The sequence below is a fragment of the Paraburkholderia sp. JHI2823 genome (assembly GCF_038900695.1).
GTDB classification, from domain to species: domain Bacteria; phylum Pseudomonadota; class Gammaproteobacteria; order Burkholderiales; family Burkholderiaceae; genus Paraburkholderia; species Paraburkholderia mimosarum.
In genome coordinates this window covers 1-43,731 of record NZ_JAYMRY010000050.1, presented here as the reverse complement: position 1 = coordinate 43,731, position 43,731 = coordinate 1, and the positions used below count along the sequence as shown (strand labels likewise).

Annotated in this window: 37 protein-coding genes and 3 pseudogenes; 22 read left to right on the top strand and 18 right to left on the bottom strand. The window is 62.5% G+C overall.

What is annotated here, in order from left to right:
- The 5 genes and pseudogenes from VSR34_RS33345 to VSR34_RS33325 all read right to left on the bottom strand — a co-directional run.
- Positions 1 to 106 (bottom strand): annotated as a pseudogene (locus VSR34_RS33345) (IS5/IS1182 family transposase); the annotation flags it as partial.
- A gap of 15 nt (positions 107 to 121) precedes the next feature.
- Positions 122 to 1,108, bottom strand: a complete 987-nt coding sequence (locus VSR34_RS33340) for a transposase (RefSeq protein WP_342964657.1) — start codon at positions 1,106 to 1,108, stop codon at positions 122 to 124.
- A 613-nt stretch (positions 1,109 to 1,721) separates the two neighbouring features.
- Positions 1,722 to 2,032, bottom strand: a pseudogene (locus tag VSR34_RS33335) (IS3 family transposase); the annotation flags it as partial.
- 155 nt (positions 2,033 to 2,187) lie between these two features.
- On the bottom strand, positions 2,188 to 7,632 hold the full coding sequence (locus VSR34_RS33330; protein WP_342964658.1) for an AAA family ATPase: 5,445 nt from the start codon (positions 7,630 to 7,632) through the stop codon (positions 2,188 to 2,190).
- Between the two features lie 707 nt (positions 7,633 to 8,339).
- Entirely contained in the window at positions 8,340 to 8,705 is a 366-nt protein-coding gene (locus VSR34_RS33325) for a hypothetical protein (RefSeq protein ID WP_342964656.1), read from the bottom strand.
- A gap of 283 nt (positions 8,706 to 8,988) precedes the next feature.
- Between VSR34_RS33325 and VSR34_RS33320 the strand changes: the two are divergent.
- Positions 8,989 to 9,784: pseudogene (locus tag VSR34_RS33320) on the top strand (IS5 family transposase).
- A gap of 348 nt (positions 9,785 to 10,132) precedes the next feature.
- Here the strand turns inward: VSR34_RS33320 and VSR34_RS33315 are convergent.
- Both VSR34_RS33315 and VSR34_RS33310 read right to left on the bottom strand, forming a co-directional pair.
- Entirely contained in the window at positions 10,133 to 10,789 is a 657-nt protein-coding gene (locus VSR34_RS33315) for a hypothetical protein (RefSeq protein ID WP_342964655.1), read from the bottom strand.
- A 65-nt stretch (positions 10,790 to 10,854) separates the two neighbouring features.
- On the bottom strand, positions 10,855 to 11,949 hold the full coding sequence (locus VSR34_RS33310) for a ParA family protein (RefSeq protein ID WP_342964654.1): 1,095 nt from the start codon (positions 11,947 to 11,949) through the stop codon (positions 10,855 to 10,857).
- Positions 11,950 to 12,552: 603 nt separating this feature from the next.
- Between VSR34_RS33310 and VSR34_RS33305 the strand changes: the two genes are divergently transcribed.
- The 14 genes from VSR34_RS33305 to VSR34_RS33240 all read left to right on the top strand — a co-directional run bounded on the left by VSR34_RS33305 (position 12,553) and on the right by VSR34_RS33240 (position 27,505).
- The gene (locus tag VSR34_RS33305) at positions 12,553 to 13,257 is read left to right on the top strand and encodes a type IV secretion system protein (protein ID WP_342964653.1); all 705 of its coding nucleotides are present in this window, start codon (positions 12,553 to 12,555) and stop codon (positions 13,255 to 13,257) included.
- Positions 13,254 to 14,135 carry a TrbG/VirB9 family P-type conjugative transfer protein gene (locus tag VSR34_RS33300; RefSeq protein ID WP_342964652.1) on the top strand — a complete coding sequence of 294 codons (882 nt, stop codon included), beginning with the start codon at positions 13,254 to 13,256 and terminating at the stop codon, positions 14,133 to 14,135. Before VSR34_RS33305 ends, VSR34_RS33300 begins: the two co-directional genes overlap by 4 nt.
- 3 nt (positions 14,136 to 14,138) lie before the next feature.
- Entirely contained in the window at positions 14,139 to 15,407 is a 1,269-nt protein-coding gene (locus VSR34_RS33295; protein WP_342964651.1) for a TrbI/VirB10 family protein, read from the top strand.
- Positions 15,408 to 15,426: 19 nt separating this feature from the next.
- Positions 15,427 to 16,221 carry a transglycosylase SLT domain-containing protein gene (locus VSR34_RS33290; RefSeq protein ID WP_342964650.1) on the top strand — a complete coding sequence of 265 codons (795 nt, stop codon included), beginning with the start codon at positions 15,427 to 15,429 and terminating at the stop codon, positions 16,219 to 16,221.
- Positions 16,218 to 17,465, top strand: coding sequence for a TrbG/VirB9 family P-type conjugative transfer protein (locus VSR34_RS33285; protein WP_342964649.1), 1,248 nt, complete (start codon positions 16,218 to 16,220; stop codon positions 17,463 to 17,465). The genes VSR34_RS33290 and VSR34_RS33285 overlap by 4 nt, the downstream gene beginning before the upstream one ends.
- Positions 17,465 to 17,881 carry a lytic transglycosylase domain-containing protein gene (locus VSR34_RS33280; protein ID WP_342964648.1) on the top strand — a complete coding sequence of 139 codons (417 nt, stop codon included), beginning with the start codon at positions 17,465 to 17,467 and terminating at the stop codon, positions 17,879 to 17,881. Before VSR34_RS33285 ends, VSR34_RS33280 begins: the two co-directional genes overlap by 1 nt.
- Before the next feature lie 110 nt (positions 17,882 to 17,991).
- Positions 17,992 to 18,579 (top strand): toxin co-regulated pilus biosynthesis Q family protein, encoded by a 588-nt coding sequence (locus tag VSR34_RS33275; RefSeq protein WP_342964647.1) that lies wholly within the window; start codon positions 17,992 to 17,994, stop codon positions 18,577 to 18,579.
- Between the two features lie 2 nt (positions 18,580 to 18,581).
- Positions 18,582 to 20,201 (top strand): type II secretory pathway protein, encoded by a 1,620-nt coding sequence (locus VSR34_RS33270; RefSeq protein ID WP_342964646.1) that lies wholly within the window; start codon positions 18,582 to 18,584, stop codon positions 20,199 to 20,201.
- A gap of 8 nt (positions 20,202 to 20,209) precedes the next feature.
- Positions 20,210 to 21,511 carry a hypothetical protein gene (locus VSR34_RS33265; RefSeq protein WP_342964645.1) on the top strand — a complete coding sequence of 434 codons (1,302 nt, stop codon included), beginning with the start codon at positions 20,210 to 20,212 and terminating at the stop codon, positions 21,509 to 21,511.
- The gene (locus VSR34_RS33260) at positions 21,498 to 22,301 is read left to right on the top strand and encodes a hypothetical protein (protein ID WP_342964644.1); all 804 of its coding nucleotides are present in this window, start codon (positions 21,498 to 21,500) and stop codon (positions 22,299 to 22,301) included. Before VSR34_RS33265 ends, VSR34_RS33260 begins: the two co-directional genes overlap by 14 nt.
- A 25-nt stretch (positions 22,302 to 22,326) precedes the next feature.
- Positions 22,327 to 24,540, top strand: a complete 2,214-nt coding sequence (locus VSR34_RS33255) for an ATPase, T2SS/T4P/T4SS family (protein ID WP_342964643.1) — start codon at positions 22,327 to 22,329, stop codon at positions 24,538 to 24,540.
- Positions 24,537 to 25,673 (top strand): type II secretion system protein, encoded by a 1,137-nt coding sequence (locus tag VSR34_RS33250; RefSeq protein ID WP_342964642.1) that lies wholly within the window; start codon positions 24,537 to 24,539, stop codon positions 25,671 to 25,673. The genes VSR34_RS33255 and VSR34_RS33250 overlap by 4 nt, the downstream gene beginning before the upstream one ends.
- Positions 25,674 to 25,687: 14 nt before the next feature.
- The gene (locus VSR34_RS33245) at positions 25,688 to 26,281 is read left to right on the top strand and encodes a hypothetical protein (RefSeq protein WP_342964641.1); all 594 of its coding nucleotides are present in this window, start codon (positions 25,688 to 25,690) and stop codon (positions 26,279 to 26,281) included.
- A gap of 12 nt (positions 26,282 to 26,293) precedes the next feature.
- Entirely contained in the window at positions 26,294 to 27,505 is a 1,212-nt protein-coding gene (locus tag VSR34_RS33240; RefSeq protein WP_342964640.1) for a hypothetical protein, read from the top strand.
- Between the two features lie 1,186 nt (positions 27,506 to 28,691).
- Here VSR34_RS33240 and VSR34_RS33235 read toward each other — a convergent pair.
- From VSR34_RS33235 to VSR34_RS33210, 6 genes are all read right to left on the bottom strand, one after another.
- Complete coding sequence (locus tag VSR34_RS33235) at positions 28,692 to 29,723, bottom strand: CAP domain-containing protein (RefSeq protein ID WP_342964639.1); 1,032 nt, start codon at positions 29,721 to 29,723, stop codon at positions 28,692 to 28,694.
- Positions 29,724 to 29,915: 192 nt separating this feature from the next.
- Positions 29,916 to 30,281 (bottom strand): hypothetical protein, encoded by a 366-nt coding sequence (locus VSR34_RS33230; RefSeq protein WP_342964638.1) that lies wholly within the window; start codon positions 30,279 to 30,281, stop codon positions 29,916 to 29,918.
- Positions 30,282 to 30,294: 13 nt separating this feature from the next.
- A complete protein-coding gene (locus tag VSR34_RS33225; RefSeq protein ID WP_202905129.1) occupies positions 30,295 to 30,474 on the bottom strand; it encodes a hypothetical protein in 180 nt (59 codons plus the stop codon).
- Positions 30,474 to 31,667, bottom strand: coding sequence for a FlhC family transcriptional regulator (locus VSR34_RS33220; RefSeq protein ID WP_342964637.1), 1,194 nt, complete (start codon positions 31,665 to 31,667; stop codon positions 30,474 to 30,476). Before VSR34_RS33220 ends, VSR34_RS33225 begins: the two co-directional genes overlap by 1 nt.
- Before the next feature lie 76 nt (positions 31,668 to 31,743).
- On the bottom strand, positions 31,744 to 32,985 hold the full coding sequence (locus tag VSR34_RS33215) for a hypothetical protein (protein WP_342964636.1): 1,242 nt from the start codon (positions 32,983 to 32,985) through the stop codon (positions 31,744 to 31,746).
- 164 nt (positions 32,986 to 33,149) lie between these two features.
- Positions 33,150 to 33,905, bottom strand: coding sequence for a nuclease-related domain-containing protein (locus VSR34_RS33210; RefSeq protein ID WP_342964635.1), 756 nt, complete (start codon positions 33,903 to 33,905; stop codon positions 33,150 to 33,152).
- A gap of 450 nt (positions 33,906 to 34,355) precedes the next feature.
- Here VSR34_RS33210 and VSR34_RS33205 point away from each other — a divergent pair, with 450 nt between their 5' ends.
- The 6 genes from VSR34_RS33205 to VSR34_RS33180 all read left to right on the top strand — a co-directional run bounded on the left by VSR34_RS33205 (position 34,356) and on the right by VSR34_RS33180 (position 38,395).
- Complete coding sequence (locus VSR34_RS33205; RefSeq protein ID WP_342964634.1) at positions 34,356 to 34,718, top strand: hypothetical protein; 363 nt, start codon at positions 34,356 to 34,358, stop codon at positions 34,716 to 34,718.
- Positions 34,719 to 34,829: 111 nt separating this feature from the next.
- A complete protein-coding gene (locus tag VSR34_RS33200; RefSeq protein ID WP_028231585.1) occupies positions 34,830 to 35,261 on the top strand; it encodes a hypothetical protein in 432 nt (143 codons plus the stop codon).
- A gap of 10 nt (positions 35,262 to 35,271) precedes the next feature.
- Positions 35,272 to 36,084 (top strand): hypothetical protein, encoded by an 813-nt coding sequence (locus VSR34_RS33195; protein WP_342964633.1) that lies wholly within the window; start codon positions 35,272 to 35,274, stop codon positions 36,082 to 36,084.
- Between the two features lie 16 nt (positions 36,085 to 36,100).
- On the top strand, positions 36,101 to 36,685 hold the full coding sequence (ssb, locus tag VSR34_RS33190) for a single-stranded DNA-binding protein (protein ID WP_342964632.1): 585 nt from the start codon (positions 36,101 to 36,103) through the stop codon (positions 36,683 to 36,685).
- A gap of 257 nt (positions 36,686 to 36,942) precedes the next feature.
- Entirely contained in the window at positions 36,943 to 38,079 is a 1,137-nt protein-coding gene (locus VSR34_RS33185; RefSeq protein ID WP_342964631.1) for a primase-helicase zinc-binding domain-containing protein, read from the top strand.
- A gap of 97 nt (positions 38,080 to 38,176) precedes the next feature.
- On the top strand, positions 38,177 to 38,395 hold the full coding sequence (locus tag VSR34_RS33180; protein ID WP_342964630.1) for a hypothetical protein: 219 nt from the start codon (positions 38,177 to 38,179) through the stop codon (positions 38,393 to 38,395).
- A gap of 81 nt (positions 38,396 to 38,476) precedes the next feature.
- Here the strand turns inward: VSR34_RS33180 and VSR34_RS33175 are convergent, their stop codons facing one another.
- From VSR34_RS33175 to VSR34_RS33160, 4 genes are all read right to left on the bottom strand, one after another.
- On the bottom strand, positions 38,477 to 38,731 hold the full coding sequence (locus VSR34_RS33175) for a hypothetical protein (protein ID WP_342964629.1): 255 nt from the start codon (positions 38,729 to 38,731) through the stop codon (positions 38,477 to 38,479).
- Positions 38,728 to 38,880 (bottom strand): hypothetical protein, encoded by a 153-nt coding sequence (locus VSR34_RS33170; RefSeq protein ID WP_342964628.1) that lies wholly within the window; start codon positions 38,878 to 38,880, stop codon positions 38,728 to 38,730. The genes VSR34_RS33175 and VSR34_RS33170 overlap by 4 nt, the downstream gene beginning before the upstream one ends.
- A gap of 107 nt (positions 38,881 to 38,987) precedes the next feature.
- Positions 38,988 to 39,374 carry a hypothetical protein gene (locus VSR34_RS33165; RefSeq protein WP_342964627.1) on the bottom strand — a complete coding sequence of 129 codons (387 nt, stop codon included), beginning with the start codon at positions 39,372 to 39,374 and terminating at the stop codon, positions 38,988 to 38,990.
- Positions 39,371 to 40,381 carry a PRTRC system protein D gene (locus tag VSR34_RS33160; protein WP_342964626.1) on the bottom strand — a complete coding sequence of 337 codons (1,011 nt, stop codon included), beginning with the start codon at positions 40,379 to 40,381 and terminating at the stop codon, positions 39,371 to 39,373. Before VSR34_RS33160 ends, VSR34_RS33165 begins: the two co-directional genes overlap by 4 nt.
- Before the next feature lie 1,154 nt (positions 40,382 to 41,535).
- Here VSR34_RS33160 and VSR34_RS33155 point away from each other — a divergent pair.
- Positions 41,536 to 42,666, top strand: coding sequence for an integrase domain-containing protein (locus VSR34_RS33155; protein ID WP_342964625.1), 1,131 nt, complete (start codon positions 41,536 to 41,538; stop codon positions 42,664 to 42,666).
- A gap of 173 nt (positions 42,667 to 42,839) precedes the next feature.
- Here VSR34_RS33155 and VSR34_RS33150 read toward each other — a convergent pair whose 3' ends face one another.
- Positions 42,840 to 43,511, bottom strand: coding sequence for a Lar family restriction alleviation protein (locus VSR34_RS33150; protein ID WP_342964624.1), 672 nt, complete (start codon positions 43,509 to 43,511; stop codon positions 42,840 to 42,842).
- Between the last annotated feature and the right edge of the window lie 220 nt (positions 43,512 to 43,731).

Sequence of the window (43,731 nt, the reverse complement as noted above, 5' to 3'; positions counted from 1 at the left end):
CGTAAAGGATCGCATTCAGCACCTGCAGGTTCGTCAAGCTGACATTGCCCCGCTGTCGTGGCAGGCAATGCTCGATCCGTTGATATTGGGCTTCGGTGATTTCCATCACCGAAGTATACGATCAAACGCAATTAGTGTGAACACGCCCTAGGACGACTGTCCAATGCCTTCTCGCGCGGCACATCAAGATCGCTGAGCAAGGTGCACAGGTTGTCAGCAAGGATTTTTGCGCCGAAGTCCTGCTGCAGAGCCAATAGTCCAGACCCGTGACGACCTCCAGTCGCAGCCGGTGCTTCAGGCGTTTGAACGGCCAGCGCTGATGATGGAGCATACCGAATGCCGCAGCGCGGTAGCGCCGCGCATCAAGCAGGGAGGTCATCAGCACATGCATGCGGCCGCTGGGGGTGACGTCGCGAATCAGGCGCACCGTGCTGGGCATGCGCGCCAGTTCATAGTCGCAGGCATCCAGCTCGCTGGGCGCCGCCAGCGTCACTACGTGCTCGGCTTCACCACTGCGCGCAAACGCGGTGACGCATTTCCAGTTACGGGCATCGACGCGCATGCAGAAAGCAATGTCACGGTGTACGAGCGCAGCCACCATCGTGTTGCCGATGTAGCCGCGATCGAGCAGCAGCAGATCGCTACGCGGTTGCAGTGCGTCCAGCGCCTCGAACAGCATCTGCCGCTCAGCGCCGTCGGCGGGATGAAGCGCGGCGTGCAGGGTCAGTTCGGCCCCCGGCAGGAACAGCGCAAACGCGTAGTGATCGGCGCACAGTTCATGGCCGCGACGCGTGCCCACGCGCAGACGGCTGCCATCGGCGGCAACCAGGCGCAGGCCGTGCCAGCGCATCGAATCGAGATGGGGTTGGGCAAGTGCAATCAGGCGGGCACGGGCCAGTTCGAACAGATCGGCCGAGAGTCCCCGAAGCGCCTTGCTGAAGGCCTGTGCAGTGACGGCGCGGGTGCGGCCGCCGTGCTCGCCGAGCGTGCCAAACAGGCTGTCGAGTTCGGCCTGCACGCTGGTACGCATGGCCGACATCATCATCGCGGTCATGCGCGGCAATGTAAGCGTGCGATTGCGGGTAAAGGCGGTGGGAGTACGGCGCACGCGCTCAGCGAGCGCTGGATCGAACAGGAAATCGGAGAACTCAGCCAGAAGTCGGGAAGACGCCGGTATTTGAGTTCATATCGTTGATTTATCAGGAAGTTATGGTGTGAAGTTTACAGGTCCTACGCCTCGTATACAATACAAGCACTTCCGGGGCTTAAGTTGAGAGCATTGGGGCGCACGGGCCCGAAACCATACCGTGATACTACTCTTTCGACCAAGTCCGGCCTCACCGCCGCGCCTTGTCTTTGGAGCGAGTCTTTCGTTGTCAGCATGCGTTGACAGAGGCTACGCGCCTTGTGGCCCGCAGCAAGGCTACCAGGGCCAGTATGCAGCGCCTGCGTGTAGCCAGCTCGCCTACGCGCAACCGGGCACTGTGCAGCAACCTGCCTATGCGCCGCCGCCTCCGCCGCAACAGCTTACGGCAGCATCTCAAGCATCTGGTTTTGAGTACCGCGATGGATACTTCGGGCATTACCGGAACCGTGGTCGGCGCGCTGGTTGGCGCGTACTCGGGAATCAGATCGGTGGTGGCCAGAGCCGCGACGCCGCGACCTTCATCGGCGCACTCGGCCGAACCGGCCGCATTGTCGGCAGAGCACCCTTTGCGCTACATCGAGCGAGTCAGCTTCGCGTCGCTCATGCGGGAGAGTCGCCGCCGGCGATGGCGAGCACCGCGACCAGAGTGGACGACAGACCGCTCGTTGCTATTGGCCACCGTCTCGATGGCTGCATCGCTGCATCCAGCATAGTGTTCACAAGATCAGCATCCGGACGCCTACGTATCGACAAGCTGATGACCAACCCATCGAAACAGTCGATTAGGGTGAGAGATACACCTTGCCAGCCGGCATCTGAAACTCGGTCAGTCAGCCACTTCTCATTCGGGGCTGCCGCCTAGAAAACCCGGTTGATGATGTTTTCAAGGGTTCGAGCGAAACACACCTGCGAGCAGTAGGGCAAAGATCAGCGGGTGCATCCGTCCAATGCGCCTCGTTCTATCCCCGGAATCGGGGTAACCCTGATTGCTCGCTCCCCTTGCTGATCGGCGTTCTCGGCGCACCTTTGCCTTGGCACACTTATATCGGTACCGCCGGATCTTCCGGAATTCTGACTTTGATTGTGGTACCGGCTCCCGGCGAACTGATGATCTCGATCTCCCCGCCAAGCATCAGAACACGCTCTTCCATTCCCGCCAGTCCGAACGATCTCTTTCTGGTTGCACAGACATCGAATCCTTGTCCGTCGTCACACACTTCCAGGACACACCCGTCCGGCGCTCGTCCCAACGTAACGATCACCTGACGGGCCGCCGCGTGACGGGCGACGTTGGTTAGCGCCTCCTGGACGAGGCGAAACAGGACGATAGCGCGATCCTCGCTGACGACAATATCCTCGTATTGCAAGTGGAGGTGGCAGATTGTTCGGCAGTTGCGGTTAAACTCCGCAGCGAGCCACTCGAGCCCAGTCGCAATCCCGGTATCGAGTGCCGCTGGACGTAGAGACGTGATAACGCTCCTTACGACCTGCATCGTTTCGTCTACAAGCGAAATCAGCGCTTGGGTTTGCTCAACCAATTCCGGGCGATCATCGCCGAGGCGCATGCGCAATACCGACGCCCTAAGACGAAGGGCAGTGAGGTGTTGCCCAAGTTCGTCGTGCATTTCCCGCGCAATGTGCTTGCGCTCTTCTTCGCGAGCCGTCTCGCGATATGAGGTTAGTTCACGTAGCATTTCGTAGGACTCACGCAAGCGTTGTTCTGCTTCCTTGCGCTCGGTCAGGTCAATGACGAAAGCAACGCCTTCCTTTCCACTCGCGTCGAACGCGGCCCGGCCGACCAGGACCGGCACTCGAGTGCCATCCTTCCGAGTGTACTCTTTCTCGGTTGGTGGAACACATCCGTCATGCCTAAGCTGTGCCAGAGCCCGTTCGCTGTTCTCGCGCCAATCCGAGGGCGTCAGATCCCTCCAGCTCAGGCGACCGGACACCACATCCTCGCGCTCGTATCCCACCATGCGCAAAAAGGCGTCGTTGGCTTCGAAGACGTCGCCTTCGTCGTTCCAAACGATAATGCCTATGATATTGGCGTCAACGAGCCGCCTGATTCTGGCCTCGCGTTCTGCCAGGTCCCGATAAAGCCGGGTGTTATCGATAGAAGTCGCTGCCTGGGAGGCGAGGAGTCGGAGTATCGCAATACGGGTCGACGTAAAAGCGCGGGTGGTCAAATTGTTTTCGAGGTACAGGACGCCGGTGAGCTTAGCCTGATTCATCAACGGCAGGCAGAGAACGGAGCGGGTGTGATGCTCCCGGATATGAGGATCCGTAGCGAATGTGGTCTCGCTCACCGCATCGTCGAGAATGACGCTCTCGTTGGTACGCAGTACATGGTAGAAGATCGACTCGGGTATCACGCTCGCGCTCACCCGCGCATTGCGCAGTTGCACGCAAGGTTTGTCGTCCTCCGTCCTGACTTCTGCTGCGACCCAATGCTCGCCAGAATGCGAAAGAACCAGCAACCCCCGCTGTGCTCCCGCTTGTTCGATTGCCGTGCGCATGATTGTGTCGATCAGCCTGTCAAGAACGACTTCTCCTGAAACTGCCTGCGATACTTTGATCACGGTAGCAAGTTCGAGATGTTCGACCGGCGCGCCGATCGTGTTGCCTGGCCCGGGCACTCGGTCTTCGTCCATGAGATGCGGGAACTGTTCGTCGAGTTGGCGCACCTTGCCTTCAGCGCCCCAGCGTCGGTAACTGCGGCGAGCGTCCAGCATATAAGCGCGGGCAATCCTGACAAAATCGCGTGCCGCGTAGAATTTGGATGCGAGTTCGTTGGCAAGCGCTTCGTTCTGTACAAAGCCGTTGGCACGCGCCAGGCGGATGCCCTCGTCGTAGAGCCGCATAGCGTCGACGTCACGGCATTCTAGGCGCGCGATCTCGGCGCGCAGTAGCGCGGCGCGGTTGTCAAAATTCGCCGGGCACTGATTCGCCCATAACTCCAGTTGCCGGCAATGTGCATAGATGGCATCGAGGTGCCGCCGTCGCTCGTCGGCTGGTGCATGGTCATAATGTGCGGCCAGGGCGAGCGCGCCGTAGAAGTGGTACTCGCATTCCTCCAGGTGTGACGAGGAGCTCCAGAGTAGCTGCTGAACTACCGATGCCGCGTTAACGGCGGCTACATGATCGCCAGAAAGGTAATGCCCTTGCAGCTTTCGGACCCAGTACCAGCACGCTGCAGTCGCGAGTGCTGGGTTACCGCACAAATGCTGCTCGGTACGAAGCTCGTTGAATTCGTCATAGTCGAAGCGACCAAACTTCAGTGTAGAGCCGCGGAGCATCCGAATCAGCGCGAGTTGTGTGGAGAGGTTATCTACGACAAGGCCGAAACGTGACTTCATGGAAAAAGCAAGGCCCTGTTCAGCCTCGCGCTGCACATCGATCAACGGATCACCAGCGAAAAGGTGGTCCGAAATGATATGGCAACACGTATATGCGCCGGACGGAAGGTCGCCGGTCCTGGCAGCTGCCTCAAACGCGTCGCGCAGCACCTCGCTGCTAAAGCGAACATGTTTCGTCCAGCGCAAGACGTAGAGCGCGAAGCAGAGATACGTCACTGCCTCGAAACGTTTGAGTCCGCGGCGCTCGACGAGATCAAATCCGAGTTGGCCAAACCGGATCCCGAAGTGATAATCGCCAAAGCGTGGTCCAGCAACCCTGGAGAACATAACATACGCAAAACACGACGCGTCGCAATTGCCATGTTGTAGACTAAGGCTGATCAATTTGCATATGGCTAGAGCCGCAAGCTTCGCGTCGAAAAACCAGGCTGGTCGCAGCAGCTTGCTCAGTACATCGGCCACCGAAAGGGACGCTGGGTCCGTCATCAATGGTAAATCGATGAGCGCCTCGATAGGCCGGCCAGCAAGCAGTGAGCGGATGTTTTCGTATTCCCGCTGTACGTCGCTTTCTTGCGGGTGCGCTAACCACTCGATACCGACTTCCCGGAGGTGTTGGAGACAGACGTCGACAGCGCGATCGCTCCGGTCGAGCGTCAGGTAGACATCCATTCGCAGACACGCGACCAGCGCCTGTTCGACGGTGGTTGTCGCCCGGCGGGATAGCGTGGCGAGCCGCACTCGTGCGTCCGTAAGCCGCCCAGTGAGGAATTCACATTCGGCCCGGTTCAACTCCAGCCCGAAAATCAGTTCGTGCCCGCAGTCCCAGCAGTCGTCCGTGAGGAGCTCCGAACCGGCTGCGAGATAAGAGAGCGCCGACGCATAGGCCGTTGACGCCTTGGCGCGCTTGCCGGCGATTAGGTTGAAGCCGGCCAGTTGTTCGCGTTCCTGCCTGCTGGTCACCAGCTCCGCGCCACGATTGAGCTGACTTACGATCTCGAAGATTGCCTCTTCCCGTTTGTCTGCGGGAGTTTGTGCCGCGAGCAGCCTCCCGATACGCAGATGGGTGTCTGCACGCAATTCACCTGGAATCAGTGAATAGGCGGCTTCCTGTACCCGGTCGTGCACAAACGCGTATATATCTTTCACTTGCCCGACCAGCTCCTGCTCAACTGCCGGTAGCAGCAGCGCCCTGATTCCCTGCGTTGAGACGCCAAGAACCTTCCTGAGCATCGCAAGCGAGGCGGTGTTGCCAAGGCAGGCGAGTTGCTGCAACGCGCGCTGCGTTTCCGAAGGCAGACGCGCCAGTTTCGCGACCATCAGGTCCACCACATTGTCGGCGTACCCTTTGTCGCGGATGCGAGGCAGATCCCAGCACCAGCATGCCGTATCATGGTCGAAGCTAATCAGATAGGCATCGGCGAGCGCATGCAGGAACTGGATGACGAAAAAAGGGTTGCCCGCTGTCTTCTCATGCACGAGCTGTGCAAGCGGTGCTGCACGTATTGGCTCGCAGTGAAGTGCTTCGACGATAAGCTGCGCAACATACTCACGAGTGAGTGGCGCGAGAGCGATTTCGTCCAGCCGTGCTTCTGCCACCCTTAACATCTCAAGCTTGCGCGGCAGTGGATGGCCGACATTCACCTCATTGCTTCGATAGGCGCCGATCAGCATGAGGTATTGAAGACCCGAGCGTGTGAGAAGATTGTCGAGCAAATCGAGCGTCGCGGTGTCGACCCATTGCAGATCGTCGAGAAAGAGTACCAACGGATGCTCTTTTTGTGCAAAAACAGCGATAAAGCGCTGGAAGACGCGTTCGAAGCGGCGCCGCGCCTGGTTAGGCTCAAGCTCCGGGACTGGCGCTGTGTCACCGATGACGAGCTTTAACTCTGGGATTAGGTCGGTCACGAGCTTCGCATCTGGACCGAGTGCCCTGACCAACGTGTCACGCCAGATTGCCAGTTCCGTGTCTGGCTTGCCGAGGAGCGACCGCACCAAGCCCTGAAAAGCCTGCACGGGGGTCGAATACGGTATGTCTCGCTTGTACTGGTCGAATTTGCCTGATGCGAAGAGGCCGCGTAATGGCACCAGTGTCTTATGCAGTTCACTGACGACTGCGGACTTGCCGATCCCCGAATAACCGGAAACCAGCACGAGTTCAGGCGTCCCGGTGCTGACCACCCGTTCGAACGCAGCCGTCAGGGAGTCGACCTCACTCTGTCTCCCGTACAGCTTCTCGGGGATCTGGAGGCGGTCGGGCATGTCGTATTCGCCAAGCAAGAAGTCATTGATGTGGCCTTGACGTTGCCATTCGGTAAGGCATCGGCGCAGGTCACGCTCGACACCCGCCGCAGTCTGATAACGCTCCTCGGGGGTCTTCGCGAGCAGCTTCATGACGAGTTCCGAGACGGCGGGTGGAATCATATCTGAGCGCGCGCGCGGCGGCACAGCTTTCCGGGCAATATGACAATGCACCCATTCCATGGGCTCGGTGGCCGTGAAAGGCAAAGCTCCCGTGAACAATTGATAGAGGATGACTCCGAATGCATAGAGGTCGCTGCGCGAATCGGTCGAGCGATTCATTCGCCCGGTTTGCTCGGGCGCCATATACGCGAGAGTGCCGGCGATCGTTTCGGGCGGCTGTGGTAATTGCCGCTCGCGAGGCAGCCGCGAAGCGATACCAAATCCAGTGAGCCGCGTCTGACCGTCTGTACAGCTAACCAAAATATGAGCTGGCTTGAGGTCCTTGTGAACGATACCGCACTGATGAAGCTTCCCCAACGTCGAGGCGATGTCGACGGCGAGGCACAAGACGTTTTCCACGCTGACAGGCACACCCATCAGTCGCTCGAGTGGCTCGCCACCCGGATCTTCGAGCACAAGCGTCATCCGTGCGTCTTCGCGTACCAACTTGATAGGGCGCACTGCCCATGTACCGTCGAGCTGCTCCTTCAGCGCGAACTCGTGAGTGAGGCGCTCCATGAGGGCAGTTGAGTGATTTTCGTCGGCGGGACGCACAACCAGCACACTGCCGGTACCGCGAGGGGACCGCACGCGGCAGAACGTGCGTTCTTCATCCTCCCACATGATGTGGACACTTGAGCCCGTGTCGGAGCCGTGTGGAGAGTTCATCTGCCGCCATTTAATATGAGGCTTCACCCTTAGTGCTACCAAGGGAGCAGGCCCTATTCGTCTGTCGATTCTGCCTGGAACTTGTAAAAGCTGCGCGGCGAAGCGCGTGCGCTCGGTGTCATCACATATAGGGCAGCACTTATCCGAAATGCGACAAGGGGCCGCGAATAGCAACTGTATCGCACGGTCGCAATGAGAAGGAAATCCGTTACAAAGTACCTATCTCATGCTGATGGCTGGGTTGATTGCGGTCAGCCGATATCCCCGTCCGTTGTTTGCGTTGATGCAGTCGCGCGACGTCAGTTCCACCACGGCCAGTGCCTAACTCTCGAGTATCGGTGCCAGGCACTCGTTCCTCGCAGCCATAGAAGTCGACGGGCGCTCAACAATTCGCTGCTCATCGGTCTTTTTGCTCGATTTAAGGGACGGAAAGTAACCCAACAACCTCGGCAAAACCGTTCCATAGCCCATTCCGCCTCCCTATTCGACAAGGCACAAAGCTTTTCGCCGGGACACTCACGCTAAGCTGCCGGAGGGCTTTGTCCAACACGGAGAGCCCGCCAAACCGGCAGTAAGTCAGTGCGGGATGAGTATCCGCAAACCTCCTCTTGCTCACGTTCCGTGGATCTCACGCCGTTGCGCCAGGGTAGTCGCGTAAACATGACCGACCGATGACATCGCGGCTGCGATGGCGAGCGGGATTCTTCTCACAGGGATCTCCTGGGGTTAATCGGACGAGGCGCGTCGCGTTCATCCGCGATGTAAGCGATGCCACACTGTAGCGCCGTAATTTCCCAGTTGTATTCAAAATCAATCAACAAAACGTTGCACGCAGTGCAAAGCTCGTCGCCCGCGCTACCTTGTGCTGGATGCCAGTCATGTGTCGGCCTGAGGTCCGCGATCAGATGATGGACAAAGACGGTGGCGCGTTCGGTGAGTGGATGCGTTTCGGGCGTCCTGACCTGCAGGCGTTGCTGTTCCAATAGTGCATTGGAAGATGGAGCCGCAATCAAATCCGTCTGCTTCAAATCGTTTCGCGACAGGGCGTTTGGTGTTAGCAGGATGGCATCCAAATGATCTGGGTGAACCGGCAAAGCGATGCGACGTAGCGGCTGATGATGGGTGCCACCTCGATATCGTCGACGTTATGGGCGATTCGAATAGCTGGCGAACGCTCGTGCCTGAATGCTGCGACAGGACTGGTAGAGACGAAGATCCGGCAATGCAAGCGATTGACGCTTCGGAAGCGGGCCTTGAGAGACGGTTTCAAAAAGATCCCATGGGGGCTGTTAACTTTTTCAGCATCCTGTTAACCTTGGCCGTCGTGACAGACAGGGCAGGGAGACGGGTAAGCCAATCATTGATGACGAACGGTGGGCACTGATCGAACCACTGCTACCTCCGCCAAAGCCGCGCCGCTTCAAGTGTCCCGCTCGCAAGCCAGTGGCGGACCGCGCGGCTTTGACGGGCATTCGTTGGCGCGACTTACCATCCGAAATGGGATGCGGCTCAGGCGTAAGTTGTTGGCGCAGGCTGCGTGATTGGCAGCAAGCCGGCGTGTGGGATCGACTGCATGCAGTGCTGCTGGCGAAACTACGAGCGGCCGCGAAGATCGACTTCTCCCGCGTGGTCGTCGACTCATCGTCGAATCGTGCGATTGGGGCGGGCGAAAAACTGGCCCGAACCCCACCGATCGAGCGCGACCCGGTTCGAAGCGCCACATCGCCACCGGCGCCAACGGAACGCCGATTACGGCAAACCTGACCGGCGCCAATCGTAACGACGTCACCCAACCGGTTCCGCTGATCGAGGCCATCGTGCCGATCGGCGGTGTGCGTGGACGGCCTCTGAGCCGTCCTGCCCGCGTCTACGCCGACCGCGTCTACGCCGACCGCGGTTACGACCACGACAAATACCGACGCATCGTTCACGAGCGCAACATCCCGCCAGTATCGCGCGGTGTGGTCACCCGCACGGTCGTGGCCCTGGAAAAGTCCGTTGGGTAGTCGAACGTACTCATGCTTGGCTGCATCATTTCCGCCGTCTACGTATTCGCTTTGAACGTCGCACCGACATTCATGAAGCGTTCCTCAAACTCGGCTGTTGCCTGATTTGCTGGAATACCTTGCGACGAACTCAACGGTCTGTATGAAACCGTCTCTAAGGCGTCCGACCTGCCCGGTTGTAGTACCGCAGTCCCTCACCTTCTCACACGACGCCGGCAACGCTGATTGGAACAGAAAGCCACGTAGGGTGCTTGCGCTCAACGGGGGAGCCCTTGTAGTCATTTCTGGGACAGAACACTGACCCGCGGTCTCGAACCATGGGTGTCTACCGGTCCCGATTCGGGTGCAACGCCCGGCACAGCGATGGAATACGTTGAACATTGGGTGCCCCATAGGTCTTCACCTAATCGAGCTGCCGAGCCGATCCATAGGCGTTCACTGTTCTGAGGCATGAGAATTCCCGCTGGCTGCGCACCGTTAGCCGTACTTCCCGGCTACATCTGAGCTTTGTTCGGGGTGATGGCTAATCTCTCTCCGTTACGCGTGCGGGATCGCTGCGCGTTCCGCCGTCGAAGCATCTCTTTAGCCTCGGCCTGCATCGATGCCTCGAACATCGCGAAAGCGAGCGCCATGTAGTCTTCCAGTTTTCCAACGTCCCGCAATAGCCTGATCGCAATCGGTGTCTCGATCCGCAACGCTTTCCTGTCGCGCGTCAGCCTTATCCGAACGGCGCTCTTTTCGCGTGGCTCCGGCAACCTGTTCGTCAAGACGTACTCGAGGACATCCTCGATTGAAACATACCCCAGGTCTTTCGCGGTTCGCGCCCTAGCTGCAACGCCGTCCTCTCCGACGGTGTCAATGGCTGAAAGTATTAGCGGTCCGACTCGAAACGAAATTCGCGCAGGTCCACCTAATAGCGCAACGACGGTGGGCGGAATGCGAGCAATAGATAGAGTTTTAGTAACGTGGGCCCGCGAGAGGCCGAGATCCTTGGCGATGCTCGTTTGCGATCGCCACAAACCCTGTGTCAGCATTGTCCGATAGAAGACGCCGAATTCGTAAGGGGACGCGCGTCCTGCGATCAGACCGGCATGAACAGCCTTCGCAGTCGCCTTGTTCGGAATTGACTTGGAAGTTATCGATTCGATCATCGTGGGTGGATTCGTTGTTCGTGACCGCGGCGCCCATCGGGCTTTATGGAGTTAGATCGCCGGCTTTAGGCATTCATCATCCCCATGCGGGCGAGAAGCGCATGCGCGCAATCCATCAGATCCGACGTTGCGCTACAACTGGGCTTTGACAAAACCAGTGGAGAGTCGCTCACGTGGTCGATCGCCTTAGGGAAGTCCCCGCTGCGGCGAATCCAACATTGCAGCAGTGACTGCTTGTACGTTTGCATGACCGTGCTCAACTGCGTCATTACGTGGATGCTGGCTGAATCGAAGAAATTTGCCACGATGATGAGTTCAGGACTTCTTCCGAACTGATCGTGCATTTGCGCCAACACACTCGAAAGGTAAGAAAGCCCCTTGCTGGAATTGTGCTCCATCGAAACCGGGCAGATCACGAAGTCAGATGCGAGCAAAGCACACCGCGTAATGCGGGTCGTCGACGAAGGCGCATCGAAAAGCACAATGTCGTATTCGGAAGTGTCGAAGTTTGGATCCTTCTTTGCTCGACCGTCTTGCAGGAGCTGCGCGAGCATCCGGTCGCGGGAGGCGTTTTTCTGATCCAGGTCTTCGTAGCTCAACATCGCATCAAGTCGATCGAGCGTGACGTCTGCAGGGACGAGATGAGGGCCGTTTTCCCCGTACGGTTTTTTAGCGACTTCGGGTAGCGTGCGGCGACCCATGGGCCCGTTTGGCATCAAGTTGCCAAAGTGGCTTTCGACGAGGCGCGATCGAGGAATGCCCGTCTCGACTGCCTCCTCAGGTGTGAGATCGGCGTTGTAACCGAAGCTCAAGGTCAGATCGGCCTGCAAGTCGAGATCGATGCTAAGGGTACGCATTCCGCGAAGACCAAAGCATGACGCAAAGTTGCCAGTCAGCGTCGTTTTCCCGACGGCGCGCTTCGGCGCGTACACGGTTGCGACGACTTGTCTCCTATCGCCACGTCGATGTTTTGTTTTTCTCGTTGCCTGGTGGCGAGCGAGATCGAAGATGTTCTCCGCTGTAAAGATCCGAGTCTTGGGGCCGTGCTCCTGACGCGCGACATCGATACCGGATTCATCGAGCATACGACGAACGTTGACGGTGCTAGTTCCAAGCAGCTGCGCAACCGCCTGAACCTTATACGGTTTGATATCCAACAAGATCCCGGCCCCCTTCGTGGACGTTTCTAAGGTTCGTGGATTATGGGCACAAAGAACTTTGTTTTGCAAAGATTTTTCGGCTCATGAAGGAAAAAAGCTAAAATCGCTTATGCGTCATGACACTGGCAGACTGTAATGTAAATAGCGAACAATTCTTCAGGGAACAACCTGAAACAGAAACATCGGACATATTGATGCGGTGAATGCTTGGAATTGATGGTCGTGTCGGGACGGTTAGCACATACATTTTCATTAAATGCAAAGGTACGTGCAGGCGCCTGCACGAAAGTGACCGTTTTTCAGGGTCCCGGTTGACGCAATGCACTGATTCGCAAGGTTTTTGCGGTCAGGCAGCCCCGCGCTTGACGTGTGAAATTGGTTACGCAGACGTGGCCAACACTATGTCGGGGATTCGACGCGCCGAGGGGGGTAAAAGCTAAACAAAAAGTGCAGGTTTCCAGGAAAAGACGTGCAGGCGCCTGCACGAGAGAGGCCGCGGTCGATGGCCGGCCGCAATGGTATGCAAAATAGCTTCCCTTTTGCCCCGAAGGAGGAGGTGCCGGACTGTTTCAATCGACGCAAGCCAATCTGTCCGCGCGCGTCATGTCCCTGTTCCGTCGTTCCCGCAAAGATGTTGCCCTTTCGCCTGCACCGGGAGGGTATTCCGAGGAAGATCCCGAAAAGATCATTTTCGATCGCGGCACTCGCCTGCGTGTCGAGGCCAACCACTGGAAGACCTTCTGCTTCGTGCTCGCGTTTATCGCCGGCGGGGCAGTGTGGACGCGCCAGCCGCCGCCCTCGGTGGTCAAGGCCTACGGCATTGCCGCCGATGCGGGTGGCCGTCCCCTCATGAAGCAGCTCGCCGCCTACAAGCCCGACGACCTTGCGCTGCGCTCGTCCGTCGCCGACTCGGTCCAGCGCTGGTTCACCATCGAGCCCGTCCTGACGCCGACGATCGAGGGGTCGCGCCTCGCGCGCAACATCAATGCCGTCAAGGCTCAGATGACAGGCAACGCCAGGAACCAGTTCGGCGACTGGCTGCACCAGGACGCGCCGTTCCAGTCGATCCTCACCAACCCGAAGCTCGTGCGCGAGGTGACGGTCAGCAGTGTTTCCGTGCTCGACGACTCGACGGTCGTCGTTGAGTTTTCCACCTCCACCACGCAGTTCGCCTCGGACAAGCCCGTCGTGCAGCGCTATGCGCTCACGCTGCGCTACCAGATCGTGCCGGCCAGCTCGGACGAAGCCGTGGGGACCAACCCGTTCGGGATCTTCTTCCCGTTCTTCACTCTCCAGAAAACGGTATGACGATCCAGGCCCCCCGCGCTCTGGCGCTCGTGGTTGCGCTCGCCGGCGCGCTCGCACTTTCCGGTTCCGCCCTCGGCGCGTCGAGGGCCGCTTCCGCCGCAGGCGCTCTCGACGTCGGCTCGATCATGGGCGACCCGATGAGTCCGGTGAACCCGTACAACTCCGGCACCGATCCGGTCACGATGCCCAACGACGCGCGCATCGTCGTGTTCAGCTACAGCCGGGACCAGATCTTTCGCATCATTACCGCACCGGCCAAAAACACCACCATCGAGTTCGCGCCGGGCGAGAAGCTCATTGCCGAACCCGCCATGGGCGATTCGGTGAGCTGGCTCATCGATACGGACGGCGCGAACCATGTGTTCATCAAGCCGGTCAGGCCCGGGCTCGTGAACACGCTGCACCTGACGACGAACCTGCGCGAGTACGACATGACGCTGGTGTCCTCGCCGCTGGGTGGCCTTTTCTATCAGAGCGTGCGCTTTCACTATGCCGAATCGCTGATGGCAAAGGTGCGCGCGCGCGGCGATGCTGACGGGGCAGCCGATGGTTCGGTGAGCGGGAACGGCGGCGCGACCGATTCGGGACCCCTTGGCGTGCCGCCCGACAAGCTTAATTTCGACTACAAGGTCGATGGCTCTGCAGCGTTCAGGCCCGAGACGGTCTTTGACGACGGCAGGTTCGTGTGGCTGCGGCTGCCTGCGGGCGCGCCGTTCGCGGTGCCCATCGTCAAGGACCACGGCGACGACGTGAGCCCGAATTTCATCCGTCGCGGGCAGTACATCGTTGTCCAGCAGATGGCCGACAAGATCGTGCTTCGCGCGGGCGACGACGAGGTCACCGTCACACGCCGTCGTCCCGGCATCTTCGGGTTCTGAGCCATGTCGAGCCAGAGCCAGGGGGTAACCGCGGATCAGGAGCGCGTGGTCAAGGGCAAGTCGCCGCGCAACGCGCTCATGGCGGTGGGTCTCATCTTCGCGCTCGCCATCGGGGCGATGGGCTTCTATTACCAGTCGAAGGTAAGCGCCCGTGCGGCCGAACAGGCGAAGGAGGACAAGGCCGCGAAGACCGCCGCGTCGGTGGATCATGCACCTGCCAGCGACGATATCGACCGGATCATTGCCGACCAGCAGGCGCGCGCCCGCGCAGCCGAGCAAAAGGCGCGCCGCGAAGCTGCCGCTGCATCGGACGCCCAGCCCGTGTCAACGAAGCCGGCGCTGTCGCTGGACCAGTACGAGCGGGAGTCGAACAACGGGAACCTGGCGGCCAGCGCGAAGCAGGACAACCTCTATGCATCGCCGATTTTCATTCCGGGCCTCAAGGTCAAGGAGCAGGCGGTTTCCCAGAACAACGCCGCCAACGGGATCATGACGCCCCAGCAGATGGCAGTGCAGCAGCTTGCCGCGCAGCAGGCGGCGGCAGGCCAGGCCGCCGCGCAAGCCGGGGCGCTCGCGGCGGCGGTAAGGCAGGGCAACGCCCGTGCGTCGTCGGCACAGCGCGATCTCGATTTTCTCAAGGACGCCAAGGCACAGTCCGCCTCGGGTGAGGGCTTCCTGAGCGCTGGTTTCGTTGGGCAGGCTCAGTCCTGCACGCTTTCGCCGCCGCATCACATCGGCGTGCTGGTCATGGAGGGCGAGAACTCAGATCGTCCGGGCACCGCAGCGCTCATGGTCGAGCAGGACGTCTACGACAGCGTGACGGGCAACTGCCTGATGATACCCAAGGGCTCGATGATCACCGCCCCTTACCAGAGCGACATCAAGGTAGGCCAGGAAAGCATTCTCGTCGCGGCGACGGAGCTGCGCCTGCCCAACGGCAAGCAGGTTCCGCTCTATGGCTCGGAGGGCGCGGACCAGAACGGCTACGCCGGGTTTTCGGGCGACGTGAATAACCACTTTCTAAAGATCTTCGGTGCGTCCTTCCTGACCGCGATCCTGCTGAACCACTTCACCAGCGATACGACTTCGACCACGACCGGTCCGTTGGGCGTCACGCAAGTGGGTAACACGGCGGGGCAGGTCGCGGCACAGACCTCACAGTCGATCCTCAACCGCTACGAGAACATTCCGCCGACGATCACGATCAAGCCGGGTCAGCGCTTCATGATCAAGGTGAACCGCGACATCCACCTGGAGCAGTACCGTGGCTAGGCGCGTCATGGTTCGGTTCATGGCTCCAGTCCTGTTGTCGGTCGCGGCAAGTGTGGCAGCGCACGGCGCGACCATCGAGCAGGTCATCAGCCCAGACTCGTTCGTGCTGGCCTCGCACGACGCGCGCGAGGTCGCGTCGCTCGACGGCGCGCCCGTCCTCTACTGCGGGCTTGCGCCGTTTCACACATGGGCTTCGCGCCTCGTTGGCCAGACCGTGGCGAGCACGCCGGCACAGGGCATCACCGTGCCGGTCGATTCGCATGCGGTCTCGCTCGCCGGGCTCATGGTGCGCAGCGGCTGGCTGCAACCCGGGCAGCTCGATGACGACGCGCAGGCGGCGATCGCCGAAGGCCGGGGCGGCTGGGCGTGCGCGAAGGCCGAGACGCCCTTCGTCCTGATGCACACGAGCGTTGATCCGAAGGTGCTGGCCGGCATCGCACTGAACGAAACCGCCTACCACGGGCGCGCGTGGCCGTGGACCCTCAATGTCGCAGGGCGTGGCTACTACTTCCGTTCCCGCCAGGATGCGTACGGCGCAATGCGCGCCCTTCTTGCGGCGGGCCGTTGCGACTTTGACGTAGGGATCATGCAGATCCATTGGTGCGCTCACCGGCAGCGCTTCGCCTCGCCATGGGATGCGCTTGCGCCCGCAACGAACATTCACGTTGCGGAAGCGATCCTCAACGAGAACTACAGCCGCACGCACTCGGTCGCGAAGGCCATCGCGTTCTACCACAGCGCCAACCCGGTGCCGGGCAGTGCTTACCTCGCGCGCTTCGCGCATCACCTCAACCAGATCCAGGCTGGCCTATGACGCGGAGTCTTCTTACGTTCGCGACCTTGTGCGCATTCAGCGCAGCACACCTCGCTCTGGCTGCCAATACCGATCCCTTTGATTTCGACTACGAGATCGCGGGCGGCATCGCCGAGCGTCCGGCACTCGTCTTCAACGACGGCTCGAAGACCTATATCCAGCCGCGTGCCGGACAGGTCATCACGGTAGCCGGTGGACACGCCGAAGGGCCGTACATGGTCGTGGACGGCACACCTGCCACGCTCCAGTACAGCGTCGCCGGACATACAGCCGTGGCGAGCTGGAAGCGGGCCAACACGTTTATCGGCGGACATGGCACGGTGCCAGGCTCTGGCGACGACCAGCCTGTAGCGTTTTCCGGCTTTAGCGGCCGCCTCTCGCTCGTGGGCGAGCGTGGAGCGCTCGAGCCCGTGCGCACGGTGAGCGCTACCATGCCGGTCGCCTCGATCGTCAAGGCGCTGGTGCCGCAAGGCTGGAGCGGATCGGCGCAGAAGGATGTCGATCTGACCGCCGCCGACCGCTTCGAGACACGGCAGGGCGAGAACTGGATGCAGGCGCTCGACCGGCTCATGGCGCAGACGGGCCTCTATGCGGACGTCGACTTCGGCACGCGGCATGTGCGGCTGCGTCGCGACGTGGAGAAGTCGGGCGCGCTGGCCTACGCGGCCGCAACGGTGACGCATACCGACCCGACGGTGGTTGCGGCGCCTTCGGCCCCGGACGCTGTCGCGGCGGTGCCGCCCGCGCAGTCACTCCTCGCAACGTACTTCGGCGCAAATGCGATCCGCGATGGCGACGACACGCACACCCAGATCCGCTTTGCCGCGAGGCCGAAGGACCTGAAGTTTCTCTCGACCGATGGCGTTTCGCTGCACCCGAAGTGGGATGCCGATACGGGCGTCATGACCATCGACCGTGCGGAGCGCTTCATCGTTTCGGACGAGGCGCACCGTGTCGAGGTCGCGCGCAGCGCGGGCACCGTGTACGACTTCCCCGTTGGCAACAGCGCCCATCTGGAAGCGGTATTCGACGAGAAGGGCGAGACGTTCTTCAAGTTCGCGCCAAGCGTCATCAACGTGACCGTCGCTGACGTGCACCACCTGGGCTCGGGCGAACAGAAAGGCCGTTTCTACAAGTTCAACGGCACCTCGGAGCAGTTCATCGTGACGGCGGACGGACAGACCGTCAGCGTGCTACGACGGCACGACGTGAAGTACTTCGAGCGTGCGGGAGCGAGCTCGTGATGCGCTACGCACTCCTTTCCCTGATCGCGCTCGCGGTGGCTCCGGCGGGCGCACACGCTGACTGTCTCGATGATGCGGCCGCCTACCGGCATATCAGTGCGCAGCTCGTGCGCGCGATCGCGCAGCAGGAGTCGGGCATGCGTGCGGGCGCGATCAACGTCAATGCCAATGGCAGCGAGGACATCGGTCTCATGCAGATCAACAGTTCGTGGCTGCCCACGCTCGCCCGCTTTGGCATCCGCCGCGAGCACCTTTTCAACGCCTGCGTGAACGCCTACGTGGGCACGTGGATTCTCGCTTCGAACTTCCGCCAGTTCGGGCCGACCTGGAAAGCTGTCGGCGCCTATAACGCGACGTCGAGCTCTCGCCAGCTTGTCTACGCCAATTCGATCTACCGACGCCTTCAGCGCCACTGAAAACCATGAGAAATCACTTCCCCAAGGATTGCGGTCCGCGCGTCCGGACCATTGTGCAGGCCCTGCTGGCACTGGCGCTCGGTAGCGCCGTATCCATGGCGGTCGCTGCCATGCAACCCGATCAGTCGAAGGTGCCCGCGCCCGCAGGCGATGGCTGGCAACTGCTCGGCAGCGGTAGCGCGCCTGCAGCGCCGGCCGCACCGAACGCGGCAAGCACGGGCGCTGCTGCGCCCGCTCAGCAACCGGTGGCTGCTCCCGTGTCCAGCCAGGCGCCACTCGCGCCGACGGTCCTGGCTTCCGCTGCACCGATCACGCCGGCCACGCCGCAGGCTTCGGCTCCGGCTTCGGCTTCGGCTTTGGCTTCGGCTTCAGCTTCGGCTGACACGATGACGGTGGTGGTCCCCCCCGCTGCGGCAGGCGGCGAGCCGGTGGGCACGATGTCCTTCACGATCACGCCGCAGGACACCAACCTGCGTAACGCACTCGACCGCTGGTTGCAGACCCAGGGCTGGCAGCTTGCCTGGAAGATCGGCGATGACCTGCCGGTCGAATTCAACGCGACCTTCAGCGGCGACTTCCGTTCGGTGCTCACCCAGGTCATGCAGGCGACCGACCACATGCGCACGCCCGCACGCGTGTGCGAACACTCCAACAACGTCATTCGCGTGATCGCCCGCGCGGCCAACTGCAAGGACTGACCATGCGCCTCTATCCCATCCGTACCCTGATCGCGACGGCGAGCGTCGTGATGATCGCCGGTTGCGCCGTCACGCAAGGCGATGTCAACAGTGCCTATGACCAGGGGAATGCGACGGCCAGCGCTGCGCTCGACGGCGCGGGAAACAGTATTCCGCTCGTTGAGGTGGTGTCCAGCGCCTTCCTCGGCGATCGCCCGGTGCCCCTCGCGTATGAGGCCACGCTGCCAGCGGTGTTTCGCGACAAGAAGGTCACCTTCCCGCCGAAGCTCGACGTGCGGACGCTCGCGACGCTTGTCTCGAACGCTTCCGGTTTTCCGGTGCGCGTGAGTCCCGACGTCTACATTCCGCGCGACAGCCTGATTCCGCGCGCCTCAAACGACGACAAAAGCGCGCCGGCAAGCCTGGGCGGCGCCAAAACGTCCGAAGTGCCCGTGTACGATCAGCCCTGTGAATCGTGCGCAATCGGTCGCTATCTGCATGACGTCACGGAGGACCTCGGCCTCGACTGGTCCTTCGATGGTTCGACCATCACCATCAGCCGGTTCGTCACGCGCATGTACCAGATCGCTGCGATCCCGGGCAAGGTGACGATCGAGTCGCGGATGTCCAAGGGGACCGACACGTCGACGGGCAACCAGTCGACGGGTTCCACGGGCGGTGCCAATACGGACACCGGCACGTTCTCGGCAATGACTTCCAGCGGCCGCAAGGGCGACTTCGACCAGATCCTGTCGATCGAGAATACGCTCAAGCAGCTGAAGTCTCCGATGGGTCGCATTACCGTGAACCCCCAGAGCCGCCTTGTGACCGTGTACGACACACGGGAAGCGGCGGATCGCATGGGAGAGATGCTCAAGCGCGAGAACGCGATCTCCACGCGCCAGGTGATGCTGCGCGTGCGCACGATCCAGATTGCGCTGAACCGCGGCACCCAGGCGGGTGTGAATGCCGATATCGTCTACACCAGCATCCAGGGCGGGCTCGCCAAGTGGGCGGTGAACTTCACCTCACCAACATCGCTGGCCTCTGGCGGCGGCACCGTTGGCCTGTCTGTGCTCGAGCCGAACGCACCATTCACTGGCACCAACGCGGTCATCAACGGCCTGAACAAGTATGGCCGCACGATCTCCGACAACACGGTCTCGAAGCTCACGCTCAATGGCCTGCCGGTCTCGGTGGCGAACTTCCAGAGCGACGACTATCTGCGTTCGACCTCGCCCTCGGCGGGCAGCGTCACCGGCACGTCGAGCGGGGTGGTGGGCCTCACGCCGGGGACGCTCACGACCGGCGATTTTCTGCACATCCTCCCCTCGGTCAACGATCACAACCAGATTCTTCTCGCGTACTGGCGTGACAGTTCCAAGCCGAATGGTCCGTTCACCTCGGCGGGCACAGGCTCGGGCCAGACGGCGCAGCAGATCCAGCTTGCCCACACGATCGGCAGCAAGGACGACGAGACGATCGCGCTTTCGGACGGACAGACCGTCGTTCTTTATGGCGCAGTCACCGACACGGCCGACGGCACGACAAACGGGGGCATCGCGGGCATTACCGGGGCGTGGAACAAGTCGCATACGTTCCAGGTGGTGATGCTCACCGCAACCGTCGTCCCCTCGATGTAGGCATGGGCATGCATATCACCGAACCGTTGCCGGGAGAAAAGCGCGCGAGGCTGGTCTTCGGCCTCGACTGGCGAGCCTATCCCCTCAAGGGGAAAAAGGATGGACGCGCCCGCTATGCGGAGGACTTCACGGCGACGCATTACGTCGAAATGCAGGTCGGCGACGTCATGCTCGGCGGATTCTGCGCGCCCGACGCTTCCGACCTCAAGGGTGTGAAGCTCTACTCGGGCGCCGCGCGTGTGGCGATGCTCGAACGCGTGCGTACCCGCCCGGCCGTGCTGGTGCTCATGCAGGACGGGCAGCGCGTGCATCTGGTCTACGTCGTGCGCGGCGCCGTGAACAACGACGAAGTCGTCAGCGTCACGCAGGCTGAAAAGCGGCGAGATGAGATTGCGCAACAGTGCCGCAGGCAGGGCCTGGCGCTCGTTGTGCTCACCTCCGGTGAGGCGCTCGCTCAGGGCGACGAGCCTTTCCAGACGGTCGAACTGCTTGCCTTGAAGAAGGCCGGCAAGCTTGCCCGTGTCCCGGTGGGCGTGCCCACTGCCGTTGTCTTCCTCCTCGCGGCAGGCGTGGGCATCTTCGCGGTCAAGGAAGCGGTCAGCGTATTCAGCCCGCCCGCGCTGCCAGCGAATGCGCGGCCGACCTGGACCCAGCAGTACGAGAAGGCCCTGCGCCACGAGTTCGCCGCAGGTACGCCGATGGCGTCACAGCTTGCGCCACAGCTGATCGAGACGATCGTCGACTTCGATTCGAACCGTGAGGGCTGGCAGTTCAGGGATGCAACGTGCCCGCGCGCGGGCTACTGCTCGCTGGCTTACACGCGCATGGGCGGGACCTTCGAGGACTTCGCGCGCCGCGCACCGGCTTCGATGCTACCGCTCACGTTCGACCGTTCGGGTCTCGCGCTCGGTGCGCGCGGCCCGGCCGTGCCGGAAGTCGCAGCGGTCGTCGCTGCGCAGTCGAAGGTGTGGCCTGGCGAGCAGCAGCTCATCGACATGCTGCAGACGCCGGCGCAGCAGTTGTCTACGCGCCCATTCGACCTCAAGAGTTTCGGCTACAGCGTGAGACTGTCGCCCGCCCAGCCGCTCATCAATACGCCGCCGCCGGCAAACGAGCGTCACGGGCCGCTCATCCGTGCGGGCACCTGGGAGATCGACGGTTACCGGTGGCAGGCACCGCTGCTCGCGCGGCTGCCACCGGACATGACGCTTGAAACCCTCAAGGTGACGCTCGACACAGAGGCGCCTGAGGAGATGGGCAAGGTCGGAATCAAATTCGTTGCGAAGGGCAAATACTATGTCGTCCAATAAACGTCTCACTACCGCGCTTGCCACGACGCTTGCTGCCGGGTTCGCACTTGGTGTCGGTCCGGCGAACGGCGCGCTCGCAGCCTCCACGCCCTCGTTCGATGGGGCCATCGCGACACCGCCCGCGCAGTCGGTAAAAACGGCTACCGCAATCCCGGACACGTCGAACGTTGCGTCCGCAACGTCACGTGCGGCATCGGCCGTCCACATGGCAGTCGCGCCGGTCGCAAACGCCTCGCAGGCGGCCGCGACCGTGGCGGCACCGGTTATGGCTCCCGTCCCGGCCAGCGACGCGCATCTGACGCTGCGCGATATCGACCAGCTCGCGCGCAACAAGGTCGCCCGCGCGCTGCGCGACGGCGACGGCGCGGGGAGCGCTACGCCCGCGGCCCCCGCGTCGGCCGCGCCCCTTCGTGCCGAGGCGCCGCCGCTTGCTACGCCCCCGGCACCTGTACTTGTGGCGCCCGCCTGGCGTTCACCGCGCGTCGATCCGGTCACATTCGTCGGTTCGTTCACCGATCAACAGGGCCTGCACGTTCTCTATCAGTACGGCGGCGCGGTCTATCCGGCGCGTCGTGGAGAAAAGCTACTCAACGGATGGGTCGTGCGCAAGGTCGAGGGTCTTCTTGTGACGGTCGCCGAGGGCAAGGCCACCCGTACCGTTGCCATGCGCTCGGGCGTCCCGGATGGCGTCGCACCGGCCGGCAATGCGACGCCGGTAGCGGTGTCGGGACCGCTGCGCGACGTCGGCGCGCCGCTGCCCCCATGGATCGCGCCGTCGACCGCGCAATAAGACAACTTCAGTCGGGGAGGAAAACATGTCTTTCTTTGGGAATGTCGAAAACGAACCGAAGCCGCGCGCGTCGCTCTTCGCGCGCCTTCGGGGCTGGCGTCCGGGCTTCGTGGAGGAAAGCGACGCCGCGCCGGTTGAGCCCGTGTTCGAAACCGCCCGGCCCGCACGCAGGGGCGCGGGTGCGCCGCCCGGGTCGCTGGGCGCGCGGCTAAGGGACGGCGATATCACGGACGTCGATCCGATCGAGGTGCCGGGTGGCGCGTCTGTCGACGTACCCACAGGCGCCAAAGCAACGTTCGCCGATGAGATCGAGCCGGAACCCGTGCGGGTTGACGGGGAGCCCGTGAGCGACGCTCCACAGCGCCCGAGTGAAGCGTATGCGCAACCGGGCGATGGCGCGACCGACCAGGCGAGGACAGTTCGGGAAGATGAGGTCAGGGCGGACGCGCAGGCCGAGGTTTGCCGCGAGGAAAGCTCGTCGCATGAAGGGGACGGCGCACATGTCCCGCCGCCCGAAGCCGAGGCTGCCCCGGTAGCCGGAGAGCACGCGATCACTGTGCCGGATATCGAATACGCGCCGGTTGGCATGCCGAGGCTCGTGTCGGCCGAGGCGCTCGCCGATTTCAAGCGGATCCTGTGTGACACCACGGCCGATGCGACGCTTCGCATCACGTCCGAGACGCGGCGCAGTTTCGTGGCCGTCGACATGCAGGCCGGCATGGCGGTGGTGATCACCACACGGGAGTTCCACCAGACGCCGCTCTACACGACGTACCTGCGCGACCTCGATCGTCTGCACATCTCGGTGCGCGAGGAAATGATCGCTACCCAGGACGTGATCGCAGGGGTCTACGAGCGTGGGCGTATCCGGCTCTCGTCGCACGTACCTGAAGGCTCGCGCGCGATCGCGCTGTTCCGCGACATCATCGACGCCGCGCACGCCTATGGCTCCAATGACGTGCACTGGGAATCGCGCGACTACGAGTCCGATGCGGAACTGCGGTTTCGCGTCGACGGCGATCTCTACACCTACCGTCGCATGCCGAAGGCGACTGTACTGCGTGCGCTTTCGGCGGCCTATCAGGATCTCGTCCAGCGCAACACGAACAGCGGCAACGCGTTCCAGCCAACGGCCGCGCAGTCGGCCATGATTCCACTCGGACTCTCGACCGATACGCTGAACATCCGCTGGCAGAGTGCGCCGCAGGTCGCTGGTTTTGACGTCGCGCTTCGGCTGCTCGACGGCAACTTCCGTAACTACAGCGTGCGCCTTCCGCACACGATGGGACTGGAGGCGAGCCAACTGGAGATCGTCGATTCGCTTGGCCACGCGAGCGGTGGTGCGGTGCTGCTCTCGGGCGAGACGGGTTCGGCCAAGAGCACGCTGCTGCGCGCGCTGGCATGGATGGTGGACGGGCGCGAACTCATGAAGCAGTACGCCGTGAGTATGCCGTCGGAATACCCGATGCCGTGGCTCTCCGACCAGTCGGTGCCGCGCGGTCTGGATGAAACGGAAGAGGAATTCCGCCGCAAGGTGGCCTCGATCATCCGCACGCTCATGCGTATGGACCCAGACGATCTGACCGTCGCAGAAATCCTCGACTCGACCGTTGCGGGCCTTGTCGTTGAGCTTGCGCTGACCGGTCACCCGGTGCGCACGACCATTCACGCGGACAGCATCATTGGCGTGTTCATGCGGCTGCTCGGCGATCGTCTGCGGATGACGGCCGATGAGGTGGCCTCCGAGAAGTTCATCAATGCAGTGGGCAACCAGAAGCTGATCCCGATGCTCTGCCCGCATTGCAAGCTGCCTGCTGCCGACGTCATGCGTGCGTCCGATCTCGAGCTGCTGCGCACGAAGTTCGGCCTTGACACCTCGAAGATGGCCTGTCGCGACGACGATGGCTGCGAACACTGCCGCAAGAAGGGCCTCCTTGCGCGCGACGGCAAGGTTGCGGCCGGCACGAAGGGGCAGACGCTCGCCATGGAACTGTACCGGCCGACGCCGGAATTCCTCGACAGGATTGCTGTACGCGACTGGCGCGGCGCGGAAGAGGCATGGCGGCGCGAGCGCAAGGCCGATTTCAATTCGGCGGACATGACCGGCAAGACGATCTACGAGCACGCGCTGTACAAGGCGTCACAGGGGTTGATCGATCCGCGCTTCATTGACCGCTCGATGAAGCCGTTCCGCACCTATCGAGTCGTGGCGGATCGCGACGGGAGGATGCCGTCGTGAGCGGACGTTCCCTGTATCCGTTGCTCATGCGCCTGCCGTACCGGGACCGCATGAAATTCGCGACGTGGCGCTTCCAGAAAGTGCGTGAAGCCTTCTATGAAGAATCGAGGCTCGATATCGAGGCGACGAAGGGGCTGCGCAACCGCGAGACGCTGATGGAGCGGCTGGGCGTACTCGAGGAGCGTGCCCGCAAACGCCGGCAGATCGTTTGGATGGTCTATCGGGCGATCGGCGAGCGGCTCGGCAAGGGTGAGGGCTTCGCGCAGTCGATGAAGCCGTTCATTCCCGGCGAGGAGTATGCACTGCTTGAACTGGCCGAATCCTCGACGAAGGAGGATGCGGCCCGGCGTGGATTCGAACTGTGCTCGATGACCGCTTCGGCGCGACGCGTGCTGGCGACCACAACGGCGATGCAGCTGGCCTACCCGGTGATGCTGCTCGCGTACATGTACGGGCTCGGCGCCATGTTCGGAGCGCTCATCTATCCGCAGGTACTGGAGATCCGGCCGCTGGAACAGTGGAGCGCGCCCGGGCGCTTCCTGTACGCCATCGACACGTTCTGCGCCGACTACTGGTGGCTGAACGTGACGTTGATCGGCGCGCTGGTGTGGGCGTACTTCTACGGACTGAAGCGCTGGACCGGGCCGTTGCGCAACCGGATCGACGCGGCACCCCTTATGTGGCGCAACCGTCGCGACCTGCGTGCGGCATTGCTCATCGTCTCGTTGTCGGGGCTTTTCGATTCAGGACTCACGCTCAGCGGCGCGCTCGAGCGCATCAAGGTCAATGCCGATCCGTGGCTGCGCTGGCACGTCACGCGCATGCTGCGGCGGCTCGAACTGAAGCCCGAAGAGCCCATGCGTGCGCTCGAAACCGGGATCTTCTCGGCGCTTGTCGTGGACCGGATCGCGGACGCGGAGCGGCGCGACAACTTCGTCGAGGCGGTCAAGTCGCTTGGACGCGGCTCGCTCGACCGGGTGGTGGAGGCGGTGCGCCGCAACGCCCGTATTACGCACTACGTGCTGCTGGGCATCGCAGCGGCGCTTTTTATCGGGGTGGGCGTGGGCTCCTATGCCGTCACCGGACTCGTTGGCCTGCAAAGCGCGCTGGGTGCAAGCGCAGGCAATTTCTGACAAGGACAAGAACCATGAAGACGCAACAAACCACGATGGCCCGCCGGGAAGCGCAACGGCGCCTCGCGCGCAGGAAAAAGCAGACTGGCGAGCTCTCGCTCATCGAAGCCGGTGCAGTGCTCGGCGCGATGGCGCTGCTCGCCCTGATCATCTATCTGGGCGTGCCTTTCGTGCGCAACATGGTGCAGGCCGCGCATTTCAAGAGCGAGGCGACGATGTTCCACACAGGCATCCAGAACGCCACGCAGAACGATGCGAACTTCGCGGGCGAGTCGCTCACGTCTCTCGCGCAGAACCACGCCTTTGATGCGGCAGGCGCACGCGTGGCGAGCGACTACAGCACGGTGCAGGGCATGTTCGGCGGCGACGTCACGGCGACGCCGGGTACGGTCACGAACGCCAATGATGCGGTGATTACGTCGTATCCCGTGCCGGCCGCCGTGTGCTCGATGAGCGCGGCGGCGATGGCCAACGTCTTTACGGAAGTCAGCATCAACGGCACGGTCGTCTACAGCCCGACGACGGCCTTCAGCAGTTCGGCCGCAGGCAGCGCATGCAGTTCGGCGGGGCAGGTGGCTACCGTCGAGCTTTACACGACGCGCAGCTGAGGACGGCGAGCGATGGGCAGCCTGATCGAGATGGTGGTGTTCCTCGCGGCGTCAGCGATCCTGACGGTCGTGTCGATCCAGCAGGACGTTGCGAAGCGCCGCGCCGAGGTGCTGGCTGCCGAAGGGCAGAATGAGGGGGTGATCGTCAGTGCGCTCGCGAGCTGGGTGAGCGACAACTTCTCGAACCTGCTGACGCAGTACACCGCTTCGGGCGGCAACGCGGTCCTGAGCGCGCCGACGCTGGCACAACTCAAAAGCTCCGGTGAGCTGAAGCAGAACTATGCGGCGGGGCCATTCTGGGGCGGAGCCTACACGATCCAGATGTCGATGGTGCCCGCCGGTTGCACGCAGGCCGCTGGCAACTGTCACGTCACATGGGCGTTTTACCCGTCGATGCCCTACAAGCGCAACGGCGTGTCGGACGTCGAGGGCGCCGCGCAGATCGCGCTTGCGGGCAACGCCAGCAACGGGCAGTTCGGCTATTCGTCGACGCGCAATTCAGCGACCGTCTACGGGATCAACGGGGCATGGAATGCGAGCAATCCGTTGCCGGGCGCACCGGCCGGGGCAATCCTCGCGACCAACGGCTCCGTCGACGACGGCACCTCGCTCTATATCCGGCGTGACGGGAGCCTCACGTGGACGGGCGACCAGAACGTCAATGGCGTGAGCCTGCATAACGTCAACAGTATTGATGCGACGGGCACGATTGCAGCGCCGACCCTTGCCGCATCCAACGTCGCGGTAAGCAACTCGATCCGCACGCCTGGCACCTTGCAGGTCGAGAACGCTGCGGGCACTGCGCCGGCGCCGATCAGCACGGGTGCCGCGACGGTTAATGGCAACGCAACCATCACGGGTACGGCGCAGGTCGGGAACATCGCAGTGCCGAGAACCGCGTGCAGCGGCACTGGGATCGCGGGCGATGCCGATGGGTCGGGCCTCATGCTCTCCTGCCAGCGCGGCATCTGGTTGCCGATTGGCGGAACGATTCTCCGGTATGGCTACTACACGGTGGCAAACGGCTCCTGGGTGCCCGCGCCCACCTGCGCGGCCGGTGGGACGCCGCAGATCGTCATCGACGGGCAGAGCCTTTATGTCGATCCGACGGCGACGGTGAATTACGGGGTTTCCGGCACGGGTCCGTGGACAGTGTCGATCACGGATGGAAGCGGCTCGGGTGTCGGCGGATGGGCCGTGGCGACAACCTATTGCGCGTTTTAGGGAGGGCGCAGAAAGTGAATCTGGGAAAAGCAATCTTGCGCGCGGCGGTCTTCGTCGGCGTTCTGTTGTTTGGGCCGGCCGCGTTTGCGAACCCCGTCCGTTGTTCACCGGGCTATCAGGATTCGACCTGCACGCCAGCGCTGGCGAACGCACCGCAGCCGCAGCCGCAGTGTCCAGGCACGGCGGGGTGGACGACGAGCGTCGCGTCGCAGTGGATCGGATCGAAGTGGAGCGCGCCGTCGTGCAATTATCAGGCGCCGCAGCCCTGTCAGGCAGGATACACAGAGATTGTCGCGCCCGTCTGGAATGGGGCGAACTGGAGCCTACCCGTGTGTACGCCGCCGTCGCTCCCGCCTCAGAACCCGTCACAGACCTGCACGAACGCGGTCATGGGAGGGAGTGTACTGATGTCGGGGATTGGTTTAGGCCGACGCCAAACACCGAGTAGCTCGTATACGCCGATTTCAGGAAGCTTTACCGCGCTCCCCTACAACACCAGCTCGACGGTCACATGGACGTGGCCCACTTATAGCGTGTTTGACCCATCCCCGTGGATCGAAATAGACAACGCGACGGCTGCGTTGCAGATGCCAGTAGGCAACAACCGGGCGCTGAATTGGTACGTAGCCACTTATACAGGGCCGTCAAACCCTAACGACGTCGGCACCCTCTACAACGGCTACGTGGCGTTCTGCGGGCTGGATTCGGGCGGAAATCTGGCTGGAGTAGTCATGGAGGCGTTCATTCCACCAAGTGGAAGTGGGCCGTAAATCGATTTTAACGCTGGCGACTAAGCACAAGTCGCCAGCCGCATAAGTCAGCAAGCCCTCTGTCAGTAGACTGCACTCATGCGACAGCATGGAGTCCCAGAAAAGAAAGCGCTCCACGAGCGCAATGCAAGTGGGGCGTTTTTTCACCGCGTCGTTTAGCTAACCTAGCTACCGGTAGACCATGAGAAGTTGCGGCTAACCAGCGACGATGACGTGATACACGCCGGAAAGGACGTCTGCAACAAACTGTTGCCCGGCCGTAGCCGCGACGAACCTTGCCGGGGAAGTGAGGATTGCCTGCACCGCTCGCGCCGTATGTCTATGATGCGAACTCAGGAATGCGATGGTCTGGCTTGCGACCCAAAAGAAAAGCCCCGGTCGTTCCGGGGCTTTTCTTTCTTTTCGGGCTAGTGCGGTCAGCCGACCACGTTACCTGTGGTGAAGGAGAATGAGCGGGAGAATGCCGCCCCGTTGTATGTACCCGTCAAAGAAACCGTGTACGTGGTGTTGGGCGACAACGGCGACGTCGGATAAGCAACTGCCTCGTGCGTCGAAACCAGCTTGTTGGGATCGTTCGCGGAATTGAGCAATTGCAACGTGACGGTATTGCCTGTGGTGTCAGTCATCGTTGCAGACTGCAGCACGATCGTATCGGTGGCGTTCCCCATCACGACGACCGGCGTGCCCGTTCCGGAGGCCGATGCGTTCGGCGCGGTCGGGATTTCTGCGACCTCCCTGTACGGCAGGCCCGTTACACCCTGGCACGGGAAGGTTAGGGGGGCGTTGCTGAGCGTCTGGGTTTGCGTGCTCGCGAAGCTCAACGATTCGAACGTGTCCGTGTAGGTATAGGCGCCCTGCGTTACCTGGGTCTCGTATTCACCGAAGCCGACAATGTTTGCAGGGTAGGCTGCCACAACCGCGTGGTACACCCCACCGACCAGGCCATAGACAAACTGTTGGCCAGCCACGGGCGCGGAAAAGCTCGCGGTGACGACGGCATTTCCGCCCCCGCTCGCGCCCGTCACGAAAATGGAACTCGGGAACCCCGCAGAGGTGGCGCGATCCGCGTATGTCGCCCCCGTGAAGCCTGCGCTCCCCGACGTCTCGTTGTCACTGAACACATTGTTCAGTCCCATGTACTTCGAGTGGTTCTGAGCGGCCGTATCGAGCACGGTATTTTCCTGGAACGGAGCAAAGCCACATTGCTGCCGGTACTGGTTGAGCAGGGTAAACGCAGCCAGTTGTGCGCTGTTCGCCGCGTACTGAGCCGTCGATTGAGTGCCGGTGACAGTAGGCGAGCTTGACGCGCTGGTGCCGGAGGAGCCCGACGCCGCGTTGTTGCTGCCACCGCCACTGCTACCGCCGCCACCGCCACCGCACGCTGCGAGCGTGAGCGCGGCCGCGAAGGCGAGGGCCGTGAGAGCCGGGAAGTTCTTCTTGTTGTTCATGATCAAGTCCTTTGGTGAGAAGCCGCGCCCCTCGCGCGAGCCTGATACCAGTTTGCCAGGCCCAGCGCGAAGTCAAGTCACCGCAGCGGCTGAGCGGCGCACTGTAGCGGTAACGGAAAGAATCCGAAAGTTCTTTAAGTGCGAGCATAAAAAACCCGCCGCACAGGACGGGTTTTATGCACGGTGCATCAATTAGCCGGACTTGCGCCGTTTTCGATGGAAGACGCGCAGACCGACGAACGCGACTCCCAGCAATACCGCGGTCGATCGCGGCGCGAGTCCAGCCGCGTGAGGGAGGGCCTGGGCGGCGACCCACACGGCGAAAAACCCGACCAGCGCGCGGCCGATGAGTGGCCGGTTGAGCAGGTGGACGAGCCTGCCGGGGCGATCGTTCACCCACTGCCCGTATTCCTCGTTGATCTGTTCGAGGTCGCAACCTGAGCCGTCCGCAGTACGCGCGTTGCGATAGAAGCTCTCGTACTGGTCGAAGCGCAAGTCGCCGTAACCGCGAAGCCAGGCCGATGTGCTATCGCGAACCATCCACGCAAGGTCATCCATCGCAGAGCTCCTGTTAGTGCATCGAGCCAGCGTGCCACTGCACGCCGCCTACCGCGTCGATGATGCAGTGCCCGTCGTCCTCCGCGTAGTACGCACCCGTTTCGGGATGCTGCCAGCCGAACTGCGCTGAACCATCGGCGCTGAAGACGACCATGCCCGCGGGCAGGTCCATACGTTCCTCGCCGATGTGCATCACTTCGCTCCTTTGGCGCGCGTGCCGAGGCCGTTGCTGCACGCCGGGCAATGGAAGCTGTGCTGCATCTCGATCTTCGACTCGTTGTTAGACACGATGTAGTGCGTGCCGCATGCCCTGCACGGGGCGATGGACAGTCGCGCGTCGGCCGCCATTGCGCGCGTCAGGTTGAAGCCGCGATCGGTGGCGAGCAGCGCGCGGCCCGCGAAAAGCTGGTTGTACAGGTCTGCGGCGGCGATGAGCGCCTGGGGCGAGTTGGCGCCCATTTCCAGCGCGGAGCGATACAGCCAGATGAATACCGTCGAATGCAGGCGCTGCTGCGGCCGCTCGACGGACCATTGGACCGAGTTGGGTTGATTGCCGCAGGGCGAGCGCTTGCCGTGGATATCCATGTACATCTGGCGTGTCTTGCTTTGCGGCAGGCCAAAGAGGTTCGAGGCCGTGCTCGCCCGGCAGCCGTGCGCCATGAGCGCCGCTGCATACATTTCGTGGGTCTCGCGCCCGAGGCGCAGCTCCGTCCAGTTCGCGGTATGGGGCAGCTCGCCCGCGCGGTACGGCGTCGTCGCCATGATGTGGTGGGCAACCTGGTCGACGTTAAGCTCGTTGGCCGTGAACTCGAACCAGAAAGCGGGGCTGACGAAGCGCCACCGGAAAAGCGGCAGGTCGCCGATACGCTCAAGTGCCGTGCGGAACTTGTAGCCGGGAAGGGCGCCGAGATACTGGGCGACGTCGGGGGCCATGGCGAGCAACGGCGCGCTCAGCACGGTCGTGTTCGCGACGGACTGCACCAGGTCGAGGAACTGCCGGTTGTGATGCTGGATCGCCTGGGTAATGAACGGCGAGCGCAGCGCCGGCATCTTGCTGCGCAGCGCATCGACGGTTAGCGTCGTCGGCGTGTCGTCAACGAAGCAGCGCCAGTCCTCAATCGTCGGCAGCGACGGCGCGAGGATCAGAAACGGCGTACCCAACAGGTTGCGATAGGAGCCCGTGTTGTGCACCAGATGATCGATCTCCCGGGAGTCGACCCCATAGATCTCATTGAACGATGGCTCTTTGACCAGCACGTGCTTGATGTGCTCGACCAGATCGTAATTGACCGCCAGGATGCGCTGCGCGATCCAGCGCGGCACGTGCAGCCGCGTGATGGCCTTGTAGTCGTCGACGGTTTTCGGTCGATTGTGTGTCGTTTGCATTTTTGTGTTTTTTCTGTTTTCTCAAGTACGTCATCTCGTGTGGCCTCAAGCGGCCACGGCCCCGTGCCCCGCCTGATCAGGCCGCCTTGCGTGCAGCCATGATTTCGGTGTGGAACTTCCCGACGAGGTCGCCCAGCGCTTCGAAAACCGGTGCGAACCGGCCAGCGTTGCCATCTGCGGTGCACAGCACCTGGACACTGTGGTATCCCTGCACGAACTCGCCGAAACGCCGCACCAGATCGTTCATCTCGCGATCGAGCCGCTGGCTTGCCTCGACCGCTGCGGCATTCGCCTGAAGCTGCGCCGCGATACGCTCAGCTTCCTTGGTGCGCGTGGCGATCTGATCTTCAAGTTCGTCCGACTTCTTCATCAAGTCGTCGTAATGCGCTCTCATCCGGCGCAGGTCTTCCTTGACTTGGGGATCGTCCTGGGCCGGGGGGCGGGTCCTAAGTTCGGTCACCTGCCGGGTCGCAGCGTCGAGTTCGCGCTCCATCTCGTGCAACTGCTGATGCAGGGCATTCTTGCTCTGCGCGACCAGCGAAAGCTCGTTTTGCAGCCGGTCGCCCGCGGCCTGCGCCTCGTTCTGCTGGGCGCGCACCCGCTCGACTTCCTGCCGCAGGCGCTGGGTTTCACGGTTGGCCGTGTTGAACTGCTCAAGCAGGGTCGCGTACTCGTCGTTGGCGGCTTCCAGTCGTTCCTGGTCGGCGGCAATGCGGTCCTGCTGCTGGCGCAGCACTTCGATGAGTTCTTTCACCTCCCGGGTCGACATTTCCGGGTCATTCTTCTTCTTCGCGATGATCGCCTCGACGATGTCGTCGCCGATGTCGTTGACGATCAGAGCTTGCATGTCGGTCAGCCGCAGGAATTCGACGGCGTCAGCGTTGTCATGGAAGCGCGCGTAGGCTTTAAGGTGCACGCGGATCTTCGACTTCGACATGCGATGCAGCCTCTCAAGATAGGACAGCGCATCGGTGTAGGCCCGCGTGGTGGTGGTCGGGGTGTCGCCAAATGTCAGCGCATACGCCGCCTGCAAAAGCCTCATGGTCTCGCCAAAGCGGAACCCGAGTGCCATGTGCTCGTGCATGATGCGCCGCACCGATTCGTTGATGTCGGTGCTGATCTGCATCAGTTGCTGGATGATCTCGTCAGGCAGCCTGCCGCCGAACATCTCGCGTGCGACCTGCGAGATCTCCTCGCGCGAGGGCAGGTGGACGCTGTAGACGTCCCCGACGCTATCGCCGGCGGGAACGAGGGCGCCGTCCTCCGGGACGGTCGGGTCGAAATCAGGATCAACGGGTGGCGTTTTTTTCTTCGTCATTTTTTTCCTTCGTGTTGGTCTCAGGAGTTGTCCGTTGCGCGTGCAACGGATCGGGCGCGGAGCGGGCGCCGGTCCCGGTTACAGAGCTAGGGTACGCGTGCTTTTTGGCGACACCTGCTCGAAAGGCGATCAAAAACACACAGCTTTCACAATCGGGTGCTCTCTTATTCGGCACCTACCGGGCATACTTTAGGGTTTTCCCTTACCCTTTTGACGTGTTCCTCTAGCTTTGTTGTGCTAATTGATGCATTGAGCATAATTGCGCCCCACGCCGTCTTGACGTTCACGGGTTTCTGGCCCGAGCGCAGGAACTCGTGGCGGCGCATTCTGAGGAAATAAGCCAGCTCGCTCACGTGAAGGAGGGTGGGCGGAAGGTCGCGATCGAGTGTGCACGCAGCAGCGGCGAACACGCCGAGCCCTTCGATGCGCCACAGGCGCGGCAGCTTCTCGTTTAGAAAAGCGACCTTCGTGCGGTTCTGTGCGAGCGGCGAGCGTCGCGTCTCGCGCGTGCCGTCCGGGCGGATCACGTCCAGGTCGTCGTATCCCGCGCCGTGGGCGATGCGCCCGGTCCAGTTTTTCGTTTCGATCACGAATATCCCGAACGGCGTTACGGCCACGTGGTCGATTTCGGCGGTGGGGAACGCGGTGCCAGGCGCATGCTCAATCAGCACGGGCCCGTCATGCAGATGAAAGTCGTCGCCGCACAGCCACGTCAGCACGCGGTGCAGTTCGGCATGCACGGCGGCTTCCCCGGCCTCGCCGCGCTGGCTTGCGCGGGTGGTGGGCGGTGCGTAGGGCCCGCCGTGACCCGGCACGTAGGCGGGACCGAAGAATCGCCAGCCGGTTTTGCGGCGGGCGCCACGCTTCGAATAGCGGTAGCCAATGTAGGCAAGGATTGCGAGGACGATAAAGGCGGTCATTTGGATGCTCACGCAATGAGTTGGGGGTGATTCGAGTGTGTCAGAGGCCACGCGAAGTCAAGTCGCCGGGATCGTCGCCGTTTGCGCGTCCGGTTGCGGACCGAAAAGCTCCACAAAAAGTGCAGCTTTCCGGGAAAAGACGTGCAGGCGCCTGCACGAGACCGCCCTTCGGCATAAGCTCCCCCGAATTCGCGATCATTTCGCCCTTCGTTGTCCGCGCAACTGCCGTAATCTGCCTTTACCCCCGCGTCTTCGACGCATCGAACCTGCCGCACGGTCCTCGTGCTGCCCATTCCATTTCCCTTCCGTCTCGCGAGTCCGATCGCGGTGGCCTCCTGCGGGGTCACGGCGACCGCGCTACGCGCAGGATTTCCTTGCCCGATCCGGGCATCGAAACCGCCAGGCATAGCCTGGCCATTCCCTTGTGCGTTAATTTTTCTGGAGAGAAAGATGCTGAGTCTTTTGATTAAGGACGTTCTCAAGTCACCCGGCAAACTCGTTGCCGTGTGCTTCGTCCTCTACCTCGCCTCGATGTCGATGTTTGTCAGCCTGTTCCTGGCGCTGGCTGTTGGTGGCAAGTTTGTCCAGACGCTCAAGCGCAAGGCCAAGGCGCTCGAAGCTGCTGAAGCCGAGGCCGAACGTGCTCGCGCCGAAGCAGAACGCGTTGCGGCTGTGGAAGCACAGAAGCAGGCGACTGCCGTCGCCGCTGCTGCTGCTGCCGCGGCTGCACATCCTGAAGCGGTGGCACCGACACGGCAATACGCCAAATCGGCCGTCGTCATTCCCATGAAGCGCACAGGTACCCACAACTAGGGTCCTGTCCATCCCCTGCACCGCGGCGCCTGCCGCGGTGTTCCCTCTGCCCGGCCCGGGAATCCATTCCCGGCCAGGGGTGCGATTGCCCGGCCATTCCGGAGCAATCCCATGAAACGAGACGTCGCTGCCTGGCAGCTCGACATCTTCGGCGGCGAGGCCACTCCGGTGCTCGTCGTTCAACCCAAACCCGACCCGCTCCCCGATCCGCAGTACTGGAGCGCGTCCGTTCGCGAGGCGATGATCGATGCGCTCGTCTCACTCGCGCGCGACAGTCGCCGCGGCGACCGCATGCCTGAGTCCCTGATGGACTGCGCTGCGATGCTCAGCGAGCGCCTGCGCAACGTGAAAGTCGACGCTGACGACTATCGCGCAACCCTTGGCTGGATCATGGGCTACTGGAGCGGCGCGCTGCCCTACGAGCACGTGTGTAGCGTGAACGGCATTGATCCCGAGACGCTGCAGCAGGTGATCCTGGATACGCCGTTGCTTGCGCGCGATCTGGAGGAGCTGCGCCGCCTCTGTTTTGGTTCGCTGATCTAGGGAGTCAATCATGGCTGCGATTCATCTTCTGCGCGCGTTCGCGGAGTTCTTTCCGTCCCGTCCTCCCGTCGCTGCGCCCGCCGCGCGGCCTTCGCCGTCGCGGCCCCGTGCATCCGAAATCCGCAAGGTCGGGCAGGGCGCGCCCAACGAAACGTTCGTCTTCATCTGCGGCGTTCCCAATCTGTTCGTGGATGAGGGTGACTGCATCGTGCAGTTCAGTCCGGCATTCGAGGAGGGGCCGCGCGATACGTGCTTCGGCACCAAGATCCTGCCGGAACCCGAGCCGCACTGGTCGCTCGTGAGCGAGCACCGCGCGTCGCTGAAGGACGCGATCGCCACGGCGATCCGCGCAGAGGGCAAGGCCCAGGGTCTGGCCGCAACGGCACAGGCACGCAGCGCGCCGGCCGCTGAGATCGTTCATGAGATAGCCGGTCACGCGCCGGATCATGCCGATGCCCACGACGTGGCCACTGCGCCGCGGCAACCGCGGGAGCGGGTCCCTCGGCGCGACGATCGCGCGGCAGCGACGGTAGGCCGGGTGCTTGGCTGGGGCGAGGAGCAGTTTCCGAGCCGCAAGCCGCAGGGCAAGCCGTTCTATACGTCGTTTGCAATGCACATCGACACGCTGTCGGGCGAGCGCACCTTGCAGGGCGAAGGCCTGAAGGACGCGATCGCGCAAAGCGGTTGCCGCGTCGGCGACGTCGTGACCGTAAGACGCCTCGAAAAGATCCAGGTACCGGCGTTCACTGACAGTGGGCGCCCCATCATGAAAAACGGCCAGCAGGTCCTCTGGGACAAGTGGCTCTGGTCGATCACACGTTAAAAGGAGTACTCAACTCATGGCATCAGTCAATATGGTCATCCTCGTCGGCAATCTCGGCGCGGACCCTGAAGTGCGTTATTTGCCTAGCGGCGACGCTGTGGCCAACATCCGGCTCGCGACGACGGACCGCTACAAGGACAAAGCCTCGGGCGAGTTCAAGGAAGCGACCGAGTGGCACCGCGTGTCGTTTTTCGGCCGTCTCGCGGAGATCGTCAGCGAGCACCTGAAGAAGGGCTCGTCGGCCTACATCGAAGGGCGTATCCGCACACGCAAGTGGCAGGCGCAGGACGGCACCGATCGTTACTCGACGGAAATCGTCGCGGACAAGATGCAGATGCTCGGCGGCCGCAACGGTGGCGGGCGACGCGAACCGGGCGGCGACGACGACTTCGAGAGCCAGCCGCAGGGCCGCAGTCAGCAACCTGCGCGAGAGCAGCCGCGTCAGCCGCCGGCGGCAACAGGGGGGCGTTCACGTCCGCCGCAATCCTCAGCCGGTGGCGGCGCGGGCACGCGTGCCCCGTCGGGGGGCGGCTTCGATGACGACTTTGACGATATCCCGTTCGCCGGTCAGTACACGCGAGCGGCATGGGCTGCGATCTGATCCCGAACCCTCTCACCAGTCGGGGTCGTTGATCCTGTAAGTCCTCACCGATCGTTGTCGTGGCGCACCCTCGGGTGCGTCGCGCGACGACGTTCCTGTCCACGCGCCGATCGTTGCGCGCTGAGTTTCTGTTCACACCGTAACCCTGTTCAAAAGAGCCGCCCGCCCGCGCCACGCGCGCAGGCGGCTCCTTTGAGCACGCGTTTTCACGCCTGTCTCAGGCACCGACCCGACCCACTTCCGAATGGAGAGTGACTATGAGTACATCTGGACGCGGGCTGTCACCCGAGAAGTATGAGTGGCTGCAACGCAAGCTGAAGGAATTCGCGCTCTCCCCGGAAGCGTGGATTTCGACCTTGATGAGTTATGGCATTTCCGCCGACTGCCTGACCGGCAACGCAAGTTCCTGTCCGGTGTGCGGAGGCGATGACCGGTTTACCTATGACAACAAGAGCGGCCGCGGCGACTGGATTTGCCGAAAGTGCAACGACGGCTATCCGATGGCAGGCGATGGCCTCCAGCTGATCGCCCGCGCGAACCGCATCGGGCTGTATCGATTGATGCGCCAGCTCGATGGCGGCACGCCGCCGCCGTCACGCGCGCCGCTCACCTCGACGGCGCCCGCGCCCAAACGCAAGGCCGATCCGGCGTTTGTCGCGAAGCGGCTGGATGGCATGTGGAGTAATGCGAGGCCGCAGGCTGTGGGCGATCTGTCGATGCGCTATCTGCAGGAACGCGTGCCCGGCCTCACGGCCGGGCCGTCGCCGGCGCTGCGTCTCGGCATGCTCGAGTATCGCTACGACAAGAAGGTGATTGGCAAGTGGCCGGGCATCGTGGCGCGATTCGAATTGCCCGATGGGCGTCTTGGAACATTGCATCGGACGTTCCTCGATCCGGTCAAGCCCGCGAAGGCGACGATCGTGTCGCCGGATGGCGAGATCCTCGATGCGAAGCTCAACGACATGACGCTCAACCCGCTCGCGGGCGGTGCCGTGCGTTTGATGGCTCCCGTCGACGGAGAAATCGGTGTGGGAGAGGGACTGGAAACGGTCTACGGCGCGCACATGGACTCTGGCGTACCGGTCTGGAATTGCCTGAACCGCGTTCTGCTCTCGAAGTTCGTTGTCCCGGAAGGCCTCGGCATCAAGGTCGTACACATCTTCATGGACTTCGATGACATCGATCCCAGGACGCGCCAGTCGCCGGGCGTGAGTGCCGGTCTGGTCCTCGCCAAGCGGTTGCGTGCTGAAGGCTACACGGTCGTGCCGCATCGACCGAAGCTACGTGGGACAGACTTCGCGGATCAATGGAAGTCGCGCTGGATGGCAGCAAATGCAACTGCCCCCTTGGGGCGGCCAGCATCTCACGCATCACACGTGGCGCTGGCCATCTGATTGACGCCGGCTAGTCCGGCATTTCTTGAACCTGCCCGGTGGGGATTCGTCCCCTCCGGGGATGGTCCGTCGGGCTCTTTTTCCTGTGAGGCAGAAAATGAGCTTTTTCCAGATGATGGTGGGCAACCGCTTTACGATCGTCGCGACCAACGGTGCGGCGAACGACAACCGGCCCGTGTGCAAGTCCGACGCCGTGGCATTCGACGTGTTCGACCGCAACGCATGCAAGACGGTCGTTCAAAGTCAGCCGTTCGACGCGGCGTTCGACTTCTGTACCACGCGGCTCGCCATCATGGCGGCACGACCCCTGCAATGATCTTTGACACCCCTGAAACGACGGCGGGTCCCACAGCAACTGTGGGACCCGCCGTTTTTTTTGTTTCGTCCTTCTCGCGGACTACCAGCGCGAAGCCCGCGTCCACCAGCGAAACACCCGTAGCGCGCCAACAATCACGTACCAGCCGCCGATCGCCCACGCGAATCCGATCATGAAGATGAACGAGAGGTCGATCGCGAAGCTCTTGAGTCCCTGTGAGTAGAGGAAAATCGTGAAGAGCCAGCCCGCATAGCACGCTGCTGCAATGGCGGCGCGGCGCGCGAACCAGTGCCACCCAAGGAACGCAGTCCACGCCTTTTGAAGGCGCTCCATCATTTTTCCTCGCGGTGCTCATACGCATCGAGAAGACAGCCGAATTTCCAGCCGGCGATACCGACGGCGACGCACGCGGCGATGTACACCCACGTCAGCGGCTCATCCAGACGCTGGCCGTGAAGGATCGCGTTCACAAGCTGGTATTCCATTTCGTTTCTCCTTTTCCGGTTTGGCACCGGCGCGGGGTCATCGACCACCACACCGGCGCTGTTGATTTATCTTCGCACAGCGCGCGCAAAGTCAAGCGCGCGGCGCGTCAGTCGAACATGCCTGCGAGCATGTCTCCGAGCGCATCGATGTCAGCTCGCCCGTTAGCTTCGGAGTCCTCGACGCGAACGGACTGGAATCCCTCGGTCGGATTGTCCGCGCCCGTTGTCGGGGTGGGGGCCGCGACCGCAGCGGAGACCGTGGCAGTTCCGGGTCGATGGGATGGATCGCCCGCCGGCGCGATGAGTGCGCCAGCGGGCAGGATACCGGCCGCAGCCGTACCGCCCGCAGCCAGTTGCGCGAGCAACATGCCTTCGGCAAGCGCGCGCAGCACGGCGGCGCGCTCGCGGGGCGTCGCGCACTGATCCAGCCGCTGATACAGCAGCGGCGAAGCCAGCGGATTGATGGTTACCGCCATCTCGTATGTGCCGCTCATGCCGCGCGCCTCTCGCGTGCAAGGCCGGCCTCGCCGACCAGCAGGAAGCCGCGCGCGTTCGCGATGCACGGCGAGTCGATCAGTTCGATCACCAGGCGCGGGAACGCCCGCCGGATCGCCGTGGCGTAGAGCGCCGCGCCGCCGCCCGACAGGATGATGGAGCGCACGTTGGGCATGCGGCCGACGTTGTTCTGCATCTTCTTCACCACGCCTGAGATGATCGGCTCGGCCTTCTCAACATAGGGCGCGAGATCGATGTTCTTGCCGTAGAAGAAATACGGCTTCTTTTCACGCAGCGCCTTGTCGATGAGTTCAATGCCCTCGACCTGTTCGCCCTCGTCTTCCCCGATCAGGGTCGCGATGCGCTGGTAGACCTGCGAGGCACCGCCTGGCTCGCCGTCGCTTCGCTTGTCGTCCATCGAGATGCCCACGGCATAGAGCCAGTCGGTCGTGAAGTAGCCCACGTCGACGACCAGGTGTTCGTCGTCGCGCCCGAAGCCGCCATTGCGCGAGCTGGTCGCGATCACGAGCGAGCCCATGGGCTGCGGAATCACCACAACCTTGTCAATGAGAATGCGGCCATGGCCGTAGTCGAACTCGCCAGTAAAGCGTTCCCTGAGCGCTGCGGCGTACTTCTTCATGTTGTGCACCGGAAGACCGAGCACCAGACGCTCGATGTGAGTCAGGCCCGCGAAATGAATCGCACCGAAGAGCAGGGCCCCGTAGTTGTCAGAGAGCACGTAGTCGTCAGCGAGCGCGCGCCCGGTCTTGCCGTAGGCTGCGGTGAGCGGCACGTCGGGCCCGACCTCGTATTCGATACTGTCGATGGTGACGGTCACAACCTTGCGCACACCGAGCACGCCCTCACTGAAACTGGAAAGTGAGCGGCTCGCGGCCAGCGGCGCGAGCGACGGAAACATACCGGTGGCGACCGTGCCGCTGGCCGCGCGATGCGCGTATTTCGTGTTGCCGTAGCCGACGTCGATGGCGAAGACGGGGGTTTTCATGTCGTGTGTTCCTTCGGACAGGGTCAAACGGGTTGGATCGGGTGCACGGCCAAACGCCGTCGCTTTGGTTGTGCGAGAGAGCGATGACGAGGCAAAGCTGAAGGATGGGACCGGCGCTCGATGAATCTCCATGAAATTGCTGGAGATTCATCGCAGTGCCAGGCAACTCCATGTTTTGCTCCAACATCGCTGTGATGAACAGTCTAGCGAGCGCTGCGAGCAGTCGATCCAGCGAAAGCGGCCCGCTTCTGGTGAGCTTTTGGTCGCCCGCACTTGCGCCAGGGGGCTATTCTTGCCAATACCTGCCGCGTCCCTGACGCATCGACCTGAAGTGCAAGGCACTTCGTGCGTCCTCTGTCTGGCCACACCGGCCACCATCCCCCCGCCCGCAAGGGCACGTTTCACCCCACTGTCCGCGCTCCATCGTGAGGCGGCTTTTTTTTCAATCGCGTCAAGTCCACGGTGGTCCACCATGAGGACCACCGGACAGTGCGATATCCATACGATCGGCGGGTGTCCGCCGCGATGATGCGCGATGAGCGAATGTGGACGCGGACAGTTGGACAGTCCGCGACCTGCCTCACGCGCATTACACACGTCCTTTCAGCACACATGCTGGGTGCGTTCAGGAGGCCCGATACACCGCGGCTGACGTGAACGTGCTTGGGGACGGGGGAGATCCTGCGCGCCGGCAACGCCGGTGTTTCGCGACTCCCTGAACGGAAGACAGAACGGTGCGCGCTACCGTAACCAGAACAGCGCAACAGGAATTGCCCGGCAGCTGGCCCGGGCACCCGCAGGCCGCAATGGTCCTGCGCGGTGCCCAGACGCACGAACGCGTCCGGGGTCGGTCGGGTAGCCACAGCAGGCGGCAGCAGCAGTGAACGCGGGACGGTGATGCGCGAAGCGCAACGCCCCGCGCCGCAGCAGGTGGACAGTCGGAACGCATCTCTTCCGTGCGTCTGGCTGATCGGATGGAATCGCTAAAGGACAGGAAGGCAGTACATCCCGCGCCGGGGACAACGGCGAAGCCGCAAGGTGAGCGGCACGAAATTCGATCTGTGCGAGCAGGTACCGGACGTCGGGCAGGGGCGTCACCGGCTCGCGCAGGGGAACATGGCCGGGGTGGGGCCCGGCGCACAACGGAGGTATGCATGGCTGCGATCCTGAATGTACGCGCGGTGGTACGGGGCCATCGTCTGACGCCGACAGTTGCGGAAGAATTGATCCGCCTCTTCGACAAGCACGTGTCGGCGGTGCACAGCCGCACGCGCATCAGCGGAAAGGCCCTCTCGATCAAGACGCAGGAGCGTCGAACGAGCGCGATCTGCAAGGCGTTCGTGGAGCTGCGCGAGGGTGGCTTCGCGCTGGCGAGCCCGTGGAGCCTGCGCAAGAAGCATGTAGCGTGGCTGGTCGAGAAGTGGGTCTCTGCGCAACAGAGCGGCGGCACGATCGAGAACAAGCTGACGTACCTGCGGGCGCTGGCTTGCTGGATCAACAAGCCGGAAATGGTCGGCACGCTCGCACACTATGTGGACCGACGTGAACACGGTCTGGTCCGCTCATATGTGGCGGAAGTGGACAAATCGTGGGAAGCCAACGGCGTGAACGCGACGCAGAAGATTGCGGAGATTGGCGAGACCTGCCCGCGCGTCGCGGTGCAGCTCAAACTGCAGGCCGCGTTTGGCCTTCGCCTCGAAGAGAGCTTCATGCTGCAGCCGCAGCGGGCGGTGAGGGACGTTGAATTCCTCGCGGTGACGCGCGGAACCAAGGGCGGACGGCCGCGCGAGTTGCCGCTGGAGGCCAAGGTCGCGGTGCTCGAGGAGGCTGCTCATCTTTCCAATCCGGTCACGGGTTCGACGGTGCCGGAAGACAGGACGCTCAGGCAGTGGCGCGACTGGTATTACTACGTGATGGAGCGGCACGGGATCACGAAGGCGGGACTGGGCGTGACGAGCCATGGCCTTCGGCACCAGTATCTGCAGGAACTCTATGAGAAGGTAGCCGGGGTGGCGGCGCCGGTGAAACGGGCGGGAGAGCGTCCCGATCCGGAGCGTCATGCGGAGGCGATGCGCCGGGTGGTCGAGGCGGCGGGGCACAGTCGCGTGACGAAGGCGAATGCGTACCTGTCTACGTTCGCGCGGCAGGAGCGGCTCGCGAAACCTGTGGTGACACCGGAGCAGGCCGTGGCCGCGCTCGCGGCAGCAGGCGGCAACAAGTCTCACGCGGCGACAGCACTCGGGATTTCGCGGCAGGCGCTCTATCGGTTGCTCGCGTCGGCATAGGGTGGCACCGCGCGCCGCCGCGAATGAGTATCAAACAACGAACGATACGAGGCGGCTAATGACGCGGGAGGACGGACAATAGGAACTGTCTCTCGGTTCTGGTGGCCTCTCGAACAAAGCCAGAACAATTCTCGACCGGTCTCGATGGCCGGTCTCTTTTTTTGTGCAGCCCACTACCAGCGGTCGCGGTCGGGCAGGGAGTCGATCGCCACCGCCAGGCGGTCCTCGAACAGCAGTTCGCCGTCTTCCGAGGGCGAGAAGATGCGCGGGAACTCCGCATAGCGTTGACCCTCGACCTGGGTCCATTTCACCAGCTGAACGAGCTTGCGATAGCGGGCAGCGTCCTGGAGGACCGGCTCGATGGGCCAGCCGTCGAAGGTCACGATGGTGGCGTCGATGAGGCGGCGGGCGAGCATGGCGAAGACCGGGCCCATTTCATCCCAGTTGCCTTTGGTGCGCGAGAGCAGGTCGAGTACAGCCGGAATATCGGGAACGCCGATTTCGCGTTCAACGAGGCGCTGCAGATCGGTTATCTCGGCCTCGGGACGGTTCAGGCGCCGGTTCCACAGCTCGCCGACGCGGTTCATGGCTGTGCGCTCGTTGGGCTCGATGGCTTCCCACGGTGTCTGCATGCCGCACTCGGCGCAATAGATGCAGACCAGATGCTCCGTCTTGGGCGCTTCAGGCGGCCGGGGCAGGGTGTCGCCAATACGGGGTGGGCCGGCGAGGCGTCCCCATTGCGTACAGTCATATGTCGGGTCGGGCAGGAACGATGTGAGGCGTTGGGAGCGGCCGACGGTAGGGCGGCCGCCGCAGTGGTCGCAGGGAATGAGCTGCTCGTACATGGCGGTTGGCGTGGATGGATTGCCCGACATTATCCACTGGCCGCGAGATTTCAAAACTGCAAGGTGAGCGGTGCAGGTGCCCTTACTCGCTGGCTAGGGCGTGTTCACACTAATTGTGTTTGATCGTATACTTCGGTGATGGAAATCACCGAAGCCCAATATCAACGGATCGAGCATTGCCTGCCACGACAGCGGGGCAATGTCAGCTTGACGAACCTGC

What these genes read in the sequence shown, in the direction of transcription:
- VSR34_RS33265 (WP_342964645.1), top strand. Translation starts at nt 20,210, where the DNA reads ATGCATATCACCGAACCGTTGCCGGGAGAAAAGCGCGCGAGGCTGGTC.
- VSR34_RS33155 (WP_342964625.1), top strand. Translation starts at nt 41,536, where the DNA reads ATGGCTGCGATCCTGAATGTACGCGCGGTGGTACGGGGCCATCGTCTG.
- VSR34_RS33290 (WP_342964650.1), top strand. Translation starts at nt 15,427, where the DNA reads ATGGCTCCAGTCCTGTTGTCGGTCGCGGCAAGTGTGGCAGCGCACGGC.
- VSR34_RS33225 (WP_202905129.1), bottom strand. Translation starts at nt 30,474, where the DNA reads ATGCACATCGGCGAGGAACGTATGGACCTGCCCGCGGGCATGGTCGTC.
- VSR34_RS33235 (WP_342964639.1), bottom strand. Translation starts at nt 29,723, where the DNA reads ATGAACAACAAGAAGAACTTCCCGGCTCTCACGGCCCTCGCCTTCGCG.
- VSR34_RS33240 (WP_342964640.1), top strand. Translation starts at nt 26,294, where the DNA reads ATGGGCAGCCTGATCGAGATGGTGGTGTTCCTCGCGGCGTCAGCGATC.
- VSR34_RS33175 (WP_342964629.1), bottom strand. Translation starts at nt 38,731, where the DNA reads ATGATGGAGCGCCTTCAAAAGGCGTGGACTGCGTTCCTTGGGTGGCAC.
- VSR34_RS33280 (WP_342964648.1), top strand. Translation starts at nt 17,465, where the DNA reads ATGCGCTACGCACTCCTTTCCCTGATCGCGCTCGCGGTGGCTCCGGCG.
- VSR34_RS33170 (WP_342964628.1), bottom strand. Translation starts at nt 38,880, where the DNA reads ATGGAATACCAGCTTGTGAACGCGATCCTTCACGGCCAGCGTCTGGAT.
- VSR34_RS33255 (WP_342964643.1), top strand. Translation starts at nt 22,327, where the DNA reads ATGTCTTTCTTTGGGAATGTCGAAAACGAACCGAAGCCGCGCGCGTCG.
- VSR34_RS33195 (WP_342964633.1), top strand. Translation starts at nt 35,272, where the DNA reads ATGGCTGCGATTCATCTTCTGCGCGCGTTCGCGGAGTTCTTTCCGTCC.
- VSR34_RS33165 (WP_342964627.1), bottom strand. Translation starts at nt 39,374, where the DNA reads ATGAGCGGCACATACGAGATGGCGGTAACCATCAATCCGCTGGCTTCG.
- VSR34_RS33295 (WP_342964651.1), top strand. Translation starts at nt 14,139, where the DNA reads ATGTCGAGCCAGAGCCAGGGGGTAACCGCGGATCAGGAGCGCGTGGTC.
- VSR34_RS33245 (WP_342964641.1), top strand. Translation starts at nt 25,688, where the DNA reads ATGAAGACGCAACAAACCACGATGGCCCGCCGGGAAGCGCAACGGCGC.
- VSR34_RS33180 (WP_342964630.1), top strand. Translation starts at nt 38,177, where the DNA reads ATGAGCTTTTTCCAGATGATGGTGGGCAACCGCTTTACGATCGTCGCG.
- VSR34_RS33305 (WP_342964653.1), top strand. Translation starts at nt 12,553, where the DNA reads ATGTCCCTGTTCCGTCGTTCCCGCAAAGATGTTGCCCTTTCGCCTGCA.
- VSR34_RS33275 (WP_342964647.1), top strand. Translation starts at nt 17,992, where the DNA reads ATGCAACCCGATCAGTCGAAGGTGCCCGCGCCCGCAGGCGATGGCTGG.
- ssb (WP_342964632.1), top strand. Translation starts at nt 36,101, where the DNA reads ATGGCATCAGTCAATATGGTCATCCTCGTCGGCAATCTCGGCGCGGAC.
- VSR34_RS33230 (WP_342964638.1), bottom strand. Translation starts at nt 30,281, where the DNA reads ATGGATGACCTTGCGTGGATGGTTCGCGATAGCACATCGGCCTGGCTT.
- VSR34_RS33220 (WP_342964637.1), bottom strand. Translation starts at nt 31,667, where the DNA reads ATGCAAACGACACACAATCGACCGAAAACCGTCGACGACTACAAGGCC.
- VSR34_RS33300 (WP_342964652.1), top strand. Translation starts at nt 13,254, where the DNA reads ATGACGATCCAGGCCCCCCGCGCTCTGGCGCTCGTGGTTGCGCTCGCC.
- VSR34_RS33200 (WP_028231585.1), top strand. Translation starts at nt 34,830, where the DNA reads ATGAAACGAGACGTCGCTGCCTGGCAGCTCGACATCTTCGGCGGCGAG.
- VSR34_RS33330 (WP_342964658.1), bottom strand. Translation starts at nt 7,632, where the DNA reads ATGAACTCTCCACACGGCTCCGACACGGGCTCAAGTGTCCACATCATG.
- VSR34_RS33205 (WP_342964634.1), top strand. Translation starts at nt 34,356, where the DNA reads ATGCTGAGTCTTTTGATTAAGGACGTTCTCAAGTCACCCGGCAAACTC.
- VSR34_RS33315 (WP_342964655.1), bottom strand. Translation starts at nt 10,789, where the DNA reads ATGATCGAATCGATAACTTCCAAGTCAATTCCGAACAAGGCGACTGCG.
- VSR34_RS33185 (WP_342964631.1), top strand. Translation starts at nt 36,943, where the DNA reads ATGAGTACATCTGGACGCGGGCTGTCACCCGAGAAGTATGAGTGGCTG.
- VSR34_RS33270 (WP_342964646.1), top strand. Translation starts at nt 18,582, where the DNA reads ATGCGCCTCTATCCCATCCGTACCCTGATCGCGACGGCGAGCGTCGTG.
- VSR34_RS33210 (WP_342964635.1), bottom strand. Translation starts at nt 33,905, where the DNA reads ATGACCGCCTTTATCGTCCTCGCAATCCTTGCCTACATTGGCTACCGC.
- VSR34_RS33150 (WP_342964624.1), bottom strand. Translation starts at nt 43,511, where the DNA reads ATGTACGAGCAGCTCATTCCCTGCGACCACTGCGGCGGCCGCCCTACC.
- VSR34_RS33260 (WP_342964644.1), top strand. Translation starts at nt 21,498, where the DNA reads ATGTCGTCCAATAAACGTCTCACTACCGCGCTTGCCACGACGCTTGCT.
- VSR34_RS33215 (WP_342964636.1), bottom strand. Translation starts at nt 32,985, where the DNA reads ATGACGAAGAAAAAAACGCCACCCGTTGATCCTGATTTCGACCCGACC.
- VSR34_RS33160 (WP_342964626.1), bottom strand. Translation starts at nt 40,381, where the DNA reads ATGAAAACCCCCGTCTTCGCCATCGACGTCGGCTACGGCAACACGAAA.
- VSR34_RS33285 (WP_342964649.1), top strand. Translation starts at nt 16,218, where the DNA reads ATGACGCGGAGTCTTCTTACGTTCGCGACCTTGTGCGCATTCAGCGCA.